The organism is Oleidesulfovibrio sp., from assembly GCF_047973035.1.
Classification (GTDB): domain Bacteria; phylum Desulfobacterota; class Desulfovibrionia; order Desulfovibrionales; family Desulfovibrionaceae; genus Oleidesulfovibrio.
The window spans coordinates 57,196-101,889 of sequence record NZ_JBKEBF010000044.1 but is presented as its reverse complement, the minus strand read 5'-3'; the positions used below and the strand labels follow the sequence as shown (position 1 = coordinate 101,889).

At 50.2% G+C, this 44,694-nt stretch carries 45 protein-coding genes, 1 rRNA gene, 1 pseudogene and 1 CRISPR repeat array (1 of these 48 only partly in view); of the genes and pseudogenes, 29 read left to right on the top strand and 18 right to left on the bottom strand.

Annotation, left to right across the window (positions count from 1 at the left end):
• A 16S ribosomal RNA gene (locus tag ACK5LI_RS16580) occupies positions 1-166 on the bottom strand; the annotation flags it as partial.
• A gap of 420 nt (positions 167-586) precedes the next feature.
• On the opposite strand from ACK5LI_RS16580, the gene ACK5LI_RS16575 reads away from it, so the two are divergent.
• The 6 genes from ACK5LI_RS16575 to ACK5LI_RS16550 all read left to right on the top strand — a co-directional run bounded on the left by ACK5LI_RS16575 (position 587) and on the right by ACK5LI_RS16550 (position 9,613).
• Positions 587-1,231, top strand: coding sequence for a tetratricopeptide repeat protein (locus ACK5LI_RS16575; RefSeq protein ID WP_416951432.1), 645 nt, complete (start codon positions 587-589; stop codon positions 1,229-1,231).
• 386 nt (positions 1,232-1,617) lie between these two features.
• Positions 1,618-4,950, top strand: a complete 3,333-nt coding sequence (locus ACK5LI_RS16570; RefSeq protein ID WP_416951430.1) for a hybrid sensor histidine kinase/response regulator — start codon at positions 1,618-1,620, stop codon at positions 4,948-4,950.
• A 22-nt stretch (positions 4,951-4,972) separates the two neighbouring features.
• Positions 4,973-5,380, top strand: coding sequence for a response regulator (locus ACK5LI_RS16565; RefSeq protein ID WP_416951428.1), 408 nt, complete (start codon positions 4,973-4,975; stop codon positions 5,378-5,380).
• Positions 5,381-5,624: 244 nt separating this feature from the next.
• Entirely contained in the window at positions 5,625-6,209 is a 585-nt protein-coding gene (locus ACK5LI_RS16560; protein WP_416951426.1) for a TetR/AcrR family transcriptional regulator, read from the top strand.
• Positions 6,210-6,428: 219 nt separating this feature from the next.
• Positions 6,429-8,474, top strand: a complete 2,046-nt coding sequence (locus ACK5LI_RS16555; protein WP_416951424.1) for a methyl-accepting chemotaxis protein — start codon at positions 6,429-6,431, stop codon at positions 8,472-8,474.
• 755 nt (positions 8,475-9,229) lie between these two features.
• Positions 9,230-9,613, top strand: a complete 384-nt coding sequence (locus ACK5LI_RS16550) for a hypothetical protein (protein WP_416951422.1) — start codon at positions 9,230-9,232, stop codon at positions 9,611-9,613.
• An 82-nt stretch (positions 9,614-9,695) separates the two neighbouring features.
• On the opposite strand, the gene ettA is transcribed toward ACK5LI_RS16550, so the two are convergent.
• Positions 9,696-11,381 carry an energy-dependent translational throttle protein EttA gene (gene ettA / locus ACK5LI_RS16545; RefSeq protein WP_416951420.1) on the bottom strand — a complete coding sequence of 562 codons (1,686 nt, stop codon included), beginning with the start codon at positions 11,379-11,381 and terminating at the stop codon, positions 9,696-9,698.
• A gap of 177 nt (positions 11,382-11,558) precedes the next feature.
• On the opposite strand from ettA, the gene ACK5LI_RS16540 reads away from it, so the two are divergent.
• Positions 11,559-11,930, top strand: a complete 372-nt coding sequence (locus ACK5LI_RS16540) for a GrlR family regulatory protein (RefSeq protein WP_416951418.1) — start codon at positions 11,559-11,561, stop codon at positions 11,928-11,930.
• 68 nt (positions 11,931-11,998) lie between these two features.
• Here the strand turns inward: ACK5LI_RS16540 and ACK5LI_RS16535 are convergent, their stop codons facing one another.
• The 7 genes from ACK5LI_RS16535 to ACK5LI_RS16505 all read right to left on the bottom strand — a co-directional run bounded on the left by ACK5LI_RS16535 (position 11,999) and on the right by ACK5LI_RS16505 (position 20,814).
• A complete protein-coding gene (locus tag ACK5LI_RS16535) occupies positions 11,999-14,182 on the bottom strand; it encodes a methyl-accepting chemotaxis protein (RefSeq protein WP_416951416.1) in 2,184 nt (727 codons plus the stop codon).
• A gap of 426 nt (positions 14,183-14,608) precedes the next feature.
• The gene (locus tag ACK5LI_RS16530; RefSeq protein WP_416951414.1) at positions 14,609-15,709 is read right to left on the bottom strand and encodes an HD domain-containing phosphohydrolase; all 1,101 of its coding nucleotides are present in this window, start codon (positions 15,707-15,709) and stop codon (positions 14,609-14,611) included.
• 1 nt (position 15,710) lies between these two features.
• Entirely contained in the window at positions 15,711-18,620 is a 2,910-nt protein-coding gene (locus ACK5LI_RS16525; RefSeq protein ID WP_416951412.1) for a response regulator, read from the bottom strand.
• Positions 18,590-19,159 (bottom strand): SpoIIE family protein phosphatase, encoded by a 570-nt coding sequence (locus ACK5LI_RS16520; protein WP_416951410.1) that lies wholly within the window; start codon positions 19,157-19,159, stop codon positions 18,590-18,592. The genes ACK5LI_RS16525 and ACK5LI_RS16520 overlap by 31 nt, the downstream gene beginning before the upstream one ends.
• Positions 19,160-19,167: 8 nt before the next feature.
• Positions 19,168-19,578, bottom strand: a complete 411-nt coding sequence (locus tag ACK5LI_RS16515; RefSeq protein ID WP_416951408.1) for an anti-sigma regulatory factor — start codon at positions 19,576-19,578, stop codon at positions 19,168-19,170.
• Entirely contained in the window at positions 19,562-20,011 is a 450-nt protein-coding gene (locus ACK5LI_RS16510) for an STAS domain-containing protein (RefSeq protein WP_416951406.1), read from the bottom strand. The genes ACK5LI_RS16515 and ACK5LI_RS16510 overlap by 17 nt, the downstream gene beginning before the upstream one ends.
• 5 nt (positions 20,012-20,016) lie before the next feature.
• Positions 20,017-20,814, bottom strand: a complete 798-nt coding sequence (locus ACK5LI_RS16505) for a PAS domain-containing protein (RefSeq protein WP_416951404.1) — start codon at positions 20,812-20,814, stop codon at positions 20,017-20,019.
• A 624-nt stretch (positions 20,815-21,438) separates the two neighbouring features.
• On the opposite strand from ACK5LI_RS16505, the gene rnk reads away from it, so the two are divergent.
• From rnk to ACK5LI_RS16480, 5 genes are all read left to right on the top strand, one after another.
• Positions 21,439-21,852 carry a nucleoside diphosphate kinase regulator gene (rnk, locus tag ACK5LI_RS16500; RefSeq protein WP_416951402.1) on the top strand — a complete coding sequence of 138 codons (414 nt, stop codon included), beginning with the start codon at positions 21,439-21,441 and terminating at the stop codon, positions 21,850-21,852.
• 84 nt (positions 21,853-21,936) lie between these two features.
• Complete coding sequence (locus ACK5LI_RS16495; RefSeq protein WP_416951400.1) at positions 21,937-22,995, top strand: lipid II:glycine glycyltransferase FemX; 1,059 nt, start codon at positions 21,937-21,939, stop codon at positions 22,993-22,995.
• Positions 22,996-23,323: 328 nt separating this feature from the next.
• Positions 23,324-23,719: an HIT family protein gene (locus ACK5LI_RS16490; protein WP_416951398.1), complete on the top strand. Its 396-nt coding sequence runs from the start codon at positions 23,324-23,326 to the stop codon at positions 23,717-23,719.
• A 458-nt stretch (positions 23,720-24,177) separates the two neighbouring features.
• Entirely contained in the window at positions 24,178-25,191 is a 1,014-nt protein-coding gene (locus ACK5LI_RS16485; protein ID WP_416951396.1) for an acyltransferase, read from the top strand.
• Positions 25,192-26,098: 907 nt separating this feature from the next.
• The gene (locus ACK5LI_RS16480) at positions 26,099-26,623 is read left to right on the top strand and encodes a GlcG/HbpS family heme-binding protein (protein ID WP_416951394.1); all 525 of its coding nucleotides are present in this window, start codon (positions 26,099-26,101) and stop codon (positions 26,621-26,623) included.
• A gap of 97 nt (positions 26,624-26,720) precedes the next feature.
• Here the strand turns inward: ACK5LI_RS16480 and ACK5LI_RS16475 are convergent, their stop codons facing one another.
• The gene (locus tag ACK5LI_RS16475; protein WP_416951392.1) at positions 26,721-26,936 is read right to left on the bottom strand and encodes a hypothetical protein; all 216 of its coding nucleotides are present in this window, start codon (positions 26,934-26,936) and stop codon (positions 26,721-26,723) included.
• Between the two features lie 115 nt (positions 26,937-27,051).
• On the opposite strand from ACK5LI_RS16475, the gene ACK5LI_RS16470 reads away from it, so the two are divergent.
• Together ACK5LI_RS16470 and ACK5LI_RS16465 are read left to right on the top strand one after the other, a co-directional pair.
• Positions 27,052-27,306 carry a hypothetical protein gene (locus tag ACK5LI_RS16470; protein WP_416951390.1) on the top strand — a complete coding sequence of 85 codons (255 nt, stop codon included), beginning with the start codon at positions 27,052-27,054 and terminating at the stop codon, positions 27,304-27,306.
• Positions 27,303-27,614: a hypothetical protein gene (locus ACK5LI_RS16465; RefSeq protein WP_416951388.1), complete on the top strand. Its 312-nt coding sequence runs from the start codon at positions 27,303-27,305 to the stop codon at positions 27,612-27,614. The genes ACK5LI_RS16470 and ACK5LI_RS16465 overlap by 4 nt, the downstream gene beginning before the upstream one ends.
• A gap of 20 nt (positions 27,615-27,634) precedes the next feature.
• Here the strand turns inward: ACK5LI_RS16465 and ACK5LI_RS16460 are convergent, their stop codons facing one another.
• The 7 genes from ACK5LI_RS16460 to ACK5LI_RS16430 all read right to left on the bottom strand — a co-directional run bounded on the left by ACK5LI_RS16460 (position 27,635) and on the right by ACK5LI_RS16430 (position 29,569).
• Complete coding sequence (locus ACK5LI_RS16460; protein WP_416951386.1) at positions 27,635-27,844, bottom strand: hypothetical protein; 210 nt, start codon at positions 27,842-27,844, stop codon at positions 27,635-27,637.
• Positions 27,834-28,076: a hypothetical protein gene (locus ACK5LI_RS16455; RefSeq protein ID WP_416951384.1), complete on the bottom strand. Its 243-nt coding sequence runs from the start codon at positions 28,074-28,076 to the stop codon at positions 27,834-27,836. The genes ACK5LI_RS16460 and ACK5LI_RS16455 overlap by 11 nt, the downstream gene beginning before the upstream one ends.
• Positions 28,069-28,206: a hypothetical protein gene (locus ACK5LI_RS16450; RefSeq protein WP_416951383.1), complete on the bottom strand. Its 138-nt coding sequence runs from the start codon at positions 28,204-28,206 to the stop codon at positions 28,069-28,071. Before ACK5LI_RS16450 ends, ACK5LI_RS16455 begins: the two co-directional genes overlap by 8 nt.
• Entirely contained in the window at positions 28,194-28,469 is a 276-nt protein-coding gene (locus ACK5LI_RS16445; RefSeq protein WP_416951381.1) for a hypothetical protein, read from the bottom strand. The genes ACK5LI_RS16450 and ACK5LI_RS16445 overlap by 13 nt, the downstream gene beginning before the upstream one ends.
• Positions 28,470-28,486: 17 nt before the next feature.
• On the bottom strand, positions 28,487-28,711 hold the full coding sequence (locus ACK5LI_RS16440) for a hypothetical protein (RefSeq protein ID WP_416951379.1): 225 nt from the start codon (positions 28,709-28,711) through the stop codon (positions 28,487-28,489).
• Positions 28,704-29,180: a phage regulatory CII family protein gene (locus tag ACK5LI_RS16435; RefSeq protein ID WP_416951377.1), complete on the bottom strand. Its 477-nt coding sequence runs from the start codon at positions 29,178-29,180 to the stop codon at positions 28,704-28,706. Before ACK5LI_RS16435 ends, ACK5LI_RS16440 begins: the two co-directional genes overlap by 8 nt.
• Positions 29,181-29,308: 128 nt before the next feature.
• Complete coding sequence (locus ACK5LI_RS16430) at positions 29,309-29,569, bottom strand: helix-turn-helix domain-containing protein (protein WP_416951375.1); 261 nt, start codon at positions 29,567-29,569, stop codon at positions 29,309-29,311.
• Between the two features lie 112 nt (positions 29,570-29,681).
• Between ACK5LI_RS16430 and ACK5LI_RS16425 the strand changes: the two genes are divergently transcribed.
• The 8 genes from ACK5LI_RS16425 (at position 29,682) to ACK5LI_RS16390 (ending at position 39,297) form a co-directional block, all read left to right on the top strand.
• Entirely contained in the window at positions 29,682-30,104 is a 423-nt protein-coding gene (locus tag ACK5LI_RS16425) for a hypothetical protein (protein WP_416951373.1), read from the top strand.
• Between the two features lie 97 nt (positions 30,105-30,201).
• Positions 30,202-30,675: a hypothetical protein gene (locus ACK5LI_RS16420; RefSeq protein WP_416951371.1), complete on the top strand. Its 474-nt coding sequence runs from the start codon at positions 30,202-30,204 to the stop codon at positions 30,673-30,675.
• A gap of 195 nt (positions 30,676-30,870) precedes the next feature.
• Entirely contained in the window at positions 30,871-31,923 is a 1,053-nt protein-coding gene (locus ACK5LI_RS16415) for a type I restriction endonuclease (RefSeq protein ID WP_416951369.1), read from the top strand.
• Between the two features lie 193 nt (positions 31,924-32,116).
• On the top strand, positions 32,117-35,311 hold the full coding sequence (gene cas9 / locus ACK5LI_RS16410) for a type II CRISPR RNA-guided endonuclease Cas9 (protein WP_416951367.1): 3,195 nt from the start codon (positions 32,117-32,119) through the stop codon (positions 35,309-35,311).
• A gap of 15 nt (positions 35,312-35,326) precedes the next feature.
• On the top strand, positions 35,327-36,241 hold the full coding sequence (gene cas1, locus ACK5LI_RS16405) for a type II CRISPR-associated endonuclease Cas1 (protein ID WP_416951364.1): 915 nt from the start codon (positions 35,327-35,329) through the stop codon (positions 36,239-36,241).
• A complete protein-coding gene (gene cas2, locus ACK5LI_RS16400; RefSeq protein ID WP_416951362.1) occupies positions 36,196-36,558 on the top strand; it encodes a CRISPR-associated endonuclease Cas2 in 363 nt (120 codons plus the stop codon). Before cas1 ends, cas2 begins: the two co-directional genes overlap by 46 nt.
• A 99-nt stretch (positions 36,559-36,657) precedes the next feature.
• Positions 36,658-38,033: direct repeats of the CRISPR family, unit length 37 nt; unit sequence GAAAATATCAGTCTGGAAAACGGAGTCAAGCTGCAAC.
• 507 nt (positions 38,034-38,540) lie between these two features.
• Positions 38,541-38,825 (top strand): type II toxin-antitoxin system RelE/ParE family toxin, encoded by a 285-nt coding sequence (locus ACK5LI_RS16395; protein WP_416951360.1) that lies wholly within the window; start codon positions 38,541-38,543, stop codon positions 38,823-38,825.
• Positions 38,826-38,997: 172 nt separating this feature from the next.
• The gene (locus ACK5LI_RS16390; protein WP_416951358.1) at positions 38,998-39,297 is read left to right on the top strand and encodes a HigA family addiction module antitoxin; all 300 of its coding nucleotides are present in this window, start codon (positions 38,998-39,000) and stop codon (positions 39,295-39,297) included.
• Positions 39,298-39,365: 68 nt separating this feature from the next.
• On the opposite strand, the gene ACK5LI_RS16385 is transcribed toward ACK5LI_RS16390, so the two are convergent.
• Entirely contained in the window at positions 39,366-39,641 is a 276-nt protein-coding gene (locus tag ACK5LI_RS16385) for a hypothetical protein (RefSeq protein WP_416951356.1), read from the bottom strand.
• A 40-nt stretch (positions 39,642-39,681) separates the two neighbouring features.
• On the opposite strand from ACK5LI_RS16385, the pseudogene ACK5LI_RS16380 reads away from it, so the two are divergent.
• The 7 genes and pseudogenes from ACK5LI_RS16380 to ACK5LI_RS16350 all read left to right on the top strand — a co-directional run.
• Positions 39,682-40,068, top strand: a pseudogene (locus tag ACK5LI_RS16380) (DUF2586 family protein); the annotation flags it as partial.
• A 2-nt stretch (positions 40,069-40,070) separates the two neighbouring features.
• A complete protein-coding gene (locus ACK5LI_RS16375) occupies positions 40,071-40,286 on the top strand; it encodes a hypothetical protein (protein WP_416951354.1) in 216 nt (71 codons plus the stop codon).
• On the top strand, positions 40,277-40,741 hold the full coding sequence (locus ACK5LI_RS16370) for a hypothetical protein (protein WP_416951352.1): 465 nt from the start codon (positions 40,277-40,279) through the stop codon (positions 40,739-40,741). Before ACK5LI_RS16375 ends, ACK5LI_RS16370 begins: the two co-directional genes overlap by 10 nt.
• A gap of 127 nt (positions 40,742-40,868) precedes the next feature.
• Entirely contained in the window at positions 40,869-41,294 is a 426-nt protein-coding gene (locus ACK5LI_RS16365) for a hypothetical protein (RefSeq protein ID WP_416951350.1), read from the top strand.
• On the top strand, positions 41,291-41,644 hold the full coding sequence (locus tag ACK5LI_RS16360; RefSeq protein WP_416951348.1) for a hypothetical protein: 354 nt from the start codon (positions 41,291-41,293) through the stop codon (positions 41,642-41,644). Before ACK5LI_RS16365 ends, ACK5LI_RS16360 begins: the two co-directional genes overlap by 4 nt.
• Positions 41,645-41,810: 166 nt before the next feature.
• Positions 41,811-44,390, top strand: coding sequence for a phage tail tape measure protein (locus ACK5LI_RS16355; RefSeq protein ID WP_416951346.1), 2,580 nt, complete (start codon positions 41,811-41,813; stop codon positions 44,388-44,390).
• Positions 44,387-44,694, top strand: the 5' portion of a protein-coding gene (locus ACK5LI_RS16350) for a hypothetical protein (protein ID WP_416951344.1). It continues 232 nt past the right edge of the window; only the first 308 of its 540 coding nucleotides appear in the window; its start codon is at positions 44,387-44,389; its stop codon lies off the right edge, out of view. Before ACK5LI_RS16355 ends, ACK5LI_RS16350 begins: the two co-directional genes overlap by 4 nt.

The window sequence follows — 44,694 nt, the reverse complement described above, 5'->3', positions numbered from 1 at the left end:
TTAGCAGTCGTTTCCAACCGTTATTCCGGTGATACAGGTAGATTATCCACGCGTTACTCACCCGTGCGCCACTTTACTCATCCCCGAAGGAACTTTCACGTTCGACTTGCATGTGTTAAGCACGCCGCCAGCGTTCAATCTGAGCCAGAATCAAACTCTCCAGTTAAAAAACTGTAAAGCCATTCTTAATGGCCAAATAAAGCTGAACTTATTTCCTGTCCAACTCGCTATTTAATTGTCAAAGAGCTTCGTCGTTCCGCTGTTAGACTTTACCGTCGAAGCGGAGGGCTTTATGAGCTTTTCGTCGAAGCTTGTCAACGCTTTTTTTCAGAAAGTTTAAAAACTTTCTTGAAGCGCCAAACTGTTTAAAGAGCTGTTAGCCTTGCGACGAAGGGGTATCTATGCTTTGCCCTCTTAACTGTCAACAACAATTTTCATTTTTCCCATTTTTTTCTTGTTTTTTTCTGATGCTATATAATGATAAGTCTGTTTGAAAACTTGCCAACTATTCGCAAGGAAGGTATCTACCCCCCCACAATCAGTCTTTGGCTTTATCACATTTTCACACCCAGCCAAGAGGACACACATGTCTTTAAGCAAACAAGAGTTGAAAGAACTGGCCGCACAAGTAGAACAAGGTGTATATGTAAAACGCTCTACCCTGTACATCGCAGTAGGCATTGCACTGGTGGCGGGCATGTACATCGGTAACCTGCTGACCAGCACCATGAGCCAGAATCAGCCAGTAACCAAACAGCGTGTCACCCAAGTGACTGCCGGACAAACTGACGCGACGCAAGTTCCCGCAGCACAGATGGCTCAAATTCTTGATCTGGAAAAGCACTTGCAGCATACGCCGGATGATGTGGCAGCATGGACCAAGCTCGGCCACCTTTACTTTGATACCAACCAGCCGAAACCTGCCATCAGGGCGTACAACAAGTCACTGGAGCTGAAGCCTGATGATGCTAATGTCATTACCGATCTGGGCGTAATGTATCGGAGAGACCATCAGCACCAGCTTGCACTGGAAACCTTTGAGCGAGCCATTGCCGTCGACCCCACACATGAAGTTTCACGCTTCAACAAGGGCATCGTGCTGTTCTATGATCTGAAGAAAAAAGATGAAGCTTTTGCGACATGGAATGAGCTTGTGCAACTGAACCCGAATGCGCGCACCCCCGGCGGCACGCCCGTGAAGGAAATGATCAACCAGCTTAAGGCCCAATAGGCCGGCACTACAATCTTGTCTGCAGCGATACAGGTCGGGGGCATATAGTCCCCGACTTTTTTTTAAGCTGTGCACCGGCAAAAAAAAACCAGCAAAACCGACAGATCTTAGCTGTACCGGCAACTGGTCAGGTAACTGACCCGAGAATTGACCATTGTCAGACAGGGCAGGCATGCGTGACAATAGCTGTAAAACCCACTATCAAAACTGGTGGGCTTACTTCTGCTCCGTTTATTTTACCCAGTATCTTTACTAAAAGCTTCAGCACTGAAATAATCAGGTTTTTCATGCGGCAAACTATTCGCGTATATATATTCCGGCTCATTATTTTAAGCACGTTATTCATGTTGAGTGGGGCTTCCTTCCCTTCTCTTGCAGCTTCCCCGATGTCCATCCCGCTGGATGAACTGCAGTCCCGCATGTGGGTTAAGCCCTACATGTCCGTTCTACCTGACGTCTCCGGCAGTATGACCATTGCCGAAGCGGCGTCCGCCAGACAGGTCGGGGAATATGTGCCTTTTGACGCTATTCCGTTCCGCAGTGATGCCAGAACGTTATGGGTAAAAATGACGTTACTCGGCACTGATACAACAGCATCAAGTACGGCAGAACGCTTTCAGTTACTGCCGGTAAATTCTGAGCAACGTGCCGCAGATCAGACGGATGTTCCGGCAAATCAGCCCGACAGTGGGAACCAAACCGGCAAAACGCCACAGCCGGAAAGCGGACAAACGCTCTATCACACCACTGCCCACTCATTTCCTGTACTTCAGTTAGGCCCCACTGCTCCCACACCTGTTGAGCTGTATGTTCCTGCCCCGCACCTGACTGGCGGTTGGCAACGGATTACAGTTTCGGGCACAACCGTCCCTCTTCCTTCGATTCATGCAACACCTGTTACTGTATACCTCAGACTTGCCGGAGTTCCAGGGCCCTGGTTCCAGCCGGTTCTGCACGAAGCTTCCGGTGCATTTGACGGAGCCATTACAGCAGCTTTGCCCATGCATATGGTACAAGGCTTCCTGTTGGCTCTTTTGCTTCTGAACTGCGCACTCTGGTTTACAAGCCGTGCAAGGTGGCGCCTGTGGGCATCGGCTTGCGTCATTGCGGTTCTGGTTCATTCTTTTTCTCCTGTTGCAACAACCACGCTGTTTTCATGGGACAGCGTCGCGGCTCTTTTTTTACCCGGTATCGCTTTGCTGACTCTGGCCCAGACCGGTCGCCGTATGCTGAACAGTGACACAGCCCCGAAAACAGACAGACTGTTTGCTCTCTGCATGGTGCTGGGAGCGGTACTTGCGCTGCTGCCGCTTATTCCTCAGTTACGCTTTTTACATGTTGCGCTACCGCTTTGGCCATTGCTGGCCATCCCGCTTGCGCTGCCTGCGCTTGGCCGCTGGCAGGAAGGGGTTGCCGGTTCCGGACGATACCTGCTGGCCTGCCTGCTTCCCGCTGCGGGAACCGTGGCCGGTATGAGTGCGGCTTTGACTCCGGACGCCCCGTTATGGGCTACGCTGGGCCCTGCCGTAGGAATGGCGCTGGGCCTCTTAAGCCTTTCGTGCGGCCCAGTGCAGGAAAACAATGCACCCTGTACCGCAGCATCAAAAGAGCCTGAAGAGAGCTTGATCACAGATGCTCAGCCTGATTTTGAACAACAAGAGCCCAGCCTGACTGCAAGCTCTTTACTGGCAAGGGTAAGTCATGACCTGCGTACCCCCTTAACTGCAATTATCCATGCTGCAGAACAGCTGGCGATCGAAACAGGGCCACACAGCACAAGCAAGCAACTTAACCTTATTCAAGCCGCCGGTCGCAACCTGCAGCTGCAGATAAACGACCTCATCGATGCTGCCCGTGCGGCCAAGGGTAGAACAACGTTGAAGTCCAACCGCTTCAACCTGCACCATGTTCTTGAAGAAGCGCATGAAATCGCGCTCATCAAAGCCGGACATAAAGGCCTGCAGCTGTCGTGGTTCATGTCGCCGCACATGCTGGTGAACTTCAGGGGAGATGCAGACCGTATTCTTCAGATCGTACTTAACCTGCTGGGAAATGCGATACGCTTTACGGATGAAGGAACCATCAGGTTGTCTGTAGGACGGGTGGAAGACTCGACCGACTCAGGCCATCTTCTTTTCGCCATAAGTGACACAGGCATCGGCATCCCGCTGGAGAATCCGTATGCAGTCTTTGACAATTTTTGCGTCAGCCCCGGTACAGGCTCCGGTCGCTACGGCGGTATGGGGTTGGGCCTTTCCATAGCACGGGACCTTGTAAGCATGATGGGAGGAGTAATCTGCCTTGAAAGCACGCCCGGAGCAGGAACAACCATTTCGTTCACCTTGCGCTTGCAGCCTGCATCACAGCTGCCTCAGGGGCTTGCAACCGGTCTGGACAGACAGCCCGGGTTAGTGCTGTTGACAGATGATATCGCCAGTAACAGACAACTCGTTACCTTTTTCCTGGAAGATACACCACTGGCCTTTGTAGAAGCCAGAAGTGGTGCTGAAGCTGTCCGCAAATTCCGGCGCAGGCTTCCTGCTCTCGTCATGATTGATTCTCAGATGCCTGGAATGAACGGGCCGGATACGGTACGCACTCTGCGCAAAGCAGAAAGCGAGTTAGGCCTTATGCCCGGTCCCATTCTGGGTATCGTTCGATCCGGGGATGAACAGGCTGCAAATGCCATGAGAGCAGCGGGTTGTTCATCTATACTGTTGCGTCCCTTCACCCGCGGAACGCTGCTTGCTGTTGTGTCTGAAACGATTGAACACATCAGACCTGCAGCTGAATCTGCTGCAGGTGCAGTACAGCAGGCATCTACAACACAGACTGCAACTCCAGTGATTGCGATACAGACAGACTCTATTGGAGAAGAGCGCAACGGCAAGAAAAAAGAAACAACAGATGACGAGCCGGAAAAACAGGCAACTCATGCTCTTGAGCCAGCTGAAACTTCAGAACAAAAAGCAATCCCAAGCAACGAAGAAAAGGGTGCCGATGCTGATTCAGAAACACACAACGACAACTTTCCGGAAAAAGAAAATAGTACAACAGTTGACATAAAGGCACAAAAGGCCGATGTCCCTCCCGCACTGCAGCAAACTCGAGAGCAACACTCTGAGAAAGAGCTACCCGAGCACCCCGTGCAGCCGGAAGAAGGACACCACGGGGAAGAGGTTGAAGAAGGAATCCCTTCTGTTCTCACTCCGGAAACATTCGCCCGCATTTCAGCCGCTGTTGCAGCGCTTGCAGAACCAAGGCAGACTGCCGTAACGAAGCGCATGGGCCACGACGCGAAGACTGAAGCTTTCGCAGAAAATCCTGACTTGAATAGCCTGCGCACAGCTGATGCCATGAGTCCGCAGCCTGCTGAAAAAATGGTGCAATCAAGGCCTGCATTCAATGTGCAGGAGCAGAACAACAGTGAGTTACCGACCCAGCTGAAGAGCCTGAAGGACAGCCTTGTTTCCGGTAAAAAGGCCGTTGTGCTAGGCTCATTACCACAAGTGCAGCTTGCGTCCGCAAACATAGCAGCCACAGCTTCTGAGCTGGGGTTACAGGCGCTGCACCGCATTGCGCGCTGCGTTGCAGATGCTTCTGCTGCAGGCGACAATGATGCCGTTCGCGACCTTTTTGACGAACTTGAAAGCGCAACTATACGTAATCTGAAGGCGCTTGAAGATCTGCACAAGATGCAGACCGCAATAAAACAGTGATACCAGCTACAGGCGGATTCCAATGACACATTCCCCCGCCTCTGAACACCAGAAGAATACAACGATTCTGGTAGTTGAAGATAATAATGTCAGCAGCACCATGTTGCGTTTTGCACTGCAAAAAAAGCAGTACAACGTCCATTGTGTTCAAGACGGAGAAGCCTGCCTGAAGGCACTTGAGGCACAGCCTTTTGATCTGGTTCTGATGGACATTGAATTGCCCTTTATGACCGGAGATGAAGCTCTCAAAAGAATTCGGGACGGGCAAGACAGGTATTGCGGTATACCTGTCGTTGCCATGACGGCACATGATTCGCTTGAAGCCCTTGAGCGGCTCTCAAAAATCGGATTTGATGCAGTACTCAACAAGCCACTTGACCTGGCGGCTCTGATGCATACAATTGAAAAAATATTGTGCCGCAGCAAATAATAATACGTATGCAGACAAATAGAGCTGCGTTTATATAATTTTTCAGACTGCTCACTCGAACAAATTTTTAACTGTCATGCTATTCTGTTTGCTGAACAAACTGTCTCAGGAATCTAGAATATGCCCGTCATTACTTACTTATGACAGGTATTGCGTTGACACTTTGTAGCGGCAGGAGTATCACCACACCTCTGAGTGAGTGAACACACCGTTTATTACTGCAACATACCATTGTAGGGATCTCATGAAACGCGACATTATACTTGATACCGCCGCACGCCTTTTTGCTGAGCGCGGCTTTAACAATACACCCACCAGCTTGCTTGCACGCGAAGCTGGCGTGGCTGAAGGCACTATCTTCCGTCACTTCAAGACTAAAGACGATATCTTTCTGACATTGGTTACCAATGTAAAGAAGCAGCTCATCAGTGATATTGAAAAATATCTTGAGGTACGTACTCCCGAAAGCAGCATGGAAAAAGTTATTTCCATCATCAAGTCTTTCTATGTGTTTGTTAAAAAGAACAACATGGAGTTCTGCCTTATTTTCCGTGACGCACCAACCCGTTACGGTCACAGAAATGACGATGTTTTTCTGCAGATTCAGGAAATCTATACCTACCTTACCGAGTACCTGACTCAGGCGCTTGAAGAAGGAAAGCAGGACGGCTCAATTCGTCAGGGTGTAAACACCAACGATACTGCCGGGATGATTGTAAGCCTTGTCGTAGGTCTTGTTCGTGCTATGCATTTCGGCTTTGTTGAACCTTCCGACGATGTTCTGCGTAGCGTTATTGACAACATTCGCCACATGCTTACCTGCGAATAGATAAAAACAAACAATACTATATTCAAAAAGGCCGCAGATAATGCGGCCTTTTTTATTTTTATGAGCGTACACATTTATTTTATGAAGCATTCTAAAACGCAATACGACTTTCTACATGCAATAATTGACAAGACCCCATAGTGTAAGACTATATTTACGAATTATATTTAACGTAACACACCACAACACCCGTTTTTTGTTACAGTTCAGGGGGCAATTATGCGCTGGAAAAACATCAGGCTGGCAGGTAAATTTGCTGCTGGTTTCGGGCTGGTACTGGCACTGGTAGTTGTTGTTGCAGGCTGGTCGTATTTCGGTATTGGCACCATCGTCCACAATGCACAGCAGGTAATCGAAGGTAATAAGCTACGAGGCGATGTTGTCCAGCGGGTTGTTGACCACCTGAAATGGGCAGAACAGGTGCAGACACTTCTTAACGATGACAACGTCAACGAACTTTCCGCTCAGACAGACCACAAATTATGCGCTTTCGGTAAGTGGTTGTACGGCCCCGAGCGCAGACAGGCAGAAAAGCTTGTACCTCGTATAGCCCCGCTTCTTTCCGCCATTGAAGGCCCCCATGAAGAATTGCATAATTCTGCTTTGGATATTCAGGCCGCTTATACTCCTACAGACTCTTCACTCGGAGCTTTCCTCCGCGACAAAAAAGCCGACCACCTATATTGGCTGAATGCAGTCATGGTCAAAGTATCCGACCCATCACGCGCTTCGCTTGGTGTACAACTTGACCCTGCAAAGTGTGCGCTTGGCAAATGGCTGAACAGCGAAGGGTTGCAGCAACTGCACACTAAAGACCCGAAGCTGGCCGCTGCAATCGAGCAGATGATTCCCGCGCACGAGCAACTGCATCATGCGGGGCATGACCTCGAAGGCCTTGTGGGAGCAGGTCAACACGCAGAAGCACTGCGGCAGTATCATTCAAAAATTGTTCCCATCGCCAAACAAACTATCGCATCGTTGGACGCGATAATAGCCATGCACGATGACCGTATGGCCGGTATGGAAAAAGCCAGACGTATTTTTGTGGAAAAAACGACTCCTGCTTTGAAAAAAGTACAGGAAATTCTGTTTGCCGTCCGCGACACCACAGCGGATGACATTATGACAGATCAGCAGATGCTCGACGCTGCCACCAATACACAGGCCGTTGTTCTGGTAGTCGGTTTTATCTCGCTTATCGTAGGTCTTATCGCTGCCACGGTAATCTCGCGCGGCATCGTAGCTCCGTTACGCAAAGGTATTGATTATACCCGCCAGATTGCCGATGGCGACCTGACAGCCCGGATTGACGTAAACCAAGCTGATGAAGTTGGACAGATGGCTGATGCTATGCGCCAGATGACTGAACAGCTCAAGGGAATTACAGGTGAAATCGAATCCGGCGCAGGCAATGTTGCTGCCGGAAGTGAGCAGCTTTCCGCTTCGGCCCAGGCACTGTCTCAAGGCGCAACTGAACAGGCGGCATCTGTAGAAGAAATCACCTCCAGCATGGAAGAAATGGCAGCCACAACCCAGCGCAATGCTCACAATGCAGCAGAAACAGACAGCGTAGCCCGCAAGGCAGCCATAAGTGCAGAAGAAAGCGGAAACGCCGTTACCAGCACTGTATCTGCAATGAAGGATATTGCAGGCAAGATTGCCATCATTGAAGAAATTGCCCGCCAGACAAACCTGCTGGCCCTGAACGCTGCCATTGAAGCAGCCCGTGCAGGCGAGCATGGCAAAGGATTTGCCGTTGTGGCAGCAGAGGTACGCAAGCTTGCTGAGCGCAGCGGACAGGCAGCCGCTGAAATCGGCAACCTTTCCGGAACCAGCGTGAGGGTGGCAGAAGAGGCCGGAAGACTGCTGGAAGAACTTGTTCCCATGATCAAGAAAACATCTGACCTTGTGCAGGACATTGCCGCAGGAACAGCGGAACAGGCCACAGGCGTTGAACACGTCAATAAAGCAGTGCAGCAACTGGATCAGGTTGTACAGAATAACGCTGCTGCTGCAGAAGAAATGGCCTCAACCAGTGAGGAGCTTTCGTCGCAAGCGGAACAACTTCTGCAAACGGTCAGTTATTTCAAAACAGACACTGCAACGAGCACTGCGACAAGATTCGACGTACAAGCAACTACGCGCCCGGTACATCGAAGTTCCGGCAGCCGTGGGTATGCCCCGCAACTGCCGGAAACACCAGCTACGCGAAAGGGAGCCAGCCCCATCGTACTAAGCGATGACGAGGATTTCGAACGCTACTAGTCACACTACATCAAAATACCCAAAACCGGTCAGCCCAGCTGACCGGTTTTTCTCTTGCCTTCTGCATACAAAGCCTATATCGATAGCTCTATATAAAAATAAAAAGGGCTAACGATGCAGTTTAGTTACATCTTAACGATCCTATGGGCAATCCTTCTGGCGACGTTCCTTTCGCTCGGCAACGTATGGGTAGGTCATCTGGTCCCGGATTCTCCCTGGCGGCCCCGCATCATAGCTTCGCTCTTCCCTATTCTTGCTACACTTTTTTCATTTATTTCCAACACGTTATTCATAGCCACAGTATCATTGTTCCTTGTTATAGATCTCGTGCGTAACTTCGTTACGTATAATAAGAACAAACAGTTTTACCCAATGCTCTCCGCTTACGGAGTAATGCCCCCATTACACTGGTACGAAAAGCTGCTTATCCGCCTGAGGCTGTTTACGCCTGCTGTACAAGCCATGACAAAGCATGACAGTAAAGCTGTCCACTGGCCCGTTTTACTTTTTGCATTATGTTTCCTGTGAATCTGGCTTTGTTGTTGCACTCCTCTGCCATTCCTCTTACACACGCACCAACCCAAACAGAATTCCAGACGCCCGCCAGCCTCGTCCCCACAGTCCCCTTCACTGATACCACCCAAGCCCCCTCTAGCCTTGCTCATGCAGGTAGTCCCCTAACCACAACGCACAAAATACTTTTTACAAATGCTGGCTACAGAGGGAGCTCTTCGGCTGGTCTGCAAAGAATTATCATGACAGTCCGCCACGCCTATGCAAAGCAGCCTGCGCACCCCATTGCCATTACCCTGCACGGAACGGCAGACAAAAGTGTACGCAAAGCGGTTACAGTCTATGACGGAAGCATGGGCCAAATTGACACAACGTTCAGTATTCCGGAAACAAACGACGTAGTAAGCCTTAGCCTGCAAAAAGGAGCAGCTGTCACAAACCTGCAACTTGCGGCTTTAAGGGCCTATTGGGTTTTTCAATACCTGCAAAACGGCCTGGCAGATATCCCTGTCACATACATACTCAGCGCAAAAGAATACAAACGTTACAACGAACTGAAGCGTTCGTGTGTTATCAACATAGAGCAACTACCTGAAATACAGACTTCGGACGGCAGTCTGCCCTAAGTGGCTAGCCAAAACAAAACGAGAGGACGCCAGGGCGCCCTCTCGTTATTATTGTACAACGCAGCATTACAGCTGCTGCAACTTAGCGGGTAAGCTTGCGGTACTTGATGCGATGAGGCTGATCCGCATCTTTGCCGAGGCGACGCTTTCTGTCTGCATCATACTCAGAATAGTTGCCTTCGTAGAAGACAACTTGCGAGTCACCTTCAAAAGCCATGATGTGGGTTGCAATACGGTCAAGGAACCAGCGGTCGTGGCTGATAACCATCACGCAACCTGCAAAGTTATCTAATGCGTCTTCAAGTGCACGCATGGTGTTCACATCAAGGTCGTTGGTAGGTTCGTCAAGCAGCAGAACGTTTGCACCGGATTTAAGCATACGGGCAAGATGAACTCTGTTACGCTCACCGCCGGAAAGAACATCAACCTTTTTCTGCTGGTCTGCGCCTGTAAGTCCGAGGCGCGAGCAGTAAGCACGGCTGTTCACTTCCCTGTTGCCCAGCTTGATGGTTTCATAACCTTCACTGATCACTTCAAACACGGTCTTACCGGCTTCCAAAGAACCACGTCCCTGATCGGCGTAAGCAAACGTTACAGTCTCGCCTACCTTAAGAGTACCGGCATCGGGCTGTTCTTCCCCTACCAGCATCTTGAACATGGTAGACTTACCGGCGCCGTTAGGTCCGACAATACCTACAATGGCGTTGGGCGGAATAATAAAATCGGCACCATCCACAAGCAGCTTGTCGCCCATGGACTTGCAAAGACCTTCAGCCTGAACAACTACTTTACCAAGACGCGGTCCCGGGGGAATGTAGATTTCAAGATCCTTGGAATGTTTTTCTGACTCGTGGCTCAGCATAGCCTCGTATGCGTTGATACGAGCCTTGGATTTGGCATGACGCCCCTTGGGGGACATACGAATCCACTCAAGTTCACGCTCAAGGGTCTTTTTACGTTCTGCTTCAGACCGTTCTTCTGTGGCAATACGCTTTTCCTTCTCTTCCAGCCAGCTGGAGTAGTTGCCCTTCCACGGAATGCCGCGGCCACGGTCAAGTTCCAGAATCCAGCCCGCAACGTTATCAAGGAAGTAACGGTCGTGGGTAACGGCGATGACTGTGCCCGGGAAGCTCTGCAGAAAGCGTTCAAGCCATGCAACAGACTCTGCATCAAGATGGTTGGTGGGTTCGTCAAGCAGCAGGATATCGGGGTTCTGCAGCAGCAGACGGCACAAAGCCACGCGACGTTTTTCACCACCGGAAATAACGGAAACAGAAGTATCAGCAGGCGGACAACGCAACGCGTCCATAGCCATCTCAAGGCGGGAATCAATGTCCCACGCCCCCTTGGCGTCCATCAGTTCCTGCACTTCTGCCTGACGGGTAATCAGTGCATCCATTTCTTCCGGTTCCATGGGCTCTGCAAACTTGGCATTGATCTCGTTGAATTCATTCACCAGTTGCATTACTTCGCCTACGCCTTCTTCCACAACCTCGCGTACTGTGCGGGTTTCATTCTGCAGCGGCTCCTGCTCCAGATAGCCGATGGTAAACCCCGGTGAAAGAACAGTCTTACCGTCAAAGGCCTGATCGACTCCGGCAAGAATCTTCAGCAGCGAAGACTTACCGGAACCGTTAAGGCCCAGCACGCCGATCTTGGCGCCGTAAAAATACGAAAGCGAAATATCCTTAAGAACTTCCTTCTGGCCGTGTCGCTTGGACACCCTGACCATGGAGTAAATAATCTTATCCGGTTCATTATTGCTCATTTCACTCACCTTGTTGAAAAATAATACCGCACAGGCGGCTCTATGTGCTTATGCACTTACAATCAGTATGTCCAGCCACCTATAGCTGACGTCTTGCCCACAAGCAAATCGAAACACCGGTACAAAAATAAGGTTGCAACCGAGACAATATGAATGCAATGCGCTACAGGGTAGCCTATGAGCATTACAAAAGAACAAAGCAGCAGCCTGCCGCGAGACGGGAACTACCAGATACGATGCGTAGCCGGAACCTATGAAGAAACGGGGACGGCAATCCTGCAACACGGCACTCTGCAAGGAACCACCGCACATAATTCGTTTACAGGCGAACTACGGCAACGCGGTGAAGGGATAACGGGAAGATTGGATATAGTCCGTACCGGATCACCGGAACATATGGGACTTGGCAGGTTTAAAACCGCACCGCTAACACTGCAAGGCCATAGCATTCAAGATAACGGCTTTCACCTTGCAGGCACCGCAAACGGCCACACCGTAATCCGCATAGAAATATTCCTGCATTACCAAGGTCCGCTTCAATCCGGCTAGTTATATAATGCAAAAGCCCCGCACTGCGACATGCACAATGCGGGGCTTTATAGACAGTTCTGAGGCTGTTATTTATCTGTCAGCTCACTGATCAGCTCCCGCAGTTCTCCTGCAAGCTCTGCAAGCTCCCGCACAGCCTGATTACTTTGCTGCATGGCCTGTGCAACATCAAAAGCGATCTGGCTAACTTCATCTGTCGCTCTGGTAATTTCTTCCGCCACAGCGGATTGTTCTTCTGCGCTGGTGGCAATAGCCCGAACCTGATCAGCTGTTGTTTCCGCATAACCGACGATTTTCGCCAGTTCACTTTGTGAGTTGTTCGCATATTCCGTACTGCGCATGATTGCCTCTACAGCCTGATCTGTTGAAGCAATACTTACCTGTGTTCCGTTCTGAATCGAACTGACGGCGTTACTTACTTCGCTGGTGGCGACCATCGTTTTTTCTGCAAGCTTGCGAACCTCATCTGCAACAACGGCAAAGCCCCGTCCGGCGTCCCCTGCACGGGCGGCTTCAATGGCAGCATTCAGGGCAAGCAGGTTCGTCTGGTCTGCAATGTCTGAAATAACGCTCATAATACCGCCGATTCCTTGAGCTTGGTCACCAAGCTGAGCCATATGTTCTTTAAGCCCCTTGGCCGCTCTCTCTGCCAGTTGAATGGAGTCGATCAACTGCCCCACAACGCTGCTCCCCTCATGGGCACTGGTTCTGCTGTTTTCCGCATTATCGGCAGCATACGAAGCGTTCTGTGCCACTTCTAACACCGTTGCGTTCATTTGTTCCATCGCGGTAGCAGTTTCGCCAACGCGCTCCCGTTGGGTATCAGTTCCGTTGCTGGACTGTTCAACCTGCGATGACAGCTCTTCCGCGGCGGAGGCAAGTCTGTCTGCAATATTGGTTGCATTACCGGCAACCTGCATCATTTTCTGCTGACTGGATTTGATGGCAGTCTCATCGAAAACCTGTTCAAAAGCGCCGATGACTTCGCCCGAGTCAGATTTAATCGGCGCTGCAGAATAAGAAATAAGCATCTCTTTACCCAAAGGATGAGCAACCGTACTTCCCGACGTAACGCCGTTGGCTTTCATCGCCCTGTCACAAATACAATCACTCTTCTGGCAGGCATCGGTACGGAACAAGTCGTGACACTTGGTATCCTGCAACTGTGTGGGTTGTTTGTTGCCAAGCTCCGCGCCCTTTTTGTTGATAAAAAGAATGTTGTACTTATTATCCACGCACATAATCGGAGTCGCAATCAGGTCAAAATAAGAAACAATATTGGCCATCAACTGATTGGTTGACGCAAGCAGCCCCTTGTACGCACCGGTAAACTTGCTTTCATCACAAGCCATACGCAACTTGCCCTGCTTAATCTGATCAAGCGAGCCGGACATCTCCTGCACCAGCCGCTCAAGGCTGTCGTTAATCCCCAGCATAGCCTTGGCAACACCTTGTGCAGAAGCCCTGTTCAGCCGGTTTGCTACAGAAAGATCACCCGCAGCGATGCCGGCTGCGACCTCTTCCATCAGTTTAGGCTCACCGCCGATACTGCGGGAGATGCTGCGCCACAAGAGTATCAGCAGGCTGATGTTAAAAACAATGAAGACTCCCAAAGTAGCAAAAAAATAATGACTCATTTTATCTTCATTCTTCTGACTCTCAGCAACCCGCTTACCCGTTCTGGTAAACAGAGATTTATTGAAGCGTCCGACAGCTTCTCCAATCTTCCCTATCCAAAGGTAGTATTCATCATCAAACAATCTGACCAGTTGCTGAACAGTAGACGGATCAATTCTGTCTCTATACGCCTTTCCACCGCCGGTTACAGCTATACGGGCATCAATGGCATTCATCACTTCCGTTTCAATGACCGCCAGTCCGTTTGAAAGATTCTTCGCATCGTTCAGTGCTTTCAGTTCTTCTTTAGTAACCCCAAAGTTCTCAACCTTTTCCATAAAGGAAAATACGGTCCCGTCACTGCGGGCAACTTTACCGTTACTTTCATCCAAAATACGCATGTACGCATCTTTATAACGAACTTCGCCAGTGAGGCCGTACAGGCGGATATTCTCCGTCAACCCTCTGGAGTCACCCGCCATTTCTTCAGAAAGTGCTATCGCCTTTTTTTGCTCAACCAGAGCTTCTTTCTCGGAAGACACGGCGTCTCCGTATTTCAGAAACACCCCGACAACAGCGAAAGACAATAAGAGCATCACGACGATTGAGACTGAAAACAACTGTTTGAGTGACATACGTACTCCCTTGCGGCCTTTTCCGGATTATTCTACTGAACCACAAACAGTAAAAAACCATAGTAAGCACATTGAAGTTACCATCCCGTGCATTTATTTTCTTTTATTTTACGTTACACTTTCAACGCACACGAAAGAAAAGCACATTTAAAAGGGGTTAACGTAACGAACGGCAATATCACGGCACCATACAGTATCCATCATCAAGACGGCACGAAATCGCTCCGGCGTGCTTTATGTTAGAGTTTTTATCACACTCTCTGCCCGTTACTGCGAAGGGCAAGACGGAGCAACGTCAGTAGTAAGGCTACCAACTGAGGAAAAGACAGGCGCGTATAAAAGCAAAAGCCCGTACAGAAAGTGGAAGACAAAACTCATCAACCGCAGCAACATAACAATGATGCCGCACACATAATTCAGGGTAATCTACAAGTCCTCGGACAGTAAGATATCTCGTTCTTCTTCAGAGTCTGCGTATTCTTCAGCTATATCTTTAAAGGAAGAGGCTACGGTAAAAAAGGCATCAACCATCTGCGGGTCAAAGTGTGTTCCTTTACCATCGGCAATGATTCCTACAGCTGCACGATGGCTGAACGGGGGCTTATATGACCTTCTGCTTACTAGAGCATCGTACACGTCTGCTATTGCCATAATCCTGCCTAGCACCGGAATCTGCTCACCGCTCAGGCCTTCAGGATATCCCGTACCGTCCCACTTTTCATGATGGGCATAGATTATATCAAGAGCATGGCGCATAAACGAATTGTCGCCCAGCTGGTCAACTGCAGAACGCAAAGCATCTCTGCCGAGCAGAGTATGCTTTTTCATTTCTTCAAATTCATTGTCCGTAAGCGCGGCAGCTTTCAACAAAATGTCATCCCGCACGCCAACTTTCCCGATGTCATGGAGCGGCGCCGAAGCGTACAGAATATTAATGGTTTCATCGTCCAGTTGCTCTGAATATGCAGGAATCTGCTGCAACTGTTTTGCAAGTTCACGGGCGTAACGCTGGGTGCGCAGAATGTGCCCGCCAGTTTCAGGATCCCGCGTTTCTGCCAACGTTGCCAAACTGCAGATTGTAACACTCTGGGTTTTTTCCAGCTCTCTGGTGCGTTCAGCTACGAGGTCTTCCAGATGATCACGGTGTTTCTTCAATTCCAGCTGGTTATTAACGCGCGACTTAAGAAGTTCAGGTGAAAATGGTTTTCCCACATAGTCCACCGCCCCAAGAGCCAACCCTTTGGCCTCGTTTTTTTTCTCATTCATGGCAGTAAGAAAGATGACGGGAATATCACGCGTATCTTGCGAAGACTTCAACTGGCGACAAACCTCATACCCGTCCATCCCCGGCATCATCACGTCCAGCAGTATAAGGTCAGGTTTATCCCCGCTCACGCTTTCCAATGCTGCAGGCCCATCAAGTGCAACGCGCACTTCGTACGTGTCCCCCAGAGCTTCAACCAGAATATCAATGTTGGCTTCAGTATCATCAACCACCAGAATCACGCATCCGGAATCATACAGCATGTTACGACTCCCTGACTACAATGTTATGTTCATCAAGCAATGTAAGAGCTTCCTTGAACTTGTAGCTGCGCAGCAGACCGGACAGGCTTTCTACAAGTGTTACATGCTCCGGTTCAAGATTACTTGTTGTCAAAGCATGCAAAAGCTCTTTGGCTTGTTTTGGCACTTTTTTTTCAAGAGCCTCACGCAACAATTCAAAAAGCTGGGGCTCGCTCAGTGTCTGCTTCCTGCATTCTCCGGCAGTTCCAGAAGACGGCTTAGCCGCCCCCCCTTGCCTGACCAGTACGTTACTCTCTGAAATTCCGGCAAGAACTGTATCAAGCGAAGTCTGAAGATCTGTCAGCAGGGCCTCAGAAACGCCTCCGGAGGCATGCTTGAGCGCCTGTTCCACTTCAAGCGAAGCGCGCTGCACATCAAAAGCACCTATATTCCCCGAAACACCTTTCAGAGTATGTACTGCAAGCACCGCATCCCGAAACGCTCCGCGCTCAAGCTGGCATTGCAACACGGGTACAAACGTGCCGAACTGCTCCACATAGCGTTGCAGCAGCTGCAGGTATAACTGCCCGTTGGAACAAACTCGTTCCAACCCCTGCTTAACATCCAGACCGGGAAGGTCCGGCAACTCAGTTTCAGACACCTTGCAATCAGATGAATCTACGTTGCGAAGCTGGCGATAGCGCTCCGGCAATGGACGCTTGCCCGCAGGAATCCAGTGAACCAGCGCACGAAACAGCTCCTGATGATTGATAGGCTTTGTCAAATAGTCATTCATTCCGGCAGCCAGAACCTCATCACGAACCCCTGTCATCGCATCTGCGGTCATGGCGATAATAGGAACAGCAACCCTCCTGTTTTCCACTTCCCATTCTCTGATTTTTCTGGCTGCTGTGATGCCTCCCATCACCGGCATCTGCAAATCCATAAGCACGACTTCGAATGGCGGATCATATACTTTCTCACCTGTCAGCATATCCACCGCAACCTTTCCGTGCTCTGCAATATCCACGATAAAGCCTTCTTCCTGCAGCATTTCTGCTGCCACCTGCTGGTTGACGTCATTATCTTCAACCAGACAGATGCGCGCCCCGCGGACAGAGTCAAATCCTTCCGGAGCGATATCTGAAATAAGCCCTTTAATAAGCGGAGCTGACGGCTTACCGAAGACTTCCAGCACGGCATCATACACCATGGATTCTGTAAGCGGCTTAAGCAAAAAACCATTCAAGCCTATTTCAGTGGCCTCCTTAAGCACATCCTCTCGACCATAGGCTGTAACCATAATGATTTTAGGCCGTCGGCGGATACCGTCGTGCTGCAGTATCTGGCGCGATGCTTCCAATCCGTCCATCCCCGGCATCTGCCAATCCATAAAAACAAGGTCATACGGTTTGCTTCCTTCCAGCTCTCTTGTTTTAATTTTGCGGATAGCATCAAGCCCCGTGGAAGCTTTCTCCACATACAAGCCAAATCCTGCGAGGTAGCTTTCTAAAACAATCTGCGAAGACGTATTATCATCCACCACCAGCACATCCATACCGCTAAGCCCCATAGGCAACATGCTACGCGAAAGCTTGGTATCGGGTCTTCTTTGCATACGTACGGTAAAGAAAAACGTACTGCCTTTTCCGTGCTTGCTTTCAACACCGATTGTTCCGCCCATCAGCTCTACCAGCTGCTTGCTGATGGCTAATCCTAGCCCTGTTCCGCCATACTGGCGCGTGGTAGATGAGTCGGCCTGGTGGAATGAAAGAAAAAGTTTTTTCTGCTGTTCTTCTGTCAGCCCTATTCCGGTGTCAGACACTGCAAATCGTATAAAAACGCTGTCGTCAAATTCTTCTTCCAGCGCTATGCGGACAGCCACTTCCCCATGTTCGGTAAATTTTACAGCGTTATTCGTCAGGTTAAGCAACACCTGCCCTAAGCGAAGCGGATCACCTTTTAAATTTGCAGGAACGTCCTTATCCTGAAAAAACAAAAGCTCAAGGCCTTTCTCCTGCGCTTTCATGCTCACAAGGTTAGAAAGGTTGAACAGCACTTCATCAAGATTAAACGGTACGGATTCAATATCCAGCTTGCCGGCTTCGATCTTTGAAAAATCCAGTATGTCGTTGATGATACCCAGCAGGCTCTGAGCTGCTGCGTGGACTTTTTCTGCAAACCCTCTTTGCCGTTCAGTTAGTCCGGTCTTCAGTAACAAGTGGTTCATACCGATGATGGCGTTCATGGGTGTGCGGATTTCATGGCTCATGTTTGCCAGAAAATCGCTTTTAGCCCGCGTAGCTGACTCCGCCTCTTTCTTCGCCTCAGCAAGGGCATCCATCATCTCCACCATGTCCTGCTTTGCACGCGCCAGTTCGTCTACTTGTTCTGCCAAAGCCTTCTGGGCCATCTCCGAGCTATGCCTTGCATCCTCAGCTTCCTTTGCAAGGCGCTTTAATTCGGTATTTTTACTCAGCAGGTCAGACAGCAACTCTTCTCTGGAAAGTTGAGAAAGCCTTGTCCGCGCCTCTGAAATCGCAGAGTCTTCGGGGTAATGTGATGAGTCATTGAACGCTTTAAAGCCATAGAACTGCGGCGTACATCCGCCGCCTTCCTCACACGTAACAGCATCAAAGAAATGCCCTGCTGATTGTGCCCATTCAACCGGAGCAGACGGCCTGATGGATATGCTCAAACCATGACCGATCTCCTGCTCAAGCAATTCAAGGCAAACATCAGCGCATCCGCCGTTTGTCAGGCAGGAGCGGGATAATTCACTGAACACACTGCACAAACGGGCTGTTTGAATTGCACCAAACCCCAGCTTGTCAGCCACAAAAGCTATTTTTTCAGTACTCTCCCGCAGTGCAGGAGTCGTAACTTTCAAAGTGCCCAGTTTCACAGTATGCCAAACCTCAATGCAATACATGAAGCATCATCATTACCTTTACACAACGCTTCCATACACCGCCTAACAATCTGCTCCGCCCTGCCCGATTCCAGTTCAGGAAAATCCAAAGTATCAAAGTGTTCGCGCAGGCCGTCTGTACTCATCAGCAAGAGGTCTCCGGTCCGCATCTGCACCTGACCGACTTTCGGGGTAGCCATCATGTATCCCAGTACCCCTTCGTTCAGCATCAGCCGCTTGCGGCTACTACCAAACAGCTTCAGACAGACATTACCCACTCCTGCGTACTCTAGCACGCCAGTCTGCAGATCAAGCCTACACACAGACGCAACAGCTCCTTGCGTGCCTTCCAGTGTGTGGTGCAATCTGTGCAACAAAACATCCAGCGGCTGACTGAAATGCTGTTCCAGCCCCGCAAGCGCTCGCATAGCCACCCCATTTGCCCGACAACCATGCCCGAGAGCATCCACCAAGCTGAAAAAACAGTATCTGTCCCAATGGCGCACAAAGCCTATATCGCCCGATTCCTCCATTAGGCCTGCAAAGGGTTTAACCTGCATATAGACATCTACTCGGTGCATCGATTGCTTACCCATTTTTTTGCAACGACAGTTGTGCCCTGCCCTTTGCCGGAACAAACTTCAAAATCATCCATGATGCGTCTGACGCTTGGCAGGCCTAACCCCAACCCCTGCCCTGTGGTAAAATGCTCTTCAAGCGCCAGCCGGACATCTTCAATCCCAGGCCCTGAATCCTTTGCCACTACGGTGAAAACTCTTCCTCCCCCTTCATTGGTGTCGCTTATAGAAACGGCCCCTTTTCCTGCGTATCGGATAATGTTTGTTCCAAGTTCAGAAACGGCAGAAGCGATGAGGTATTGCGTATTCTTGTCAAACCCCATCTGCGCAAGCATATGACGCACGCCACACACTACACGCGCATTGTCAGCCGGTTCACTTACTTCAAACTCCTGACTCACCACTCGCTGCCCCCCTCGCATCAGAACTCTCCTCTATAAGTGCTGGCACGTCCTCATCCTTCGTTTCCGGTTGCTCCTCTACTAACAACCCTGCACCTGACAAGCCCCGAATCATCTCCAGACCATCTTCCATTGTCCGCACAGTGTTCAGCCCTTCAAGGTCCAATCCTAAATCAACGGCAGTGGATGCGACTCCGGGTTGAAAACCGACAAGCACAAAACGGGCCCCGAGCATCGAGACGGCCTTGGCCATATTCCGCAGCAGTAAAAAGCTGCAGGAATCCACAAAGCTGAGGCCCGATACGTTAAGCAGCACCCCCTTAGCCCCGACCGTGCGCACCTGTGTCAGAATCTCTTTACTCAGGCACTCAAGGGCGTTTGCATCAGGATTTTCACCTGTAGACACAACCATGCATTTTTCCACAATATTCATTACGCTTACTTCTTGGCTGTCACTGTCAGATGATTCAGAGCAAACGCGTCTGACAGCGCATCCTGCAAGGTAGAGTTGGTTGAAACATCACCCAGATCGATCCCCAGCTGTACCAGCGTTTCTGCAACTGCAGGGGAAATACCGGAGATAATGCACTGGCACCCCATCAGCCGGGTCGCCTTAGCCACCTTGATCAGATGATTGGCCACTGCCGTATCAACAGCGGCAACACCCTGAATATCCAGAATAATAACTTTAGCAGAAATCTCCATGATCTTTTCAAGCATCGTGTTCATCATCTGCTGAGCACGTAAAGAATCCACAACGCCTACAACGGGCAGAACAACAATTCTGTCCCACAGCTTTATGGCCGGAGTGGAAATCTCCATAATAGTCCTGCTTTGTTCACGAAGGCGCTCTTCCTGTCGGACCCGTTCTGTAATATCAAGAATATACTCAAGCCCTCCTACGATGTTTCCCTGAGCATCCCTCAGGCTGCCTGCCGTATATTCGATTGGTATAGATGCCCCGTTCACTAAAATTTCATTCCGTACCGTGACCGGTTCATCGCCCTGCAGCGCTCCCCGCATGCGGCAGTCTTCAGTTTTACAGTGCTTCGAGTTGAAAACATCGTAACAACGCTGCCCTTTCAGTTCTGCAAAGTTCTTTTCAGTCAGCGCCTCTCCGGCTTTATTAATGAAGATAATGTTATAATTCGTATCTACGGCCATTACAGGCGTAGGAATCTGCTGCAAAAGGTCAATCGCAAGCTCTTCACTGAATTTTTCTTTATTGTTCTGCATAATAACTCTCCGCGTATTGTTAAAAAACAAAAAATTCGTATTCAATGCATATCAACGCCACACAGCATCACACTATACTAATAAAAACTAGTCTTACTATTCTAATAGTAAATAACAGCACACGAGCACCAACAACTCACACAACTATATCAACAAACACACCAAACCCAAAAAATGTCGATTATAAAGAGAAAACATATTTTTTATCATCTAGCTTTATTGTGACCCTGCGCAGGCACTGACTGAGAAGATTTTTTTAGTCGTCGTACTCAAAATTATTTCAACATATTTATTTTGCAGTTTTAATTTTATTTATTTTTCAATTTGCATTTACCAATACAAGAGGATATAGTGACAGCGTTTTACTTACGCAAAATAATATTTTTTCGTTCTCAACACCCACAACATTGCTTAAAATTATTAAGAGAGACTTCTCGCGGATTTTTTATGACTTGCCTCCTTACTACCTCAAAACTTTACAAAGCAATTTTGCTTTGCCGCGCTGTTGTAACCTGATATCCGCGACATCACTTCTTTACATACTAAGAGGGGGCGTACGCGTACGCCCCCTCTTTTTTATTACACCACATTTATATCAGTGCCGTGCACTACAAAGGATTAATCATGACAAATCAACCTTCTATTGTAATCAGCAGTATCGACGCGGAACGCATAGAGAATCTGCTCGAAACAATCCCCGCAGAAGAATTTCCGCATCAGGAAGCTCTGGAAAATGAACTTACACGGGCAACAATTATAGAACCCCAGAATATTCCCCCCACAGTTGTCACCATGAACTCTACAGTGCGGGTCCAGCTGGGAGATTCCGGAGAGGAAAAAGAACTCAAGCTTGTATACCCCGGAACATTCATCCCCGGGACAGAATGCGTTTCCATTCTCGCCCCCGTAGGTTGTGCCCTGCTGGGACTTTCGGAAGGAGACAAAATGCAATGGGCCCGTCCCGGGGGCGGATCAGTACAGGTAACAGTAAAAAAGGTGATTGATCAGCCCGAGCGTACAAGATTTTACACACTGTAATGCCGGTTTAAATAACGTTATAAAGTCAGCAGCCCTGCCCTTTGCCCGTTACAACGCGAGGGGCAGAACCAGAGGAACGACGACGTGATCAACTTGTCTTTAAAAAATACTTCAGCACTATACCGATCAGAAATTCTCTTTCAGACCCCTTACTGGGCAGAGGTAAAAAACAGGCTTGGGCTCGGGACTCAGGCTTACGACATATCAGGCACCGACTCCCACGGCGACATGCTGGTTATTGTAAAGCAAGTAGGAAAACACAAAATAGCCATGGTGCCGCAAGGTCCGGAAAAGCCTCCGGCAGAAAAGCAGTATGGAGTATTTTTAGAAAACCTGTCCTTTGCCCTTACTGAAGAACTCGGGCCGGACCTTGCTTTCATACGCTATGACCTGCCTTGGGAATCACTGTACGCCGACGAGATGAAAGAAAAAGGCTGGACAGCTTTTCCTGAACCAAGGGTGCGGGAAATGCGTATGAATTTCGGTACTGAATGCTGGAACATCAGAAAGTCGTTCGAAGACATGACTGTTGCCAGCTCTCTGGTTGTGGATATCGGTAAAAGTGAGGATGAAATTTTTGAAAATATGAAGCCGAAAACCCGATATAACATCCGCCTTGCTATACGCAAAGGAGTTACAATCCGGCAGGCAACCATAGACAACCTGCCGGATTTTCATAACCTCTACCACCAGACCGCGCAGCGGAACAGGTTCAGCTCATGCGATCAGGAACACTTCATCGCAATGTTCCACGGGCTTGCGGCAAAGCACAACAACTCGGATTTACTGTTCTTACTGGCGCAGCATGGGGCGGATATTCTGGCAGGTGCTATTATCGGCATCTCGGAAACTGCGGCTAACTTTTTGTATGGAGCTTCAGGCAACATCAAGCGCAACTACATGGCCTCAAGCCTGATGCACTGGAGAGCAATGCAACTATGCAGCCAGAAAGGCTGTACAACATATGAGATGGGGGCAGTTCCGCCAAACTACAACCCTGCTCACCCGTTTCACGGCCTCTACCGCTTTAAAACAGGATTTGGCGGAAGAGTCGTATTACGGTGTGGCTCATGGGACTTCCCCGTCAATCAGGATGCCTACAGAAAAATAGTGAACGCAGAAAGCCTGTATAGAGAGCAGTAATACTGCCAGAAAATAGAAACGCAAGTAAAAGTAAAGTCGCCCTGATGCAAGTGTGGCAACGTCTCATCTTCGCCCGCCTTTCGGACGCGGAGCTTTCTACTTATCAAAACAACGTACGATACAGAGTAATCGGAAATTATACTCAACGACCTGATGTGCAGGGTTTGCCCTTCACCAAACCCTGCGCATTGTTTTGTAATCCGGCAAATACGTTGTAACCGGCATATTGACTCAGCAATGTCGTCGAAGTAGCGTTCTTGACAAATAACCTGCCCTCAACTCTCAGACATCAATATCTGAAGCAGTAAACCCCGCTACGGAGATATCCATGCCTCAAAGCCCTGAGTGTATTTTTTGCAGACTGGCATCAGGTGAAAACGTTGTAGCTACGTATGGCAGTTGCGTTGCTATTCAGGATAAATACCCTGTTACACAGGGGCACCTGCTTATCATCCCCATACGACACGCTTCGGATTACTTCAGCCTGACGCAACAGGAAAAAGCCGATGCAGACGTACTGCTACAGCAGCTTAAAAACGATATTCAACAGCAGGACAGTTCTGTCACAGGATTTAATATCGGAATTAATAACGGATTCGACGCAGGGCAGACAATTTTTCATGCACATATACATCTGATCCCGAGAAGACAAAACGACTGCGACGACCCTACAGGCGGGGTCCGAGGCGTCATACCGGGCAAGAGGAGCTATACTGCAGAGTAACCCCTTCAACGGACTGGCAGCCTGTGGCAAAAGTTTTTGAACAGGCGCCAGCGCTATTCTGCGGGAATATCCGCGCAATACGTATTTACCTTCTTGCAATCGACACCCGACCTAGTCAGCGGACATTTCAATTCTTCCGTATCGCTGCTCCGCACTGCCTTCTGTCATAACGTTGTCATCTTATTCGTTCAAAACAGGAAAGATGGCCTCACATTCTCCCCCCTACGAAAGGCTTCCGGCCGTCACCTGCTGCAGAGGCAATGGTAATTTCTCTTCTGTGAGCTTTCACACTCTCGCCAAGACTGGTATGGAATTATTGTGTATAAGTAAGTCAAACATTCCGGCCGGCACTAGGCCCGCAACGAGACCGCTGCTAATTTTACATCACTAAGGTGGTGCGAATTGCGAAGCTCACAGCAAGCATGTGGAAAACTCGCCACTCATATTCAGGAAAGAGGATGAAAAAACGAATTTTTTTCTTTGACCTAGCACGCTGTCTGGCAGCTACTGCGGTAATCGCCATCCATGTACTTGCGCCGTACCGCAATGAGCTGGGCATTATCTCTTTCGGAGAATGGGTGACTGCCGTCAGCATTAACAGCATCAGCCGCTGGGCGGTACCGGTGTTCATTTTGATTACCGGAGCGTTGCTTCTTAGTGACACACGCCCTTTCAATCTGCGTTACTACATCCGGCGCCGCCTGAGCAAAGTACTGATCCCATTTATAGTCTGGTCACTGTTCTACGCATATTTATCCGGATGGAGTGCTCAAGGATTCGACGCAACGACGGTAAAAGCAGTACTGGCAGACAGCCTGAGTCATGAAACATATTATCATCTTGGTTTTTTCTATTATTTCATTCCGCTGTATTTAGTCATTCCCTTTTTTCAACTGGCAATCCAACAGGCTGATATCAAGTGGATTTATGCTTTTACCTGTGTGTGGTTAATTACAACCTTACTGTTTTTACTCAAAATTGACGGACCGTGGAGTTGGCAGATGTGGCTTTACTCCGGCTACCTGCCACTCGGGTATATCCTGTATAAAAAAATCCCCATTACTTCAGGTACCGTAGCAGCCATAACGTTACTTGGAGTCAGCGCTCTGTCCATTACCATTTATGCCGTAGTCAGTAACAGTCTGGCAAACGAGGAATACACGATAGGCCGGTGGATGTCGTATAAAACGCTCAATGTGGTGTTGGCAGCCTCTATGGTGTTTATGCTGTGCCGGTATTTCGGCGAAAACTTGCCCAAAAAGGTGAGCCAAATAGCCAGCGTTATCAGCAGACACAGCTTAGGAATCTACCTGCTACATCCCATATTCCTTTGGCCGATGAAAGAGTACGGCTGGTATCAAGGGCATCCTGGCTGGGTGATTCCTCTCTGGATTGTAATCAGCGGAAGCGGGGCACTGGCGGTAAGCTGGTTACTTTCATGTTCCCGCAAGACAGCATGGCTTTTACCCTAGTGCCTTTTTGGTAACATGCTCCGACTTATTCTTTTAAGAGGCAGAGTACTTTCGGAATGAGCAGTTAAACCTACTATATTTTGTTAATAGCGCTAACAAATTGAATTTCTGCTCCCGCTTGGAACAATATAAATCTATCTTGCCCAACATTGTCTTGCCTTCCTCAGTATTGTTTGGCAACGGCAAGGTAGTCTTAAAAGCACGTTGAAGTAGCAGGGGATTCAGCCAGCACTGCGGCCTGTTGGGGGTACGGGTTGACATAACGTCCCCAGCCTGAAAGCGTCATCTGCGTCCTCGGTCCAGCAAGTCCACCTTCCGCCCCTGCCCCACGCACCCCATCCCTTAAGATACGCACAGACGAGCATTGCCGCTGGCAGCTCGCTGAACATGGGCAGGCAAACGCGGCAGTCCCGACTACTTTTATTGACAACCTGCCCTCCGGTGTCATCAGCACCATCCCATCGTTGTTGCAGACTGCAATCAGACGATGCTGCTCAAACAGCAGTTACCAGTATCAGAACGTAAATGGAGATGTTCCCACACGCTTATATAATGTCGCAGCCTTGATGCGCACCTTCTCCTGCCAGATGAAGCAGGAAGGCAGCCCGCTGGTTCAGCCATCAGCCTGATAAGTAACGAAGAACATGTTGTGTCAACCTGATTGAAGCACTGTCAGACTGTACAACAGCCAAGCTGAAATCAAGAAAAGCCGTGTTATCATCATAGACTGAGAAGACTGAAAAACTCATCACGCTTTTCCATTATTATTTCACCAGAAAGAGCTTTTGCAATCGCATAACAACATTCTGCTACACAACATATTTTCCTCGAAATATCTTGACACAAAAGAGCATCCACTCTCTTATCACGTATGGTAAATACAAACTAACCTGAAGGAGGCACGCTCATGAAATTTTTATCGAAGGTTCTGCTCGTAGTTGCTCTTGTGCTTAGTTTTAGCAGCATACATGCCGGTGCTGCCGATGTTTCCAAGCTTATGCTGAAGGGTGATCTCACCCTTGAACAGGCACAACGAGTAACGCAGGGGGCTCTCGCAAAGGCTCAGGAGCAAGGAACCCTGATGAACATTGCCATAGTGGATGCAGGGGGAAACTTAAAAAGCTTTGTTCGCATGGACGGAGCTTTTCTAGCCAGTGTTGATATCGCCATGCGCAAAGCAAGAACTGCCCGTTCCTTGAATATGTCTACGCTGGAATTAAGTAAGCTTGCTGCACCAGGAGCGCCTCTTTACGGCATTGAAGTGCTAGATGGCTCTATGGCAATTTTTGGAGGAGGCGAGCTCCTTCTGGATGGTAATGGCGTTATTATCGGTGCAATTGGCGTTAGCGGCAGCTCTGTAGAAAATGACGTGGCGGTTGCAAAGGCTGGCGCAGCTGCACTGTTAAAAACAAAACTAAACAAAACGAATTAACCCGACATGCCCAAAACGCCCCGTCCGGCAACAAGCCGGACGGGGCGTTAGCACCATACACGAACCAGACTATATCTTAAGACATCTCCAAAACTTCCTAATCAATCATCGCCTGAAGTATTGCACTTGCCTCAGTGCCTTCCACACCCAAAGCGCTTCCTAAAGAAGAGAATGAACTATTTTCCAATGTAATGCTTTGCTGAGAAAAAACGCCAGAGGATGAGAAATCAAGGGTGACTCCTCCCGTTCCATTCTCATACAAATCGACGGCCCACCCATCCAGTACATCTGGAAGGGCAAGTCCGTAAGCCATACAGCCCCCTTCGGGGGAAAGTTTATGGGCCGTTCTGGTGACGGTGTTGAAGCTCCCGGCCTTTTTCTATTTTCAGAAAGGGCCCATTCGACATTTACACCAGAAGAGGTGCCCTATGGCACTGCGTATCCACCACGAAAGCGACAGCCGCATCCACGGCCCCGCTTGCCCACTCTCCGGCCCTGCCGCACAGCCGCAGCACTCGGCAGACACCACAACATACGCACAGGCGCTCATTGCCGCTGCCCACTATCTGAACATGGGCAGACAACGCGGCTGCCCCGATCCCCTTTTTGACAACCTGCTCTCCGGCGTTATCGACACCATCACCACCGTTGCAGCAGATCTGCAATCAGGGGGTGCCGCATGAACACCAACTGCCAATACCTGAACGCAGGCGAAGACGTTCCCACACGCTTATATAATGTAGCAGCCTCGCTGCGCGCCCTCTCCAACCTGATGAAGCTGGAAGACAACCCGCTGGCTCCGCTCATGTGCCTGATAGGCAACGAAGTGGAAGACTGCGCCAGCTGGTCTGAAGAACTGCTGGAATTTGCGGAAGCCCTGCCGGACAGCGTTCCCCTGCAAATGGGTACTACGGCACACATCCCCGATGCCGCACCGGCGTATGCCGCCATCCACACACAGGCCACCACGTGCAAAACAACGGCAGACTAGCGCAACAGCGCCGCAGCCGCCTACATAAGGTGCGGCTGCGGCAACACCCGCTCCAGCCCCAGCGCTATTTCTTCTGACAAAACTTCATGCGCAGTTGCTTCCGGCGCGAGAGCCTTTCTGGCAGCCTGCCTTTTGCGGCAGCGGGCCAGACACTCTTTTGCCTCTTCACCATCGGCATAGGGCATGCCGCACAACGGGCATGTATATGAAGTGATGACATCAGGATTCATGTACAACCTCCGCCTCTTGCTGCTCCTTCTTACTTTCCGGATTCTTGACCCAGTACAGGTGCAGATTTTCAGCCTCAAAGGCCTCTATTTCTTCCGGCGTCATAAAATGCCAATGGGCAATGGCCGGATTGCGCGCCATGCGGGATTCGACCTCCCGCACATCCCTTGCCTGAATGCGGGCATGCAGCTGGCTGTTGTCGTCCATCAGCATGCGAATCCAATAATCACGCATTATCGTCTCCTTGCCGGTGCCGGTTGTCCGTTGCGCTGCGAAAGCGCCACGCCAGCCACAAACACACGGCAGCAGCGGCCAACAGCACCACCTGAGGCACGATGAACCACGGATCGGTCAACGCAACCATGACGAACCTCCTGCCGCTTGCCCTGCTTTGCACGTACTTGCCCCGGCTCTGTTCCCATCGTCGCACTCCACACCGTTCTGCTCATTACGTGCCTGCTGCAGCACGGCTCTGTGCCTGTCTCGGATGCGCTGCATCCCCTGCCGGATGTTGACCAGTGCCGCTTTATCCGCAGCATGCAACCCGCGCAGGTTCCAGAAGCGTTCCAACGAGTTGACCAACAACTGGGCCTCTTCCGCCAACACTGCCGAACGATGCAGGCGCATGGGCACCTCCTACCGTGCTACTGCACCGGCGTTTGCCCCGGCATGCCGCCACGCACAGAGGCATACCCGCAAGGCTGTAAGACAAAGCTGGCCCCTGCGGCCTTTCGCAGATTCCACAGGCGGTTTGCCTTTCGCAGGTACAAAAACTCCACAACCTGCTGTGAAATAAACGCCAGCTCAATGGGATTCGGACCTTTCCGTTCTGCATGGATGGTTCGATGAACCTGCTGGCAGTTATCCATTTTCCACCTCCATCAACTTGAGCAGCGCCATTATGGCGGTTACAGCCTCATGCCCTTCACGCAGGATTGCTTTCCGGTCCTGCTCTGTCAGCCTGTTGTCAGAAAGAGCATCCGCCGTTTGGGCCACCAGTTCGCCAAATTCCTTCACGGCAATCAAGCACTGATGCTGTGCCGATGCTTCCACGCACCGGCTTTTCGGCAGACGCACAAACACTCCTCCACGCGCACCGGCTATGTAGTGTGCAGGCAGGTCTGAATTCACAATCTCCATAAGGGGGATGAGCAGTTGCAGGCCGAACTTGTGCGAATCAATAGCGGGATTCAGCTCGTTCATCAGCGTCGGGTAAGCCTTGCCCAACCGTTCCGCCACCTGATCAGCCGTCAGGCCGTTGGGGGCGTGTTTCACCAGATCCTGCAACAGATCCATAAGGTTTTCATACGTACGACGGTTACGACTGGTGGATGTCATGAGAAACCATCCTTCCGATTCTCGGAGCTTGGGTTCGCCGAAATGTGGTAACAAAAATGACCAGAGGCAATTTCCCTTGGATGCCAGTTAGCTAAAGAGGACAGCCACTAGGGTCACGATACAAAGAGTCATGCAACATGCTCTTTCTTCGGCTTTGGCCCCGGCTGTCCGTCACACGGAGTGGGAAGAAGTTCTGCAGGAACGCCAAGCTTAATCAGCGATTCGATATGGACTTTTGGCCGACGCTGGCCTGCAATAATTTTGCCCACATACGAGGTATGGATACCGAGATGAGCTGCCAACTGAGCCTTGCTAACCCCATGAGATACAAGCCAAGCTTCTAACATGGCTTGACGTGTCGGCGTAGATAAGTCTAACTGTAGACGCATCTTGCGAACCTCCATTCGGAAAATGCATATGGCTTATAAGAGACAGGTCTATCTTTTGACGAAAATTTAGCTCAATGCAAGCGAAATTTTCGATTTACGAGGTCTTTTTCCAATGCAATGGGCTGAACAATTTGAAATCATTAAAGAAAGGGCTTGGGAATTTCTTGCAAAAAGGAAAAAGACCCCAAGCTTAGCCCAGCTAGATGAACTTCTAGAAATAACACGTGGGAAAAGCCGCGCATGGGACAAAGGGCAACGCCCAAGCGCTGACGACTTGGAAAAAATTGCTCGGGTATTGGGCTTTGCCCCTTCGTGGCTTTTATTGAGGGAAGGTCCCCCCTTCACCAATGAACAACCTCGAGCACAAGGCAAAAACCACCTAGAAACAGAACTTGGAAAACAGCTGGCAGAAATAGAGGCAGCGTTGCGAAGAGTTGGAGCTTCGGATGCGGAAATCCGTGATGCACTCATCCTACACATCAGCTCTCCGCACAGCTCTAGTGCAGGAGAGCAGAACCGAGCAAAACAGGCTTGAGACAACTGCATAGCACATCCTCTTGCGAGATATGGACAAAATGAGACAAGTCCACATTTAGACTAATTTCAATACTTCGGTCAAAATTTAAGCCATTATGAATGAAAAAAAATCTCCTCTTTGGGAAGAACAATCGAAAACGATTAAAACTTTCTTCCAAGAGCATTTTTCATCTCACGGAAAGAAGTTTAGTCATCAGGCGCTTGCAGATTACCTAGATGCAAGCAAAGGGCGTATTCAAGCATGGTTTGGTGGCCAGCGCCCAAACGCCGATGACTTGCAAATGCTTTCGGAGCGATTTGGATTCAGTCCAAAGTGGCTTTTACTTGGGAAGGGAACTCCTTTTGAGCAAGAACCCGCGAAGCACACTTACAGCAAAGCATCTATACAAAAACCTGAAACTGAACTTGGAAAGCAATTAGCGGAAATTGAAGCAGCCTTGCGAAAAGTTGGGGCCTCAGATGAGGAAATTCGTAAAGCAATGATTGCTCATGTTGGTGCGGGAAAAACCCTAGAAGATGAGGACGCCGCCCAACAGGAGCCAGCCAAGGCCAGCACGGCCACTAGCTAGCCGTGTCACGACGTTACCCATTCTGGTTTCAAGGAATGTTTATTGAGGGTGCTTGGTTTAGCGCCTCTGAATTTACAGATAGATAGCACCAAACAGCGATGGATGTGGGGTCTAGCAAATCTCGCCCCCTGATAAGGGGGTATTTGTTTATCATAAAAACAGAGTGAGTGCTTGCGCAAAAATCTGGAGGTAGTCATGGAATTTGTCGATCGCATTTATACTCTTGCAGCGCGGATTCGGGAACTAAAGGAACATACCACGACCGAAGAAGCGACTAAGAACGCTCTTGTTCTCCCTTTCTTGCAAGCGCTTGGATATGACACTTTCGATCCGCGCGTAGTTGAACCCGAGTTCACAGCAGATGTTGGAACAAAAAAAGGGGAAAAAGTAGACTATGCTATCAAGCGTGACGGCTCCCCAGTGATGCTGATTGAGGTAAAATGCTGTGGCGCTACGTTAGACCAAGGTAAAGCCAACCAACTCATCCGCTACTTTCAGGCCACACAAAATGTACGCATCGGCATTTTGACAGACGGCGTCATTTACAAATTTTTCTCCGACCTCGACCGCCACAACATGATGGACGACAAGCCCTTCATGGTTTTTGACTTTTTGAATGTTGAAGAAGCCCTCATCCCCGAGCTGAGGAAACTTGCCAACGAAAAGTTCGACATCGAAGCAACTCTTGCCGCAGCACAAGACTTAAAACACATCCGCCAACTTAAATCTTTATTAGCTGAAGAAATGCGGAACCCTTCTGATGAACTGGTTCGCCTCTTTGCTAAAGAAGTACATTCAGGTCAGTTGCGCACCAATGTGATCGACGATTACCGCGAAAAAATGAAACTCGCCTTCAGGCATGTCATTAACGATGTTATTAACGAACGCCTGCAAACTGCTATGCAAGACAATGCCTACCCGGAAGCCCCTGAAGAACCCAGAAAAGAAGAGCCTAAGAGAGCCATTGAAACAACACAGGAAGAGTGGGAAGCCTTTTACGCTGTAAAATCTATCTTGCGCGAAGTTGTGGACCCTGAACGAGTGTTCATTCGCGATGCTGCGAGCTACTGCGCAGTGCTGCTGGACGATAACAACCGTAAGCCGGTTTGCAGATTCCATTTTAACGGTAAGCAAAAATACGTTGGCCTGCTGGACGAAAACAAAAAAGAAACCCGCCACGCCATAGCTGGCGTGGATGACCTCTTCAGCATGGCCGAAGCCTTGGCTGCTACAGCTCAACGGTATTAGCCAGCAGTGGTGCACCGATACGTCCGCACCCTGATCAACACGAACAAAAACGGGTGGGAAGCGTACTTCCCACCCGCATCTGGTGTTTTGCAACTTGTTAACAGCAAGACACCATTTTCCAGATGGAAAACAATTACAAACAGACCTTGAAAGAGTCAAGCTCTTTATAACGTTATACCGTTGGAGGCTCACCGTGGCAGTTTGGAGATTGGGTATTGACTTAGGAACAAATTCGTTAGGCTGGGCAGCGTTAACTCTGGATGAAACATTTGAACCGACAGGCTTATTGGATTGGGGAGTACGCATTTTCCCAGATGGGCGTGAGCCCAAAAGTGGCGAGTCGCTGGCTGTCGCCCGAAGAACAGCACGTGGCATGCGGCGCAACCGCGACCGCAGGCAAAATAGAATCAGACAATTTTCCGAGATGCTTCATCAGTTTGGTCTGCTCGTCGATGCATCTACCTCTCCTTACAATGCCAGAAATAGAGCCGCTAAAGAAAAGGTTACAGCAGAAGAACTTGGCCGAGCTTTATTTCACCTATGCAAACGAAGAGGCTTTTTATCCAATAGAAAAGCAGATGGTGAAGACAAAGACACCACAGACCGTAAACTCGCAATGGGTACCCTGCAAGGTATCCTTGATGAGCAGCAAATAACCCTCGGCCAGTTTCTTTATCAGCGGATAAAGATGGGCCTCCCGATTCGCTTCCGCAGCACTCCACCTGTTACTGTAAACATCGACGGCGAAGAAAAGGCAGTCTACCCTAAACGTTCCATGTATCTTGATGAATTTGCAACCATACGCAAAATTCAAGGAAATAGTTTATTAAATGAAGAACAATGGGACGCCTTAGAAGCGACCTTAGCCTTTCAGCGGCCTCTAAAACCACAAATACCAGGACGTTGCACGTTTGAAGATGCGCCCAGAGCCAGTAGCCATCTGCCTATCAGCCAACTGTTTAGAATTGTGCAAGAGGTTAATAATCTCAGATACAATAGCGGTGGCAAGTCTTTTGACCTAACTCAGCAGCAAAAAGATACGCTACGCTCTCTGCTTGAATCTCAGCGTTCAATAAAATTTAGCAGTATCCGCGCAAAGTTAAAGCTTGATCGCTCTTCCTTTTTTAACCTTGAAAGCGAGCGTAGAAGCGAACTAAAAGGGAACGAAACTGCCGCCCGCCTACGCAAACTATTTGCCGACCAAGAGACAGACTGGGACGCTTTGACTCCAGACACGCAAAATAACGTAGTGCAGTGCATCTTGGATGCAACAAATCGTGATGACTTCACTCAGGCCAACCAAAAGCAACACTGGGGATTTTCTCAGACACTGTTGGACTCCTTGTATAATGTACATTTTTCGTCTTCTTTTGCTCGGCTTTCTCAAAAAGCCATGCAAAAATTATTACCTTTGATACTTGTAGGAAAGCAGTATTGGGAAGCCGCAACGGAAATTTATGGCGCCCATACCGCTGACAGATTCACGACAGGAGAAGTACTGCCCAGTCTGCCCTACTATGGCGAAATACTGGAAGGTGCAACTACCCCTATACGCCAGAGTCCCACAGCAAACGTTGATGAACTTGAATACGGGCGCATACCTAACCCCACTGTGCACGTAGCGTTAAACCAACTGCGCAAAGTTGTTAACGCGCTTATCGCAAGGTTTGGCAACCCATACCAAGTCCACATTGAACTGGCACGCGACCTGAAACACAGCATAAAACAACGTGCTGAAATTGAACGTGAAATAACAAAACACACTAAAGAGAGAGAACGCAGGATAAAAGAGCTAACCGCCTGCGGCATCATCAATCCTTCTGCTGAAGATCTCATTAAAATGCGCCTGTGGGAGGAGCTTGCACAGGCGCAAAATGATGGCGGGCCAGCGGGTATGGTTCGCCTTGATGTATATACCGGCAGACCTATTTCGCTAGCTCAATGCATGAGTGATGAAGTGGAAATTGAGCACATTCTCCCCTTCTCACGCACATATGACAATACCATGGCAAACAAGACCGTTACATTTAGGCAAACTAACAGGGAGAAAGCGAACAACACCCCTGCCGAGTTCATGCTGCGCAACGGAGCAAAAGCCTATGCAGACATGATTGAAAGAGCGCAACTTTTAAAAAAATCCAAACGATGGCGTTTTCAGGAAGACGCCATGGACATTTTTGAACGAGCAGCACTGCGTCAGCTAACTAAAGAGGAAAAGGCTCAATATCTGGAGGAAGGTGCCGACGGAGCATTTTTAGCACGACAGATAAAAGACACCCAGTACATAGCACGTATAGCAGCACGTTACCTTGTCCCGATTGTTGGTAGCCCCAGCAGGGTTATTCCTGTCAACGGCGGCATTACAGCTTTGCTCAGAGGCAAATGGCGTCTGAATTTTGCCAAACAAAAGGGCACAGAAGATGAGCGAAGCGACCACCGGCACCATGCTGTAGATGCATTAGTAGTCGGGCTAACCAGCAGACGCATGCTGCAGCGGATTGGCAAAGCTACAGCGGACAGCCAAAAGGCCGTTGAGGATTACAGGGCCAAACTTTATGTCCCTATGCCGGATTGGTTGGCCCAAGCCAAGAATCGCGAACTATACACTAAATATGATGCAATAAATGTATCCTTCCGACAGGACCATAAAAGAGAAGGCAAATTATATCAGGAGACTGCATACGGCATACTCCCCGTTACCGACCCTGCCCACAAAGAAGGTTACAATGCGGTTACAAGGCGCGCTATCACAGGGCTGAAAGAAAAAGAACTCGGGCAGATACGCGACGAAAAATTGCGATGTGCCATTGTTGATGCGGTATCATCTCCGGAATATGCAAAACTTAACAAGTGGGAAGCCAAACTTGGCAAGCTGATGCAGGAAGGGGTGATAGTTGGCAAAACCCGCCAATTCGTGCGTAGGGTTCGCATATTGGTTACCAATCAAAGCATTAAACCCATAGGGTCTGCCCAGTACAAAGGTTACGCCACAGACAGCCTTGCCTTTTGTGATGTGTGGCAAGTGCCGGTAACTGACAAAAAACGGACATTCACCGGTAAGTTCAAGTACGAGGCAACGTACACGACATACGCGGACGCTAAAATCTATGAAAATGATGATGATGGTTTATTTAAACAGGTCAAGCCTCATCCCGCCGCAAAACACTGCATGCGTCTGTTCAAAGAAGACATGGTAACATTGTGGGTTAACAACAGATTACAGCTAATGCGAGTCGCCGGTTTCAGTTCGACCAACAATAGAATCGATTTAAGAGTTCATACCCAAACTGATGGCAAGCGACAATTTTTTTCTATCAACAAAACTATGCAGGAACACAATTTGCAAAAAGTTCATGTCACAGAAGACGGGAGAATGTTGATGTCATAACACAGGAGGTAGCTCATGTTCGGCAGCATTGTGGAAATCACTCAAGAGGGAAGGCACATTGCTGTTCACAAAGGTCTGCTCGTCATCAAAGACGGCAGCAATGAATGTGGGCGTGTTCCTTTAGACACGGTTGAGGCTGTAATCCTCACAGCCAAGCAAACAACGCTATCCCGTCCTGTCATGGCGGCGCTGGCACAACACAATGTGTTAATTGTTGTTTGTGATAACAAGTTCATGCCGGTATCAATTACCGCACCATATGCAGTACACTTCGAAGCCGGAAAACGCATGCGGGCACAGGCAAAAGCAGCTGCCCCACTATGCAAACGCATATGGAAAAACATTATTCAAGAAAAACTACGCAACCAGGCACAAGTGTTGCGCTACCACCAACGGCAATGCCCAACAGTTGGTAAAATAGAATTGCTCGCCAAAGCCGTGCGTTCTGGCGACACTACAAATAAAGAAGGCCAATCAGCTCGCCTATACTGGCGCGCGCTGATTGGCCCTTCGTTTATTCGTGACCCTGAACGTGAAGATTGCAACATCCTATTCAACTACGCATATACGGTATTACGAACCGCAGTAGCAAGGTCGCTACTTGGCGCAGGTCTTCATCCTGCCCTTAGCGTATACCACTCGCACAGGTTAAACGCATTTGCTCTGGCAGATGACGCCATGGAACCACTTCGCCCTTTAGCAGATCATCTAGTCTTGCTTACCATGCGTTCTACCCCATCTCAAAGCCTTTCGCCTGAAGTCAAACGCAGCCTTGCAGCCTTGCTTATCCAAGAAGTCCTGTTTGAAAAAACAACAACTCCCCTTTACCAGGCACTACACCATATGGCGCAAAGCCTGGCCCAAACCTATCTGGGAGGAAAAATATGCATCAAATTTCCTCAATTAATGCTTCCAGAGGTCACGTATTAAGCGGAGTGCGCATTATGTGGATGTTAGTGATGTTTGATCTGCCCGTAGGCACACCGGCAGAACGCAAAGCTGCAACTCGCTTTCGTAATAACCTGTTAGAACATGGCTTCCAGATGGCGCAGTTTTCAGTGTACTACAAACTAGCGGGCACGCGAGAAAAAGCGGACCGCCTAGCAGGAAAAATTGAACAACTAGTGCCAGAAGCGGGCCTTGTAAACATCTTAACCATTACAGACAAACAATATGAAAACATGGTCTGTGTTTTCGGCCAAAGACGCAAACCTGTGGTTACACACCAGCAGCTTTCTTTTTTTTAAAAAACGCATCTGGAGCACTTCCTTCCGCCCTCGCAACTCCACTTTTCAAACAAAGAAATGCCCCAATCTCCTTATCTGTTAGGGAGTTGGGGCGCACAGGAAAATATCAGTCTGGAAAAGTGAGTGAAGCTGCAACCGCGAACAGCCTCCAAAGTCTGTTACCCAGGAATATATCAGTCTGGAAAACGGAGTCAAGCTGCAACTTCCACCACGGGTGAGTTTTCACCTGATTGGAAAATATCAGTCTGGAAAACGGAGTCAAGCTGCAACCAAAACGCTATAATATGTTCTTCATTTTTCGAAAATATCAGTCTGGAAAACGGAGTCAAGCTGCAACTACTGAATTGCTCACGATGTGGCCCTGTTTGAAAATATCAGTCTGGAAAACGGAGTCAAGCTGCAACAAATGCTTTTCAGACCTTGCCGACGGGCGAGAAAATATCAGTCTGGAAAACGGAGTCAAGCTGCAACTGAGAGCTTGTCCTCACAAACACGCCAAAGGAAAATATCAGTCTGGAAAACGGAGTCAAGCTGCAACTGCAACCATACCAGTATCAGCCGGGCATGTGAAAATATCAGTCTGGAAAACGGAGTCAAGCTGCAACGTACTCCGGCAGCTCCTGGCCATCCGGCGAGAAAATATCAGTCTGGAAAACGGAGTCAAGCTGCAACTGTCGCTATGTACGGGTAACCACGATGGAAGAAAATATCAGTCTGGAAAACGGAGTCAAGCTGCAACCGTCTTGATTGGAAGGGAGGTGCGCGCTGGGAAAATATCAGTCTGGAAAACGGAGTCAAGCTGCAACTACTACGCCGAGTGCCATGATATGGTTGAGGAAAATATCAGTCTGGACAACGGAGTCAAGCTGCAACGGTGTAGTCGGTGACAACTGCCTCCATAGTGAAAATATCAGTCTGGAAAACGGAGTCAAGCTGCAACCAAGGCCGACGGCGGCCGCCCGCTGGGCATGAAAATATCAGTCTGGAAAACGGAGTCAAGCTGCAACCTGGACAAGCTCAAAGACATGCTGGGTGCGAAAATATCAGTCTGGAAAACGGAGTCAAGCTGCAACCTTTATCGCGGGCTGCGGCAAGGCTACCGGGAAAATATCAGTCTGGAAAACGGAGTCAAGCTGCAACCGTTTGTCCCGTCAATCGTAGGCAAGGAAAGAAAATATCAGTCTGGAAAACGGAGTCAAGCTGCAACCGTGGAACAAAACTCTCAAGCGTGCAGGCAGAAAATATCAGTCTGGAAAACGGAGTCAAGCTGCAACTCCGGATTTTTATTCTGCCTTTACTGCGCTGAAAATATCAGTCTGGAAAACGGAGTCAAGCTGCAACAGCCTTGCGTTTATTGAAAGCAGATTATGAGAAAATATCAGTCTGGAAAACGGAGTCAAGCTGCAACTATTACCTGTACCAGCACGAGCTGCGGCAGGAAAATATCAGTCTGGAAAACGGAGTCAAGCTGCAACCCATAAAGTCGGTGCCTCGGGCGTGTACGGGAAAATATCAGTCTGGAAAATAGGCGTCAACAACTCCCCCCACCAACAACATTACCCGCTCCCCAACAACTCGCCCCTGACTGGTTGTGTCCAGCACCTCCACGGCGTGCCTGCGCCTGGGTTCGCCGCCGGATAAGACTGCGGCAAGCAATACACCGTCCTGCCGCTGAGACTCAAGCACCACCGGGCTATCGCACTGCCATGTTATGCTTATGATGCTTTCCCCTTCTTTCAAGCAGGCAAATACGTTGATGACAAATCAAAACATTCTCCGGAAAACTCTCATGCCATCCGCCAAGGTACTCTCACTCAAAAAGAGCAATCATAATTATCGCAACTAATTTTTGCACTCCAGTTGACAAAGCCATCGAAAGCACCTACCTGTTTAACAGCTAGCTGCAAAGCAGCTAATGAAATACAGCTAGCAGCAGTGATTAGGGTATACTGTTGAGTCTGGCAACTTGTAACGGAGGTGATATGCCGCCAGATTTTAAATGTAAAAAAACAGAAGAACTCTACAAGACGGGTAAGTCGAGATTTTTTAGTTCAATTGCCGCAGTAGCCTTGCGCAAACTCGACATGATTGAGGCAGCTGCGGTGCTAGATGACCTGAAGTCGCCCCCCGGAAATAGGTTAGAAGCTCTTCTGGGAGACAGGCAAGGGCAACATAGCATCAGGATAAACCAACAGTGGCGAATTTGCTTTGTTTGGGGTGAAGCCAAACAATGTGCCACAGAAATCGAAATCGTTGATTATCATTAATGCTTAGAAGAAGTTACACCCTAACAACGCATTACAAAAGTAAAAGTCCAAAAGCCCTTTAGACTACAACACAACAGAATAATACAATAAAAAAGAGTCAATAAGGCACAACGGACCTGATGACCCGCAAACGAAAGCCTAGAGCATATCGTCGCGGAAATAGGAGAAATATATGCGTATTAAAACACATCCCGGTGAAGTATTGCGGGAAGAGTTTATGGTTCCCATGAAGCTTTCAGCCAGCAAGCTGTCCGGCTACCTTGGGGTACCGCTCTCCCGTATCACAGAAATCGTCAATGAAAAGCGGGGTGTGACGGTAGACACAGCAGTTAGACTTGCTAAGTTTTTCGGCACCAGCTCTGAATTTTGGATTAACCTACAGACTCAGCATGACCTTTCAAAAGTGTGTTCAGAGAAACAACCTGAAATCCAGCGAATTCCGACCTGCAAAGAAGTGTCCGCCTGCTTCTAAGTTTTAAAGGGGGGAGAAGTTACCTTCTCCCCCCAAATATATTGATGACTTTAGTTCAAACTGCCAACTCACCCCACCAACAACATTACCCGTTCCCCGACCATTCGCCCCTGGCTGGTTGTGGCCAGCACCTCCACGGCGTGCCTGCGCCCGGGTTCGCCGCCGGATAAGACTGCAGTAAGCAATGCAACGTCCTGCCGCTGCGACTCAAGCACCAACGGACTACCACACTTCCATGTCACGCTTTGGATGTATTCCTCTGCTTCCAGGCGGGAAGACATGTCGATGGTGTAATCAAGGCGTTCTCCGGAGAGCTTTTCCGGCCACTCTAAATAACGGTGCATCACTCCTCCCTGCTGATTACGGTCCGATTACTGGTCGGCCGCTCCGACGATGTGCGCGGCGACCAGCAAGTACAAGCGCGAAGAAATTCTTCGCGTCGTGTTCAAGGCTATTCGGAAAATGCGCATCGCCGCCGAACTCAGCCTGTACGACGAAGCGGGCGACCCCCTGTTCCCGGAAGACGGCGGACTCGCTTACCTGAAAGCGGAAATAGAAAACGCGCTTTCCACCATGACGACCGCCATCCCGAAGGAGCTCGCGGGCTACAAGGTGGAAATTCCCCTCGGACAGGACATTCCGAACAACGGCCTGTCGGTGCTGCCGACGCTTATCGGGATTCCCATCATCGAAAAAATTACCATTCCGACGAACTATGTCATCGCGGGCAGCAATTTTGACCCGCGTATCATCGAACAGACGGCGGTGTAAGCATGAGCAAGGCAACCATCACTTTCGCGTCGGGCTTTTCCTGCGAAGGGGAAATCAGCTTCCAGGAAGAAACGCGGGAAAAGGAACCTTCGGTCACTCACGCGGGCCGGGGCGTCTACGGCGCTTCCGGAACCGTGGAAATTTCCGGAAGCGCCCTGGACTCGTTTATTTTTGACGTCCTGTTCCCTGAACAGGAAGGAGTTACCACATGGCAATAAACGGCAGAGGCTATGACTGGGAAGACATCGGCGTCACTCTCCCGTCTGGCGAATCCGTGGGCATCACGGAAATAAAGTACACGGACGGCCAGGCCAAGACCGCGCACTATGGCCGGGGAGCCATCCCCCGCGCCTATGGCCGCGGCAATTACGAGGCGAGCGGTTCGATGGCTCTGGACCGCGACGAATGGGAACGGCTCAAAAAGTGGCTTGTAGACAGCGGCAGCGGCGGCATTTACGACCACAAGCCTTTTACCATCGTCGTGAACTACGCGAACGACGACATGGAAAACATCACGGACACGCTTCGTTCCGCAGTCATCACCAAGTTTGACGGCGGCGGCAGCCAGGGCGACGACAAGGTATCGGCCATCACCTGCGAATTCACGCTTCTGGAGCCGATTCTCTGGAACGGCACGCCCGCGAAGAAAAACGACAACACGCTTCGCATATAGAAAACGCCGACAGGCACGTTCAAAGCCGGGGGAAACCCCGGCTTTTTTTGTCCGCATCCTTCGCGCCCTTTCCGGCAGAAGCGCCCGTCCTTCGCTACTATCAGGCCATATCACGAAAGGAGCTCGTATGCGCAAAGGAGGCAGAAAGAGAAGGTACAAGGTCAAGCGAGCATACTTTCCGGTGACAAGCGCTTTTCGCGACCCTTGGGAAGAGAAATACGTCAAGCAGACGTTTCGGTTTTCCCTTCCGCACATGACGGCAGTCGAAGCGGTGTTCGTGCTTACCGGCGATGACCGGGAAAAAGCGGCGCAGGTTCTTCTGATGAACTGCATTCATCCCGAAGACAAAGAACGCCTGGAAAAGCACATCCGGAAGTATCCCGCCTTCGCGCAATCCTGCGCACTAACCATCTTTGAACGCGCCATCGAGGCGCTTCGGCCGACCATCTCCTACATACTGCGCGTTGTCAGTGAAGAACTGAAAAGCAGACGGAAGGAGAGAGAAAGCCGGGAACCATTTTTCACCAGACTTTACAGGAGGTTTTTCAAATGACCAAGAACGCCGAAACGACCACGACCACCGAACCCGCCGTCATCACCCACGAAGGACGAAAGTTCGTCCGCTTCACGCATACGTTCAACGACCACTTTCTGCCGGAAGAAGAATCGGACGCTTCCATCTCCTTTCACTTTTCCAAGCCGACCGAGCCGCAAATCAAGCGCTTGCAGAACACCGCGGGCAAGGACGCTTCCGGCGCGGCCAGGAACCTTCTGATTTCCACCATCCTTCCGGAACAGCGGGAAAAACTGAAAGCCACGCTTGAAGACTATCCCGGCCTGGCGACCACGTTTTCGACCGCGCTTATCAAGTCGGCCGGTATATCGGCTGAATTGGGAAACTGACGCTTTCCGCCCTGGAACAGGCGGAAGCGGTAATCGCCTACTGGCTGCACTCCGAACCAGCCGAGGAACTGGACCTTTTCAACATGCAACTAAGCCAAGCCCTGTGGATGGAGCGGCGGTTCTTCGACGGCCTGGTCCGCGCCATTCACGGGAACGGTAAGAACTGATGGAAGTCTTCAAAGTCTTTGCGACCCTTAGTTTGTCCGACATGATTTCCGCCCCGCTCCGCGCCATCAAGGCGGGAGTCGGGGCTGTCGGCGATGCTGTGACGGGGCTCGGCGACAGGATGGGAAGACTCGCTCTGGCAATGGCGCCGGTCGCAATAGCGGGCGGCGTCATTCTCGGCTCTTTCGGCGCCTGTGTGGGGGTGGCCGCCGCCTTCGAGGACAGCATGGCGAAGGTCGGCGCCGTATCGAGAGCGACGACCGACGAAATGGTCGAGCTCGAAAAAGCCGCCCGCCACTATGGCGCGACGACGAAATTTACCGCCTCTCAAGTGGCGGAAGCCGAAATGTATCTGGCAATGGCGGGCTTTACCGCGCAGCAGAACATCGCGGCGCTTCCGGGCGTCCTGAACCTGGCTGCGGCTTCCGGAACGGAACTCGGCCGGGCTTCCGACATCGCTTCCGATATTCTTTCCGCCTTCGGCCTGCAGGCGGAGGAAATGACCCGCGTCGCGGACGTGCTCGCCCTGACGTGCGCCACGGCGAACACGAACGTCGAACTTCTCGGCGACACGATGAAATATGTCGACCCTGTCGCCAGGAATGCGGGAATGAGCCTGGAAGAAGCCGCGGCAATGGCCGGGCTTCTCGGTAACGTGGGCATCAAGGGCAGCATGGCCGGAACCTCGCTCAAGGCCATGATTAACAAAATCGCCGCCCCGGCCGGCGAGGCGCAAAAGGTCTTGAAAGACCTCGGCGTCACGGTGAAGGACAGCGCCGGGAACCTGCGCTCGCCCATCACCATTCTCGGCGAAATGAGCAAAAAACTAGAAACGATGGGAACGGCGCAGCAAATCGCGGCCCTGAAAACCATCGTCGGCGAAGAAGCCATCGCCGGGTTCGCCGAGCTTATCAACCAGGAAGGCGTCGGCGCGATAACGAAATACGTCGAGCAGCTTCAAAACGCGGAAGGCGCTTCGGCGGAAATGGCGCGTCGCATGGGCGACACGCTCGGCGGTTCCATCCGGAACATGGGCTCGGCCTGGGAATCGCTGCAAATCAGCATCGGCAAGCTGTTCTTGCCTGTTCTCCGGAAGGTCGTCGACGCGATAACCGCCGTTATCGGGGTTTTCGACAGTCTGGCGCAAAGCGATGTCGGTCAGTTCTTTATCAAGCTGCTGGCGACTCTTAGCGCGGCAGCCGTGGCGATTACCGGGCTTTCGGCGGGAATATGGGCGTTTACCAAGTTCGCGCCTCTTCTGCTTTCCATGTTCGCCCCGCTCAAAGTCGCGATTCTGGCGCTCGGCTGGCCGATACTCCTGATTATCGCCGCTGTCGGGTTGCTCTATCTGGCCTGGAAGAAAAACTTCGGCGGTATCCAGGACACCATGAAACGATGGTGGAAGAATATTTCCACGGTCGTGAAAGGCGTCATCGCGATTTTCAAGAGCCTGACGGGCAGCACGTTTGAAATCCGCGGCGAGCTCGCGAAGGACATCAAGGCCGCGGGCCTGGAAAACCTCGTTGTCAGCATCGCGAAAATCATCCACCGGATAAAGGCTTTCTTCAAGGGCATATGGGACGGCCTGGATTTTTCCAAGCCGCTGAAAGTGCTCGAACCAGTCGGCGCCAAAATTGCCGCCGTCCTGGACAGGATAGGGAGCATCTTCGCCAAACTTACCGGAATCGAAGTTACCTCGGCAACGGACAGTTTTACCAAGTTCGGCGAAGTCGTCGGCGGCTTTCTGACCTGGGGGCTTGAAGCCCTCGCGACAGTTATCAACGGCGTTGTGAATGCGTTCAGTATGGTAATCGACACCGTCGATTGGCTGGTATGCCTGCTGACCGGAGATTTCGCCGGGGCGGCAGCCGCGGGCGAACGTGTCTGGAATTCCTTTTGCGATACGCTGATGGGCTTTCTCGACCTGTTCCGAATCGGCGACTGGTGCCGGGAAGCCTGGGCGGACGCGCAAAACTTTTTAAGCTCCATCAACCTGTTTGAATCCGGCACCGCCATCCTGGGAACGCTGAAAGACGGCATCGTTTCAAAGTTCACGGACTTGAAAGACTCTGTCGTCGGCTTCTTCTCCGGTCTTCGCGAATATCTGCCGTTCTCGGACGCCAAGAAAGGCCCGTTCTCCGACCTGACCCTTTCCGGCTCCCGCTTTATGACGACCATCGGCGAAGGCATGGAATCCGGGGCGAAGTCGCTCGACGGTACTGTTTCCGGAATCTTCTCGGATGTCAGCGGTCTTTTTTCGGGCGGCCTGGACGGCGGTATCACCGTTCTTCAAGAGAAGTTTTCCGGGATGCTGCAATCCGTGACCGGCCAGGCCGGTTCCTGGTGGGACGGGCTGTTCGGCGACAATTCCCCGACCCCTCCGGGAATTGAGCCCGTGCAGATTGACGACGCCCCGGTTCGATCCGCGCAGGAACAGCGGGCGGAAGAAAATCTCCGCCAGGCGAAACAAGACCTAACCATTCATATCGGCAAAATCGAGCTTCCGAGCGTGAAGGACGGCCAGGACTTCGTGAAGTCGCTCCGGAACGTTGTCACGGAACTCGGAGGGCAGCCCGCATGATAAAGCACCTTTCATTCGCTGACGGCATCGTCCGCCTGGGCGGCGAGGAACTTCCCGGCATCCTGACGAGTCTTAGCGTCGACGGGAAAGTCCGATACGACGAACAGAAGGTCGACGGCACTTCCGGCAAGTCGAAAACGCCTATGGGATGGGAAGACCATACCGTAATGATAAGCATGGTTCTTCCGACCGACAGCGACGGCGACTGTTACGACAAACTCGAAATTCTGGCCGCGTACTTCAAACAGCCAGACGCGAAAGCCAACCCGCAAATATATTCCGTGGTGAACCGGCACACGCAAAG

Excerpts from the sequence above, each read along its gene's own strand:
- ACK5LI_RS16525 (WP_416951412.1), bottom strand. The coding sequence starts at position 18,620 with ATGTATTGCATTGAGGTTTGGCATACTGTGAAACTGGGCACTTTGAAA.
- ACK5LI_RS16425 (WP_416951373.1), top strand. The coding sequence starts at position 29,682 with ATGCAATGGGCTGAACAATTTGAAATCATTAAAGAAAGGGCTTGGGAA.
- ACK5LI_RS16465 (WP_416951388.1), top strand. The coding sequence starts at position 27,303 with ATGAACACCAACTGCCAATACCTGAACGCAGGCGAAGACGTTCCCACA.
- ACK5LI_RS16455 (WP_416951384.1), bottom strand. The coding sequence starts at position 28,076 with ATGCGTGATTATTGGATTCGCATGCTGATGGACGACAACAGCCAGCTG.
- ACK5LI_RS16555 (WP_416951424.1), top strand. The coding sequence starts at position 6,429 with ATGCGCTGGAAAAACATCAGGCTGGCAGGTAAATTTGCTGCTGGTTTC.
- ACK5LI_RS16535 (WP_416951416.1), bottom strand. The coding sequence starts at position 14,182 with ATGTCACTCAAACAGTTGTTTTCAGTCTCAATCGTCGTGATGCTCTTA.
- ACK5LI_RS16550 (WP_416951422.1), top strand. The coding sequence starts at position 9,230 with ATGACAGTCCGCCACGCCTATGCAAAGCAGCCTGCGCACCCCATTGCC.
- ACK5LI_RS16360 (WP_416951348.1), top strand. The coding sequence starts at position 41,291 with ATGACCAAGAACGCCGAAACGACCACGACCACCGAACCCGCCGTCATC.
- ACK5LI_RS16395 (WP_416951360.1), top strand. The coding sequence starts at position 38,541 with ATGCCGCCAGATTTTAAATGTAAAAAAACAGAAGAACTCTACAAGACG.
- ACK5LI_RS16375 (WP_416951354.1), top strand. The coding sequence starts at position 40,071 with ATGAGCAAGGCAACCATCACTTTCGCGTCGGGCTTTTCCTGCGAAGGG.
- ACK5LI_RS16520 (WP_416951410.1), bottom strand. The coding sequence starts at position 19,159 with ATGCAGGTTAAACCCTTTGCAGGCCTAATGGAGGAATCGGGCGATATA.
- ACK5LI_RS16365 (WP_416951350.1), top strand. The coding sequence starts at position 40,869 with ATGCGCAAAGGAGGCAGAAAGAGAAGGTACAAGGTCAAGCGAGCATAC.
- ACK5LI_RS16505 (WP_416951404.1), bottom strand. The coding sequence starts at position 20,814 with ATGCAGAACAATAAAGAAAAATTCAGTGAAGAGCTTGCGATTGACCTT.
- cas1 (WP_416951364.1), top strand. The coding sequence starts at position 35,327 with ATGTTCGGCAGCATTGTGGAAATCACTCAAGAGGGAAGGCACATTGCT.
- ACK5LI_RS16575 (WP_416951432.1), top strand. The coding sequence starts at position 587 with ATGTCTTTAAGCAAACAAGAGTTGAAAGAACTGGCCGCACAAGTAGAA.
- ACK5LI_RS16450 (WP_416951383.1), bottom strand. The coding sequence starts at position 28,206 with ATGGTTGCGTTGACCGATCCGTGGTTCATCGTGCCTCAGGTGGTGCTG.
- ACK5LI_RS16490 (WP_416951398.1), top strand. The coding sequence starts at position 23,324 with ATGCCTCAAAGCCCTGAGTGTATTTTTTGCAGACTGGCATCAGGTGAA.
- ACK5LI_RS16445 (WP_416951381.1), bottom strand. The coding sequence starts at position 28,469 with ATGCGCCTGCATCGTTCGGCAGTGTTGGCGGAAGAGGCCCAGTTGTTG.
- ACK5LI_RS16430 (WP_416951375.1), bottom strand. The coding sequence starts at position 29,569 with ATGCGTCTACAGTTAGACTTATCTACGCCGACACGTCAAGCCATGTTA.
- rnk (WP_416951402.1), top strand. The coding sequence starts at position 21,439 with ATGACAAATCAACCTTCTATTGTAATCAGCAGTATCGACGCGGAACGC.
- ACK5LI_RS16415 (WP_416951369.1), top strand. The coding sequence starts at position 30,871 with ATGGAATTTGTCGATCGCATTTATACTCTTGCAGCGCGGATTCGGGAA.
- ACK5LI_RS16440 (WP_416951379.1), bottom strand. The coding sequence starts at position 28,711 with ATGGATAACTGCCAGCAGGTTCATCGAACCATCCATGCAGAACGGAAA.
- cas2 (WP_416951362.1), top strand. The coding sequence starts at position 36,196 with ATGCATCAAATTTCCTCAATTAATGCTTCCAGAGGTCACGTATTAAGC.
- ACK5LI_RS16370 (WP_416951352.1), top strand. The coding sequence starts at position 40,277 with ATGGCAATAAACGGCAGAGGCTATGACTGGGAAGACATCGGCGTCACT.
- ACK5LI_RS16565 (WP_416951428.1), top strand. The coding sequence starts at position 4,973 with ATGACACATTCCCCCGCCTCTGAACACCAGAAGAATACAACGATTCTG.
- ACK5LI_RS16540 (WP_416951418.1), top strand. The coding sequence starts at position 11,559 with ATGAGCATTACAAAAGAACAAAGCAGCAGCCTGCCGCGAGACGGGAAC.
- ACK5LI_RS16435 (WP_416951377.1), bottom strand. The coding sequence starts at position 29,180 with ATGACATCCACCAGTCGTAACCGTCGTACGTATGAAAACCTTATGGAT.
- ettA (WP_416951420.1), bottom strand. The coding sequence starts at position 11,381 with ATGAGCAATAATGAACCGGATAAGATTATTTACTCCATGGTCAGGGTG.
- ACK5LI_RS16530 (WP_416951414.1), bottom strand. The coding sequence starts at position 15,709 with ATGCTGTATGATTCCGGATGCGTGATTCTGGTGGTTGATGATACTGAA.
- ACK5LI_RS16485 (WP_416951396.1), top strand. The coding sequence starts at position 24,178 with ATGAAAAAACGAATTTTTTTCTTTGACCTAGCACGCTGTCTGGCAGCT.
- ACK5LI_RS16385 (WP_416951356.1), bottom strand. The coding sequence starts at position 39,641 with ATGCACCGTTATTTAGAGTGGCCGGAAAAGCTCTCCGGAGAACGCCTT.
- ACK5LI_RS16470 (WP_416951390.1), top strand. The coding sequence starts at position 27,052 with ATGGCACTGCGTATCCACCACGAAAGCGACAGCCGCATCCACGGCCCC.
- ACK5LI_RS16460 (WP_416951386.1), bottom strand. The coding sequence starts at position 27,844 with ATGAATCCTGATGTCATCACTTCATATACATGCCCGTTGTGCGGCATG.
- ACK5LI_RS16570 (WP_416951430.1), top strand. The coding sequence starts at position 1,618 with ATGTCCATCCCGCTGGATGAACTGCAGTCCCGCATGTGGGTTAAGCCC.
- ACK5LI_RS16390 (WP_416951358.1), top strand. The coding sequence starts at position 38,998 with ATGCGTATTAAAACACATCCCGGTGAAGTATTGCGGGAAGAGTTTATG.
- ACK5LI_RS16355 (WP_416951346.1), top strand. The coding sequence starts at position 41,811 with ATGGAAGTCTTCAAAGTCTTTGCGACCCTTAGTTTGTCCGACATGATT.
- ACK5LI_RS16475 (WP_416951392.1), bottom strand. The coding sequence starts at position 26,936 with ATGGCTTACGGACTTGCCCTTCCAGATGTACTGGATGGGTGGGCCGTC.
- ACK5LI_RS16560 (WP_416951426.1), top strand. The coding sequence starts at position 5,625 with ATGAAACGCGACATTATACTTGATACCGCCGCACGCCTTTTTGCTGAG.
- ACK5LI_RS16510 (WP_416951406.1), bottom strand. The coding sequence starts at position 20,011 with ATGAATATTGTGGAAAAATGCATGGTTGTGTCTACAGGTGAAAATCCT.
- ACK5LI_RS16480 (WP_416951394.1), top strand. The coding sequence starts at position 26,099 with ATGAAATTTTTATCGAAGGTTCTGCTCGTAGTTGCTCTTGTGCTTAGT.
- ACK5LI_RS16420 (WP_416951371.1), top strand. The coding sequence starts at position 30,202 with ATGAATGAAAAAAAATCTCCTCTTTGGGAAGAACAATCGAAAACGATT.